The organism is Pseudarthrobacter raffinosi (genome assembly GCF_023913735.1).
Lineage (GTDB): Bacteria > Actinomycetota > Actinomycetes > Actinomycetales > Micrococcaceae > Arthrobacter > Arthrobacter raffinosi.
In genome coordinates this window covers 346,030-393,558 of sequence record NZ_JAMXBH010000001.1, presented here as the reverse complement: position 1 = coordinate 393,558, position 47,529 = coordinate 346,030, and the positions used below count along the sequence as shown (strand labels likewise).

45 protein-coding genes and 1 pseudogene (1 of these 46 only partly in view) are annotated in these 47,529 nt (G+C 66.1%); 17 read left to right on the top strand and 29 right to left on the bottom strand.

The genetic code is table 11. From position 1 onward, the window contains the following. Positions 1-237 precede the first annotated feature (237 nt). On the top strand, positions 238-1,335 hold the full coding sequence (locus tag NG698_RS01790) for a ScyD/ScyE family protein (RefSeq protein ID WP_252607892.1): 1,098 nt from the start codon (positions 238-240) through the stop codon (positions 1,333-1,335). A 73-nt stretch (positions 1,336-1,408) separates the two neighbouring features. Here the strand turns inward: NG698_RS01790 and rbfA are convergent, their stop codons facing one another. The 5 genes from rbfA to rimP all read right to left on the bottom strand — a co-directional run bounded on the left by rbfA (position 1,409) and on the right by rimP (position 7,429). After that, complete coding sequence (rbfA, locus tag NG698_RS01785; RefSeq protein WP_104063111.1) at positions 1,409-1,918, bottom strand: 30S ribosome-binding factor RbfA; 510 nt, start codon at positions 1,916-1,918, stop codon at positions 1,409-1,411. Between the two features lie 291 nt (positions 1,919-2,209). Next, positions 2,210-5,134: a translation initiation factor IF-2 gene (gene infB, locus NG698_RS01780; RefSeq protein WP_252607891.1), complete on the bottom strand. Its 2,925-nt coding sequence runs from the start codon at positions 5,132-5,134 to the stop codon at positions 2,210-2,212. Between the two features lie 152 nt (positions 5,135-5,286). Continuing rightward, positions 5,287-5,664 carry a YlxR family protein gene (locus NG698_RS01775; RefSeq protein ID WP_252607890.1) on the bottom strand — a complete coding sequence of 126 codons (378 nt, stop codon included), beginning with the start codon at positions 5,662-5,664 and terminating at the stop codon, positions 5,287-5,289. Between the two features lie 170 nt (positions 5,665-5,834). Then, positions 5,835-6,815: a transcription termination factor NusA gene (gene nusA / locus NG698_RS01770; protein ID WP_252607889.1), complete on the bottom strand. Its 981-nt coding sequence runs from the start codon at positions 6,813-6,815 to the stop codon at positions 5,835-5,837. Next, on the bottom strand, positions 6,815-7,429 hold the full coding sequence (gene rimP / locus NG698_RS01765; protein WP_252607888.1) for a ribosome maturation factor RimP: 615 nt from the start codon (positions 7,427-7,429) through the stop codon (positions 6,815-6,817). The genes nusA and rimP overlap by 1 nt, the downstream gene beginning before the upstream one ends. A 106-nt stretch (positions 7,430-7,535) precedes the next feature. Between rimP and NG698_RS01760 the strand changes: the two genes are divergently transcribed. The 3 genes from NG698_RS01760 to NG698_RS01750 are packed head-to-tail and all read left to right on the top strand — an operon-like array spanning position 7,536 to position 10,504. Continuing rightward, positions 7,536-8,696 carry a DUF4439 domain-containing protein gene (locus NG698_RS01760; RefSeq protein WP_252607887.1) on the top strand — a complete coding sequence of 387 codons (1,161 nt, stop codon included), beginning with the start codon at positions 7,536-7,538 and terminating at the stop codon, positions 8,694-8,696. 51 nt (positions 8,697-8,747) lie between these two features. Next, positions 8,748-9,476, top strand: coding sequence for a VIT1/CCC1 transporter family protein (locus tag NG698_RS01755; RefSeq protein ID WP_252564829.1), 729 nt, complete (start codon positions 8,748-8,750; stop codon positions 9,474-9,476). Then, positions 9,473-10,504, top strand: coding sequence for an aminoglycoside phosphotransferase family protein (locus tag NG698_RS01750; RefSeq protein ID WP_252607886.1), 1,032 nt, complete (start codon positions 9,473-9,475; stop codon positions 10,502-10,504). The genes NG698_RS01755 and NG698_RS01750 overlap by 4 nt, the downstream gene beginning before the upstream one ends. A gap of 84 nt (positions 10,505-10,588) precedes the next feature. On the opposite strand, the gene NG698_RS01745 is transcribed toward NG698_RS01750, so the two are convergent. The 3 genes from NG698_RS01745 to NG698_RS01735 form a co-directional block, all read right to left on the bottom strand. After that, complete coding sequence (locus NG698_RS01745) at positions 10,589-11,986, bottom strand: pyridoxal phosphate-dependent decarboxylase family protein (protein ID WP_252607885.1); 1,398 nt, start codon at positions 11,984-11,986, stop codon at positions 10,589-10,591. A 65-nt stretch (positions 11,987-12,051) separates the two neighbouring features. Beyond that, positions 12,052-12,846, bottom strand: coding sequence for a sulfite exporter TauE/SafE family protein (locus NG698_RS01740; protein ID WP_252600020.1), 795 nt, complete (start codon positions 12,844-12,846; stop codon positions 12,052-12,054). Positions 12,847-12,855: 9 nt separating this feature from the next. Further along, positions 12,856-14,664 (bottom strand): proline--tRNA ligase, encoded by a 1,809-nt coding sequence (locus tag NG698_RS01735; protein WP_252600019.1) that lies wholly within the window; start codon positions 14,662-14,664, stop codon positions 12,856-12,858. A gap of 409 nt (positions 14,665-15,073) precedes the next feature. Between NG698_RS01735 and NG698_RS01730 the strand changes: the two genes are divergently transcribed. From NG698_RS01730 to NG698_RS01720, 3 genes are read left to right on the top strand one after another with little or no spacing between them, the layout of a single operon-like run. Continuing rightward, on the top strand, positions 15,074-15,862 hold the full coding sequence (locus tag NG698_RS01730) for an ABC transporter ATP-binding protein (protein ID WP_252607884.1): 789 nt from the start codon (positions 15,074-15,076) through the stop codon (positions 15,860-15,862). Between the two features lie 8 nt (positions 15,863-15,870). Further along, positions 15,871-16,614 (top strand): ABC transporter permease, encoded by a 744-nt coding sequence (locus NG698_RS01725; RefSeq protein WP_056348486.1) that lies wholly within the window; start codon positions 15,871-15,873, stop codon positions 16,612-16,614. Next, on the top strand, positions 16,611-17,303 hold the full coding sequence (locus NG698_RS01720) for a TetR/AcrR family transcriptional regulator (protein ID WP_374210069.1): 693 nt from the start codon (positions 16,611-16,613) through the stop codon (positions 17,301-17,303). Before NG698_RS01725 ends, NG698_RS01720 begins: the two co-directional genes overlap by 4 nt. Here the strand turns inward: NG698_RS01720 and NG698_RS01715 are convergent. The 9 genes from NG698_RS01715 to NG698_RS01675 all read right to left on the bottom strand — a co-directional run bounded on the left by NG698_RS01715 (position 17,287) and on the right by NG698_RS01675 (position 24,864). Continuing rightward, the gene (locus NG698_RS01715) at positions 17,287-18,177 is read right to left on the bottom strand and encodes a GNAT family N-acetyltransferase (RefSeq protein ID WP_252600049.1); all 891 of its coding nucleotides are present in this window, start codon (positions 18,175-18,177) and stop codon (positions 17,287-17,289) included. The two genes, NG698_RS01720 and NG698_RS01715, sit on opposite strands and share 17 nt — an antisense overlap. Continuing rightward, complete coding sequence (gene ispG / locus NG698_RS01710; RefSeq protein WP_104063099.1) at positions 18,140-19,306, bottom strand: flavodoxin-dependent (E)-4-hydroxy-3-methylbut-2-enyl-diphosphate synthase; 1,167 nt, start codon at positions 19,304-19,306, stop codon at positions 18,140-18,142. The genes NG698_RS01715 and ispG overlap by 38 nt, the downstream gene beginning before the upstream one ends. Before the next feature lie 47 nt (positions 19,307-19,353). Further along, on the bottom strand, positions 19,354-19,647 hold the full coding sequence (locus NG698_RS01705) for a YciI family protein (protein ID WP_252607883.1): 294 nt from the start codon (positions 19,645-19,647) through the stop codon (positions 19,354-19,356). Between the two features lie 55 nt (positions 19,648-19,702). Next, on the bottom strand, positions 19,703-20,227 hold the full coding sequence (locus tag NG698_RS01700) for a hypothetical protein (protein WP_104063097.1): 525 nt from the start codon (positions 20,225-20,227) through the stop codon (positions 19,703-19,705). Continuing rightward, positions 20,224-20,889: a MarR family transcriptional regulator gene (locus tag NG698_RS01695; protein ID WP_252600015.1), complete on the bottom strand. Its 666-nt coding sequence runs from the start codon at positions 20,887-20,889 to the stop codon at positions 20,224-20,226. Before NG698_RS01695 ends, NG698_RS01700 begins: the two co-directional genes overlap by 4 nt. Positions 20,890-21,050: 161 nt before the next feature. Beyond that, positions 21,051-21,488 (bottom strand): hypothetical protein, encoded by a 438-nt coding sequence (locus NG698_RS01690; RefSeq protein ID WP_252607882.1) that lies wholly within the window; start codon positions 21,486-21,488, stop codon positions 21,051-21,053. Positions 21,489-21,536: 48 nt separating this feature from the next. Continuing rightward, positions 21,537-22,868 (bottom strand): M50 family metallopeptidase, encoded by a 1,332-nt coding sequence (locus tag NG698_RS01685; RefSeq protein ID WP_252600013.1) that lies wholly within the window; start codon positions 22,866-22,868, stop codon positions 21,537-21,539. Positions 22,869-22,886: 18 nt separating this feature from the next. Further along, positions 22,887-24,071 (bottom strand): 1-deoxy-D-xylulose-5-phosphate reductoisomerase, encoded by a 1,185-nt coding sequence (dxr, locus tag NG698_RS01680; protein ID WP_252607881.1) that lies wholly within the window; start codon positions 24,069-24,071, stop codon positions 22,887-22,889. Between the two features lie 46 nt (positions 24,072-24,117). Then, positions 24,118-24,864, bottom strand: coding sequence for a TSUP family transporter (locus tag NG698_RS01675; RefSeq protein WP_248761812.1), 747 nt, complete (start codon positions 24,862-24,864; stop codon positions 24,118-24,120). 46 nt (positions 24,865-24,910) lie between these two features. Between NG698_RS01675 and NG698_RS01670 the strand changes: the two genes are divergently transcribed. Then, positions 24,911-26,377: a lipase maturation factor family protein gene (locus NG698_RS01670; protein ID WP_252607880.1), complete on the top strand. Its 1,467-nt coding sequence runs from the start codon at positions 24,911-24,913 to the stop codon at positions 26,375-26,377. A 16-nt stretch (positions 26,378-26,393) separates the two neighbouring features. Here NG698_RS01670 and NG698_RS01665 read toward each other — a convergent pair whose 3' ends face one another. From NG698_RS01665 to NG698_RS01635, 7 genes are all read right to left on the bottom strand, one after another. Next, complete coding sequence (locus NG698_RS01665; protein WP_252600010.1) at positions 26,394-27,233, bottom strand: HpcH/HpaI aldolase/citrate lyase family protein; 840 nt, start codon at positions 27,231-27,233, stop codon at positions 26,394-26,396. A 4-nt stretch (positions 27,234-27,237) separates the two neighbouring features. Then, complete coding sequence (locus NG698_RS01660; protein WP_252600009.1) at positions 27,238-27,843, bottom strand: MaoC family dehydratase; 606 nt, start codon at positions 27,841-27,843, stop codon at positions 27,238-27,240. Further along, a complete protein-coding gene (locus tag NG698_RS01655) occupies positions 27,840-28,607 on the bottom strand; it encodes a CoA transferase subunit B (protein ID WP_252600008.1) in 768 nt (255 codons plus the stop codon). Before NG698_RS01655 ends, NG698_RS01660 begins: the two co-directional genes overlap by 4 nt. A gap of 2 nt (positions 28,608-28,609) precedes the next feature. Further along, positions 28,610-29,404, bottom strand: a complete 795-nt coding sequence (locus tag NG698_RS01650; protein WP_252600007.1) for a CoA transferase subunit A — start codon at positions 29,402-29,404, stop codon at positions 28,610-28,612. 65 nt (positions 29,405-29,469) lie between these two features. Beyond that, the gene (locus NG698_RS01645) at positions 29,470-30,633 is read right to left on the bottom strand and encodes an acyl-CoA dehydrogenase family protein (RefSeq protein WP_252600006.1); all 1,164 of its coding nucleotides are present in this window, start codon (positions 30,631-30,633) and stop codon (positions 29,470-29,472) included. A 2-nt stretch (positions 30,634-30,635) separates the two neighbouring features. Beyond that, complete coding sequence (locus NG698_RS01640) at positions 30,636-32,846, bottom strand: ATP-binding protein (RefSeq protein WP_252607879.1); 2,211 nt, start codon at positions 32,844-32,846, stop codon at positions 30,636-30,638. A gap of 7 nt (positions 32,847-32,853) precedes the next feature. Then, positions 32,854-34,461 (bottom strand): carboxyl transferase domain-containing protein, encoded by a 1,608-nt coding sequence (locus NG698_RS01635; RefSeq protein ID WP_252607878.1) that lies wholly within the window; start codon positions 34,459-34,461, stop codon positions 32,854-32,856. 167 nt (positions 34,462-34,628) lie between these two features. Here NG698_RS01635 and NG698_RS01630 point away from each other — a divergent pair, with 167 nt between their 5' ends. Next, on the top strand, positions 34,629-35,381 hold the full coding sequence (locus NG698_RS01630; protein ID WP_308216177.1) for an SACE_7040 family transcriptional regulator: 753 nt from the start codon (positions 34,629-34,631) through the stop codon (positions 35,379-35,381). A 224-nt stretch (positions 35,382-35,605) separates the two neighbouring features. On the opposite strand, the gene NG698_RS01625 is transcribed toward NG698_RS01630, so the two are convergent. From NG698_RS01625 to pdhA, 3 genes are read right to left on the bottom strand one after another with little or no spacing between them, the layout of a single operon-like run. Next, positions 35,606-37,021, bottom strand: coding sequence for a dihydrolipoamide acetyltransferase family protein (locus NG698_RS01625; RefSeq protein ID WP_252607877.1), 1,416 nt, complete (start codon positions 37,019-37,021; stop codon positions 35,606-35,608). Between the two features lie 8 nt (positions 37,022-37,029). Continuing rightward, on the bottom strand, positions 37,030-38,040 hold the full coding sequence (locus NG698_RS01620) for an alpha-ketoacid dehydrogenase subunit beta (protein ID WP_058929524.1): 1,011 nt from the start codon (positions 38,038-38,040) through the stop codon (positions 37,030-37,032). Continuing rightward, positions 38,040-39,149 (bottom strand): pyruvate dehydrogenase (acetyl-transferring) E1 component subunit alpha, encoded by a 1,110-nt coding sequence (pdhA, locus tag NG698_RS01615; RefSeq protein ID WP_252607876.1) that lies wholly within the window; start codon positions 39,147-39,149, stop codon positions 38,040-38,042. The genes NG698_RS01620 and pdhA overlap by 1 nt, the downstream gene beginning before the upstream one ends. A gap of 195 nt (positions 39,150-39,344) precedes the next feature. Here pdhA and NG698_RS01610 point away from each other — a divergent pair, with 195 nt between their 5' ends. The 4 genes and pseudogenes from NG698_RS01610 to NG698_RS01595 all read left to right on the top strand — a co-directional run bounded on the left by NG698_RS01610 (position 39,345) and on the right by NG698_RS01595 (position 41,708). Further along, complete coding sequence (locus tag NG698_RS01610) at positions 39,345-39,818, top strand: Lrp/AsnC family transcriptional regulator (RefSeq protein WP_058929526.1); 474 nt, start codon at positions 39,345-39,347, stop codon at positions 39,816-39,818. 139 nt (positions 39,819-39,957) lie between these two features. Further along, positions 39,958-40,578 carry a hypothetical protein gene (locus NG698_RS01605; RefSeq protein ID WP_252607875.1) on the top strand — a complete coding sequence of 207 codons (621 nt, stop codon included), beginning with the start codon at positions 39,958-39,960 and terminating at the stop codon, positions 40,576-40,578. 131 nt (positions 40,579-40,709) lie between these two features. Next, a pseudogene (locus NG698_RS01600) lies at positions 40,710-41,114 on the top strand (DUF4383 domain-containing protein). 6 nt (positions 41,115-41,120) lie between these two features. Then, entirely contained in the window at positions 41,121-41,708 is a 588-nt protein-coding gene (locus NG698_RS01595; RefSeq protein ID WP_252607874.1) for a hypothetical protein, read from the top strand. A gap of 195 nt (positions 41,709-41,903) precedes the next feature. Here the strand turns inward: NG698_RS01595 and NG698_RS01590 are convergent, their stop codons facing one another. Next, positions 41,904-43,520 carry a monocarboxylic acid transporter gene (locus NG698_RS01590; protein WP_252599999.1) on the bottom strand — a complete coding sequence of 539 codons (1,617 nt, stop codon included), beginning with the start codon at positions 43,518-43,520 and terminating at the stop codon, positions 41,904-41,906. Further along, a complete protein-coding gene (locus NG698_RS01585) occupies positions 43,517-43,897 on the bottom strand; it encodes a DUF485 domain-containing protein (protein WP_252599998.1) in 381 nt (126 codons plus the stop codon). The genes NG698_RS01590 and NG698_RS01585 overlap by 4 nt, the downstream gene beginning before the upstream one ends. Before the next feature lie 178 nt (positions 43,898-44,075). Between NG698_RS01585 and NG698_RS01580 the strand changes: the two genes are divergently transcribed. The 4 genes in view from NG698_RS01580 to NG698_RS01565 are tightly spaced (at most 33 nt apart) and all read left to right on the top strand, a layout consistent with a single transcriptional unit that may run on beyond the window. Then, entirely contained in the window at positions 44,076-45,266 is a 1,191-nt protein-coding gene (locus tag NG698_RS01580; protein ID WP_252607873.1) for a sensor histidine kinase, read from the top strand. A gap of 33 nt (positions 45,267-45,299) precedes the next feature. Then, a complete protein-coding gene (locus tag NG698_RS01575) occupies positions 45,300-46,022 on the top strand; it encodes a LytR/AlgR family response regulator transcription factor (protein WP_058929530.1) in 723 nt (240 codons plus the stop codon). Further along, the gene (locus tag NG698_RS01570) at positions 46,019-46,369 is read left to right on the top strand and encodes a DUF485 domain-containing protein (RefSeq protein ID WP_252599996.1); all 351 of its coding nucleotides are present in this window, start codon (positions 46,019-46,021) and stop codon (positions 46,367-46,369) included. The genes NG698_RS01575 and NG698_RS01570 overlap by 4 nt, the downstream gene beginning before the upstream one ends. 7 nt (positions 46,370-46,376) lie before the next feature. Then, positions 46,377-47,529, top strand: partial view of a sodium/solute symporter gene (locus NG698_RS01565; RefSeq protein ID WP_252599995.1) — the 5' portion only. It continues 314 nt past the right edge of the window; the window shows 1,153 of its 1,467 coding nt (coding positions 1-1,153); its start codon is at positions 46,377-46,379; its stop codon lies off the right edge, out of view.

The following is a 47,529-nucleotide window of genomic DNA, read 5'->3' as shown; positions in this document are numbered from 1 at the left end:
TCAAATCCCCAGACGCACTCATCGCGTTGGCCATGCTCAGCCTCGGCGGTCCCAAACCAATGCTCCCGGGCCGAAATTAACCCACGGAAGAGTCAGGAGAGCCCACATTAGGGGGAAATGCCGTCGACGTCATTGCTTTCGCGGGACTAACCTAGCGCCGGGGGCAGTTCGGATCGCATTGACTTGGTCTCAGGCCAGGCCCCGGCGACGGGGTGCACGTCAACTCCGGAGGATCCAATGAACAAGAAGTTTCCGATCGTCGCGTGCCTGGCAGCAGCGGCGATGATCATCCCCGTCGCGCCCGCCACGGCTACGCAGAAACCGTCCGGACCCGAAACCCTGGCGGAGCACCTGATGACGCCGTTGAGCCTGGCCTTGGGTCCTGGCAAGAGCGTCCTCATCACGCAGAACTTTGCGGGCACGCTGGACCGCGTCGAGGATGACGGGCAAACGACCAACGTTTACACGAATGCGGGCTGGGACGTTGGCGGTGTTGAGACACGGGGCACCACCACGTTTTTCGTCGAAAGCGTCGGGGGAGGCGGCGGGGATCCCACAGCACTGGCCGGCTATTTGAAGTCAATCGACAGGCGCGGGGAGGTCAGGACCATTGTGGACCTCGCGACCTACGAGCGTCAGAACAACCCGGACGGATTCCAGGACTACGGCTTCGGATCCGACGTGACCGCCGAGTGCCTGGCCCAAATTACGGCGCCGTTCCCGCCGGCACAATACTCCGGGGCGGTCGACTCACACCCCTATGCCGCAGCGGTTCATGGCAATACCGTCTTCGTGGCCGACGCCGGGATGAATGCCATCCTCAAGGTCAACGCCGCCACCGGGGAGACTTCCACCCTCGCGGTCCTGCCTCCGCGTCCGGCGGAAGCCACTGCAGAGGCTGCCTCGGCTGTTGGCTTCCCGTCCTGCGTTGTCGGACACGACTACGCATTTGAACCGGTGCCCACCGATGTAGAGATCGGCCCCGACGGCTGGCTGTACGTCTCGTCGCTGCCGGGCGGTCCGGAGGATCCTTCCCTGGGCCACCGCGGTGCCATCTTCCGGGTCAATCCATGGACCGGGGCGATCCACCTGTGGGCCGATGAGATCCTGAGCCCCACGGGCATAGCCGTATCCGGCAGTGGGGACGTCTACGCAGCTTCCATGTTCGGCAATGAGATCGTCAGGATCGACGCCTGGACCCGCGAACAGTCACAGTTCCTGGCCGTCGACGGTCCTGCCGCGGTGGAGCTGAGAGGGAAAACCCTCTATGCCACAGCCGGTTTCAGCTTCGCTGACCTCACCGCGGGAACGGTCCTGAAGGCCAGTATCCGGTAGGAAACGCAGGGAACATCCCGCAGACGAAAAAGACCCGGACCCAACTTCGGGTCCGGGCCTTCTTCGCGTCAAGCTACTTGTTGGCGTCTTCGTCGAGGTCTTCGTCGTCGGTGAGGTCAATATCCTCTTCGTCGAAGTCGTCCTCATCGATCTCCACATCGGCGGGAATGTCGCTCTTGTACGGGTCGGCCTCGCCGGCGTGCTTGGCGTTTTCGGCCAGCGCAGCCACCTCGGCGTCGCGCTTCTTGGCGGCCCGGAGCAGGTCCTCCAGGTTTGAGGCAACGACGGGGATCTGGTCCGCCACAAATTCAAGCGTCGGCGTCAGGCGGACAGTCACGTTGCGCCCCACCTCCTGGCGGAGCACACCCTTGGCCTTCTCCAGGCCCTTGGCAGCATCGGCCTGCACAGCCTGGTCGCCGAAAACGGTGTAGTAGATCGTGGCATGCTGCAGATCATTGGTCACCCGGGCATCAGTAACAGTAATGCCCTCCAGCCGAGGATCCTTAACCTTCCGGCCCAAGGCCTCAGCAACAACAACCTTAATCCGCTGCGCCAACTTGGCAGCCCGTGCGGGATCAGCCATTTCCACTCCTAAAAATTTGGGATGTACGACGGCGGCCAAATGGGCCACGTCGCACGTTTCAGTTATCTGCCACGCACTAAAGGCGAGTCTACGACGGACTCCCGTTGGGTTTTTCCGGCGGCCCTTTGGAGCCGTTGAGGGGGCCCGGGAGTGGCATCGGGCCTGCCGGAGACGGACGGCCAACGATCGTAGATCGCTGGCCGTCCGTCGTAGGGGCGGGGCCCCCTCTGCGGCGGAAAGGGCGGGGTCGCCGGAAAAATCCGACGCCCCCGACCCGTCAAGCAACGAACCCTAGACGCGCGGCTTTTCGCGCATCTCGAAGGTCTCGATGATGTCGCCCTCGGTGATGTCGTTGAACGAACCAAGACCGATACCACACTCGAAGTCCGTGCGGACCTCAGTGGCGTCGTCCTTGAAGCGCTTGAGCGTCTCAACGGTGAGGTTCTCACCGATGATCTTGCCGTCGCGGCTGATGCGGGCCTTCGTGTTGCGTCGGATGATGCCCGAGCGAACGATGGAACCGGCGATGTTTCCGAACTTGGAAGAGCGGAAGACTTCGCGGACCTCGGCGGTGCCCAGCTGGACCTCTTCGTACTCCGGCTTGAGCATGCCCTTGAGGGCCATCTCGATGTCATCGATTGCTGCGTAGATGACGGAGTAGAAGCGCATGTCCACGCCTTCGCGGTCTGCCAGTTCGGCAACCCGCTCGGCAGGCTTGACGTTGAAGCCGATGATAACGGCGCTGTCGACCGTTGCCAGGTTGACGTCGTTCTGCGTGATAGCACCAACGCCGCGGTGGATGACGCGCAGCTGCACGCCTTCGCCGACGTCGATCTTGAGCAGTGCGTCTTCGAGGGCTTCCACGGCACCGGACACGTCACCCTTGAGGATGAGGTTGAGGGTGTCGATCTTGCCGTCGGCCACGGCCTGGTCGAAGTCTTCCAGGCTGATGCGCTTGCGGCGCTTGGCGAGGGCGGCGTTGCGGTCGGCTGCTTCACGCTTCTCGGCGATCTGCCGGGCGGTGCGCTCGTCAGCGGTCACAAAGAAGGTGTCACCGGCGCGCGGCACGTTGGACAGACCCAGAACCTGCACGGGGCGGGACGGGCCGGCCTCGGTCAGGACACTGCCGTCGTCGTCGAACATGGCGCGGACGCGGCCGTGAGCCGTACCGGCCACGATCGTGTCACCGACACGCAGGGTGCCGGACTGCACCAGGACGGTGGCCACGGAACCGCGGCCCTTGTCCAGGTTGGCTTCGATCGCGATACCGCGGGCGTCCTTGTTCGGGTTGGCGCGCATGTCCAGGGCAGCGTCCGCGGTGAGCAGGACAGCCTCGAGCAGCTCGTCAATGTTGAGGTTCTGGCGGGCAGAGACCTCCACGAACATGGTGTCGCCACCGTATTCTTCGGGAACCAGGCCGTACTCGGTCAGCTGGCCGCGGACCTTCTCCGGGTTGGCGCCTTCCTTGTCGATCTTGTTCACAGCCACCACGATCGGCACATTTGCAGCCTGCGCGTGGTTGAGTGCCTCAACGGTCTGCGGCATTACGCCGTCGTCCGCTGCGACCACCAGGATGGCGATGTCGGTGACCTTCGCACCACGAGCACGCATGGCGGTGAACGCCTCGTGGCCCGGAGTATCGATGAAGGTGATCTTACGGTCGATGTCTTCGTGGGTGTGCGTGACCTGGTAAGCACCGATGTGCTGCGTGATGCCGCCGTGCTCGCCCGCCATAACGTCGGACTTGCGGATGGCATCGAGCAGGCGGGTTTTACCGTGGTCAACGTGGCCCATAACGGTGACAACCGGAGGACGTGCCTCAAGGTCTTCGTCGCCTTCGGCTTCGAGTTCTGCTTCGAAGTCGATGTCGAAACCGGAGAGCAGCTCGCGCTCCTCGTCCTCCGGCGAGACAACCTGGAGCTTGTAGCCAAGCTCCTCGCCGAGCAGTGCGAAGGTCTCTTCATCCAGCGACTGCGTGGCCGTGGCCATTTCGCCGAGGTGAAAGAGGACCGTCACCAGTGCTGCGGGGTTCGCCTCGATCTTGTCGGCGAAGTCCGTAATGGACGAGCCACGGCGAAGCCGGACTACGGTGTTGCCGTCGCCGCGGGGTACGCTCACGCCACCCAGCGACGGGGCACTCATCTGCTCGAGTTCCTGGCGCTTGGCACGCTTCGACTTGCGCTGCTTGCCGCGGCCTGCGCCGCCCTTACCGAAAGCACCCTGGGTGCCACCGCGACCGCGGCCACCCTTGCCGAAGCCACCGCCGGCCGGAGCGCCGCCACTGGCACCCGGTGCGCCACCGGTGCCTGGAGCGCCACCCGGACGTCCGGGACCACGGGCGCCGCCACCGGGACGGCCTGCACCAGCGGGTGCGGGACGCTCAGTGCGGTTGGGCATCATGCCCGGAGTAGGACGGTTTCCACCGGCACCCGCGGTACGCGGACCACCAGCGCCGCCGGCGCCTGCTGCGGGACGCGGACCACCCGGACGGGGGCCACCGGCACCGGCTGCGGGACGCGGACCACCCGGACGGGGACCACCGGCACCGGCCGCGGGACGCGGACCACCCGGACGGTCGCCGTCGGGACGGCTTCCACCCGCGCGGGGCATGCCCTGCGAAGGAGCGAACGGGTTGTTACCCGGACGGGGAGCACGCTCTCCGTCGCCACCGCGGCCGCGGGGCATGCCCTGGGACGTGGCGAACGGGTTGTTGCCCGGACGGGGACCGCCGGGACGCGGTGCGGAGCCGCCCTGCGAACCACCCTGTGTTGATCCGCCGGAGCGGGTCGGTGCGGCCGGGGCTTCAGCCTTCGGTGCCGGACGGGCACCGGGCTTGGCGCCGGTGGACGGTGCGCTTGCGGCCGGGGCTGACGCAACCGGTGCTGCGGCAGGTGCTGCCGGAGCGGCGGAAACGGCAGCGGGTGCAGCCGGAGCCGCAGCAGCTGGTGCCGCCGGGGCTGAGGGAGCTGCGGGGCCCGGAGCAGGTGCTGCGGGCCGTGTGTCGGCCGACGGGGCAGGCGCCTTGGGCGCGGCTGCCGGAGCTGCGGTCTTGGCAGCTGCGTCGGGGTAGGCGTTGCGAAGTTTCCGCACCACCGGGGCCTCAATGGTTGAAGAAGCGGAGCGAACGAATTCGCCCAGTTCCTGCAGTTTGGTTACTGCATCTTTGGAAGTAATACCGAGCTCTTTAGCAAGCTCGTGTACGCGGACCTTGGCCACATTTCTCCTGTCTCGGTCCGCACCGAGCCAGGCACGAACCGTCTACTTCTTACTGCGGGCCCCAGCCGCGGTTGCAACTACAGGGCCCATTGCAGAGCGCAACAAAGTTGTCATCGTTGCGCACTCATCGCTGGGAACTCATCGGGTTTCCATCAGTTTTCTGACCCGCTTTCAGGTTGGACGGTTTTTGCTGCAGCTACCAGGGGTACCTGCAACGGGCCGGCGTCCTGCTTGCCTGCCATGATCCGGCGTTCGACGGCGGTGGACCCGGTTGCGCCGTTGAGGGCCCTTCCGAATGCTCGCCGCTTGGCCGCCAGGGCCAGGCACGCTTCGCTGGGGTGCAGCCATGCACCCCTGCCAGCCATCCGGCGTCGTTCGTCTACCAGCACTGCGGTGGAACCGCTGCCTTCGGCGACGAGCCGGAGTAACTCAGACCGCGGTGCCTGCTTCCGGCATCCGATGCAGGTACGCTGCGGTTGATCCTCGGTGTGAAGCACTTCTGCCACGGTGAGTATCTTCCTGACGTTCATAACTGCCGGCCCTGAGGCCCCAACCGCATCGGCGGAACGGGAATTCTCAGGGCACACGAATACCGGCCGTTAGGCGCGGTCATGTCTATTCTAGCCCCTCCGGGCAGTTCTGCCCGAAACCGGGGCTTCGGCCGGAGGTATCCGCCGCCGGCCGAAGCCCCGGAACCGGATTAGCTTTCGCGCGCCGGGGCAGCGTCCGAGACGATATCGATTCGCCAGCCCGTCAGCTTGGCCGCCAGCCGGGCGTTCTGGCCCTCTTTGCCGATGGCCAGCGAGAGCTGGTAGTCCGGGACCACCACACGCGCGGAGCGGGTGGCCTCGTCCACGACGGTGACCGAATTCACACGCGAAGGGGAGAGTGCACTGGCAATAAACGTTGCCGGATCCTCGCTGAAGTCGACGATGTCGATTTTTTCGTCGTTCAGTTCCGTCATAACGGCGCGGACGCGGGAACCCATTTCGCCGATGCAGGCGCCCTTGGCGTTGATGCCCTGGGTGTGGGCCTTGACCGCGATCTTGGTACGGTGGCCGGCCTCGCGGGCCAGTGCCACGATCTCCACAGAGCGGTCCGCGATCTCCGGGACCTCCAGTTCGAAGAGCTTCCGGACGAGGCCCGGGTGTGAACGGGACAGGGTGACGGACGGGCCCTTGGTGCCGCGGTGGACATCGATAACGATGGCGCGGAGCCGGTTGCCGTGGATGTACTTCTCCCCCGGCACCTGTTCGGGCGGCGGCAGCAGGGCCTCCACCGAACCCAGGTTGACCTGGATCATGTGCGGGTTGTTGCCCTGCTGGATCAGGCCGGCCACAAGTTCACCCTCGCGGCCCTTGAACTCACCCAGTATGGCGTCGTCCTCGACGTCCCGCAGGCGCTGCAGGATGATCTGGCGTGCGGTGCTCGCCGCGATACGGCCGAAGCCGGCAGGCGTGTCCTCGAACTCGCCGATGGGGGCGCCGTCGTCGTCGATCTCCACTGCCCAGATGGTTACGTGGCCGCTCTTGCGGTCCAGCTCGGCCCGGGCCTTCTCGAAGGCGCCGGGCGATTTGTGGTACGCCACCAGGAGCGCCTGCTCGATGGTGGGGATCAGGAGGTCCAGCGGAATTTCGCGCTCACGCTCCAGTAGTCTCAGCGCGCTCATGTCAATATCCATCAGGCCTCCTCAGAAGGTCCATTGTGCTCAGGTTCCAGACCAGCTTCTTCGAGGTGGCTGAATTCGATCTCGACTTTTCCGTTACGGATCCTGTCGAAAGGAAGAATCTGGGGCTCGCCCTGCTTGGGCTTCATGCCCTTCTTGACGGCGATCTCCGGGATGATGGTGACGCCGGAATCGTCCACGGACTGGACCCTGCCGGTGACGTTTTCGCCCTGGATGACGTTGACCCTGACCAGCCGGCCCCGGGCGCGGTGCCAGTGCCGGACTTCGGTGAGGGGACGCGCGACGCCCGGGGAGGAAACCTCGAGGTCGTAGGGGCGCCCGTCGTCTGCGGGATCATTGTCCAGGACGTCGGAGAGGACCCTGGAGATGTCAGCGATGACATCGAGGTTTACGCCGCCGGTTTCCTCCTGCGGCAGGTCAACCACCACGTGGACCACGCGGTGTGAACCGGCCAGGATGGTTACGTCCTCGAGGTACAGGCGGTTGGCCTGGACCGCCGGTTCCAACAGCGCCCGGAGCCTGACGGCTTCGGGATTGTTGGCGGGCGCAGCAACAGCGGTACCCGTTCCGGTAGCGTCTGATGAAGTCGTGGCTTCTGCATTACTCACGATGCCGGCCGCCTTCCAATAGATGATGTTGTGACTACTAGCCTAACGATTTTCCGGCCACAGTGGTGCACGAAGATTCGCATCAGGCGTGAGAACATGGTCTGTTGTGAAAGACGACACGCAGGAATCCGGCGGCCGCAGGCGTTATTTCCAGTACGCCGTTTTTGCGCTGGCCGCCCTTCTGGTGGTGAGCCTCGGATTGGTGCTCATCCCCCGCGAACCGTCCCCGCCTGCGGCGCCGCCGTTTTCCGAGCAAGCAAGGGCATCCGCGTTCGCGGATTCCCTGAACCTCAGGGCCGCTGGCCTGGACCTCGAAGGCACTGCCGGCGCCACTGCGCCGGCCCCACAAGCGGCCGCCCTTGCCCGGATTGTGACTTTGCTGACTGTCCAGGCCCGCGCGTTGATGCTGCCGGCTGATGCGGCCGGCGATCCTGCCCTGGACCGTGCGGCTACTGCCCCCGTCCCTGCCCCGTCCACGGCGCTGGCCACCGTCACGCGGCCGTCCACCACCGCGGACTTCGCCGCTGCCCTCCAGGCAAGCGGGGCACAGCGGCTCCACGATGCCGAAACGGCCGACGGCGGCATGGCCCGCCTTCTCGCCGGCACCGGAACTGCCCAGCTTCTGGCTGCAGAGGACCTGGCCTCGGCGACCGGGATTGCGTTGGCTGCACTCCCGGGGTCTGGCCCCTCCTCCCCCGCATCGCCGGCGCCCACCCTGCCTGTTTCGGCATCAGTAGCCGCCGGCTGTGCCGGCGAAGCAGCCGACCCCGCCGCCAGCACTGGCGCGGACCTCGGCTCAGCCTTGGCCTCGGCCGTGCAGGGCGAGCTGGAACTGGTCTACGCGTACCAGGCCGCGCTGACCAGGCTTAACTCCGGGTCCGCTGCTCCGGCGTCGACCTTCCTGGCCCAGCACGGCGTCCTCCGGGGCGAAGCGGAGGCCATGGGCAGGTCCCGCTGCGCCACGGTACCCCCGAGGCAGCCCGGCTATGTCCTGAGCCCGGCGTTCCTGGCCGACCCTGCAGCGGGGCTGGGAACCCTGGAGGCGGGGACACTTCCGGTACTCGGCGACGTGGTGGCGCTCAGCGAGGGGCGCGAACGCGTATGGGCACTCTCAGCACTTCAGTCGGCGGCCCGGCGGACCGTCCATTGGCGTGCGTCGCCAGGCCCGGTCCCCGGCATGGTCCTGGACGAAGCACTCCTGCCGCCACTGCCGGAGCCTGTATCAACTCCGGGGACTTCCACAACCAGCACTCCCGGCAATTCGTAGCCAAGGCACGGCACACTGGCCAGGCGCAGGCACTAATGCTTTGCTGGAGGCATGGACAGTGCCGGCGCCCCCGCCCTTCATGAGAATGAGCCCCACCAAAACGACGTCGCCCAGCGCCTGAACTGGCTGCGAGCCGGCGTGCTGGGTGCCAATGACGGCATCGTCTCGGTCGCCGCAATCGTGGTGGGCGTCGCCGGTGTCACCACGCAGTCCGGACCGATCCTCGTCGCCGGCACGGCCGGCCTGGTGGGTGGAGCTGTATCCATGGCCTTGGGCGAATACGTGTCCGTCAGCAGCCAGAAGGACAGCCAGCGGGCCCTGATCGAAAAGGAGCGCCTGGAACTGCAGGAACAGCCGGAGGAAGAGCTGGAGGAACTCGCGGCGATCTACCAGGGCAAGGGGCTGAGCCTGGACACAGCAAGGAAAGTAGCGCGGGAGCTGACGGCCCACGATGCCCTGGGCGCGCACCTCTCCGCCGAACTGAACATCGACGAAACAGACATTGTGAGCCCCTGGAATGCAGCCTTTGCTTCGGCGATTGCGTTCGTCACCGGCGCCATCCTGCCGATGGCCGCCATCCTGCTGCCGCCGGAGAACATCCGGGTCCCCCTGACGTTCGCGGCCGTGCTGGCGGCACTCGCTGCCACCGGGGCGCTGGGCGCCTGGATCGGCGGCGGTTCGAAGCTGCGGGCCGCCGCCAGAGTGGTGGCGGGCGGGGCTTTGGCCTTGGCTGCCACGTTCTCCATCGGCAACCTGCTTAGCGCAAGCGGCGTCCTGTGAGTGTCCAGATTGGCGTGCCGATCCCGCCAGCCCTCAGCGGGCGTTTCAGCCACAGCAGCGCGGGACGGGCCTGGCTTTCCTCCCTCCCGGGACTGGTGCAGGGGCGGCTGGAGCATTGGGAACTGGCTGTTGACCTGGAAGCCGGCGCCCTCCCGTGGCATGGCCACGGCGGCGTGGTGGTTCCAGTCCGCCGGACGGACGGGACACCGGCGGCGCTCAAGATAGCGTTTCCCCACGATGAGGCACGGATGGAACGCCATGCGCTGGCACTCTGGGGCGGCTCCGGCGCCGTCCGGCTGTTGGAATCCGACGCCGGAACGTGCGCCATGCTGCTGGAGCGGCTGAATCCGGACTCCTCGCTCCAGACCCTTCCGCTGGATCAAGCGGCGGTGGCGTGGGGCGGCACCATGCGGCAGTTGGGCCTGGTGCCGGACGGCCGGCCGCAGTGGCAGGAGTTCGATCACATCGCCGGGCGGGCCGAACAATGGAGCGACGACCTGCCCGCCGACTGGGAACAGCAGGGCCGCCCGTTCCCGCGCTGGCTACTGGAGGCGGCCCTGGAAGTCTGCCAGACCCGCGGCGCCGTTGGCCGCCGCTCGGGCCGCGATGTCCTGGTCCATACGGACCTGCATTTCCTGAACATCCTGGCCCGGCCCCACACCATCAGCGGAGGGCTGCCCGGGGAGGCCTTCGTCGCCATCGACCCGCAGCCCATGATCGGCGAACCGGAGTTCGCGGTGGCACCGCTGCTGTGGAACCGTCTCGGCGACCTGCCCCGGAGCGATCCGGCCGGAGGGTTGAGGCGGCGGTGCCAGGACTTCAGCGCCGCGGCCGGCCTCGACGCCGAAGCTGCGCGCCAGTGGGCCGTGGCACGCGAAGTGGAGAACGCCCTCTGCTACGCGTCCTTGCCGCGCCACCAGGGAGATCTGGCCCGGTCACTCTGGGTGGCCAGCACCCTTGCCGGGCGGACCCTCGATGGTCTCCCCTCGGCGCACGCCCTGCCTGAGCCGGGGCAGGGCGACAGCTGAGCGGCGGGTGCCCTCCCGGGCAGGACGGATGTCTTCCGTGCGGGACAGTGCCTCCCCGGTGGTCGGATGGGGCCTCGCCGGCGGTCAGCCCGCTGCCCGGACAGCCGCCAAAGCGGAGCTGACCGCCTCGACTGCAGTGCCGACGTCGTCCGCGTCAGTGCTCCAGTTACTGACCGAGACGCGCAGGACATCCCTGCCCCGCCAGTGTGAACCGGACATCCAGACCTTGCCGTCCTCGATCACGCGGGCTGTCACGGCGCGCGTGGTGGCATCGTCCCCGAAGGCGAGCGAAACCTGCGTGTAGTCCACCGTGTTGAGTACCTCGACGCCGTCCAGTGCTGACAGCTGCTCTGCCAGTTGCGAGGCGCGCAGCACTAACTCGCGGACCTGGCTGGCCACGCCGTCCCGGCCCAGTGATCTCAGCGCCGCCCACACCGGTACGCCGCGGGCGCGGCGCGAGAGCTCCGGCGCTTTTTCAAACGGGTCGCCCGGGCCCTCGACATCGTGGATCAGGTAGCTGGTGTGCTGCAGTCCCATGGCGCTGCGTAGCGCTGCTGAATCCCTGACGATGGCAATACCGCAGTCATACGGGACGTTGAGCGTCTTGTGGGCGTCGGTCCCCCACGAATCGGCCAGCTCCATGCCGTGGGTGAGGTCCACGAATTCCGGCACGGCCGCGGCCCACAGCCCGAACGCGCCGTCCACGTGCACCCAGGCGCCATGCCGCCGGGCAACCTCGATGGCGGCGTCGAAGGGGTCGAAGGCTCCGGAGTGGAGGTTGCCGACCTGGAGGCAGACCAGCGCGGGCCCGGACCCTTCCGACAGCAGGCGGTCCAGCTCCACCGCCAGCAGCCTGCCTTGGCCATCTGCGGGGACCGCGACGGGCCGGCCGAGGCCGAGGTACCGCAGGCCCAGGTCAATGGTCTCGTGGCGCTCCTGGCCCACAAAGCACCGGATCCGCGGGGCGCCTGCCAGGCCATCGCCGTCGAGGTCCCAGCCGGCATCGGCCAGCAACCGCCACCGGGCAGCAGCCAGCCCGGTGAAGTTGGCCATGGTGGCACCCGTAGTGAAGCCGACGTCGGATTCCGCCGGTAGGCCGAGAAGGTCCAGCAGCCAGTGGCCGGCCCCCTCCTCGATGGCGGCTATCGCTGGGGTGGTGTAACGCAGGCCCGAGTTCTGGTCCCAGGCGCTGACCAGCCAGTCGGCAGCCAGGGCGGCAGGCAACGTCCCGCCGATCACCCAACCGAAAAAGCGCCCCGAGGGCATCGCCATCAGTCCCGGTTCGGCCTTGTCCGCCAGGTACTCAACCACAGCTGCGGCGGGCATGCCCTGTTCGGGAAGGGGCCCGCCGAAGTCAGCCTCGAGATCGTGGGCGCTTTGGGCGGGCCCGACGTGCCTGTCCGGCAGGCTCGCCAGCCACTCGGCGGCGCGAGGGGCCGCGACTGACAATGCTTCCGAATAGGGTTCCCCGCCTGCGGACATACCTGCATGGTACGCCCGGCCGGGGGCTGCGGGCGATACCGGCTGCGAGGGTTTCGGCTACCCTATCAGGCTAGGTTTTCCTGCCAGACGTCGACGCCGAGTTTGATGATCAGGGCGCCCACCACCAGCAGGAATACAACGCGGATGAAGCGGCTTCCCTGCTTCACGGCAGTCCGCGCGCCCAGGTAGCCGCCGGCCATGTTGGCCAGGCCCAGCAGCAGCCCGACACCCCAGAGGATTGACCCATGGGGCAGGAAGAACAGCAGGGCGCCGGCGTTGGTGGCCATGTTCACGATCTTGGCTTTGGCGCTTGCCTCCAGGAAGGCATAGCCCATCGCCGAGACGAGCGCGATGATGAGGAAGGAGCCGGTGCCCGGACCAATCAGGCCGTCATAGAAGCCAATCACGGCCCCGATCATGCATGCCACCACGTAGTGCGTGCGGCCATCGTGCCGCAGCACGGTGAGGTCACCGACGTTGGGCTTCAGCGCCGTAAAAAGCGCCACGACGACCAGCGCCACCACGATGATCGGCTTGAAGACACTCGCCGGCAGCGTGGCGGCGAGCACCGCCCCGGCGAAGCTGCCGGCAAGGGCGATCACCGCCATGGGCACGGCTGTCCGAAGGTCCGGTTTCACCCGCCCGTAGTACGTCACCGCACTCGTGGCGGTGCCGAAAATTGACCCCATCTTGTTGGTGGCCAAGGCCTGGACCGGCGTAATCCCGGGTACCAGCAGCATCGCCGGCAGCTGGAGCAGACCGCCGCCACCCACCACGGCGTCCACCCAGCCGGCAGCAAATCCAGCCACCACAATCAGGATGATTGTGGTGAGCTGGATCGACTCGAACCCGGAAATCACCGCCGCAGGTCAGCTGCGGACGGCGGTGACCACATAGTCAACGGCCTTGTCCACGGCCACGTTCTCCGCTTCGCCGCTGCGGCGGTCCTTGATCTCGACAACGCCGTCCACCAGGCCGCGGCCGACGGCCAGGATGGTGGGGACGCCGACGAGTTCCGCGTCGCCGAACTTTACGCCCGGGGAGACCTTCGGCCGGTCATCGTAGATGACGTCCAGGCCGGCGGCCTCGAGTTCCAGGGCCAGCTGCTCGGCGGTGGCAAAGATTTCCTCGCCGCGGCCGACAGCCACTACATGGACATCGGCGGGGGCAACGGCGCGGGGCCAGACCAGACCCTTGTCATCGTGGTTGGATTCGGCCAGTGCGGCGACGGCACGGGTGACACCAACACCGTAGGAGCCCATGGTAACCACCACCTGCTTGCCGTTCTGGTCCAGGACCTTCAGCTCGAGGGCCTCAGCGTATTTGCGGCCCAGCTGGAAGATGTGGCCCATTTCGATGCCGCGGGCCGTCTCCAGCGGACCGGAGCCGTCCGGGGCCGGGTCACCCTCGCGGACGTCGGTGCACTCGATGACGCCGTCCCAGGTGAAGTCGCGGCCGGCAACCAGGCCGTACACGTGCTTTCCTGCTTCGTTGGCCCCGGTGATCCAGGCAGTGCCGCTGACAACGCGGGGATCCACCAGGTAGAGAAGCTTGGTTGAGCTTTCGCTGCCCAGTAGGGGTTGGTCCAGCGTCAGGCCGGGTCCAAGGTAGCCCTTGACTATGAGGGGCTGCTTCTTGAGGTCGTCGTCGTTGGCTGCTTCGAGCGTGATCTCGCCGCCGATGGGCAGGAAGGAACCGATGTTGGCTTCCACGCGCTTCAAGTCAACGCCGCGGTCACCCGGCAGGCCGATGACCACAAGCTGGCGCTCACCAGTGGGCAGGGTGACGGCAAGAACCACGTTCTTGAGGGTGTCGGCGCCCGTCCACGCGCCGCCGTCGGCCTCGCTCCGGGGAGCCAGTTCGTTGGACGCGGCAACCAGCGTATCGATGGTGGGCGTGTTCGGGGTATCGAGGACCTCGGCGGCAGGGGCGTTGCTGAAGTCGATGTCGGCCGGAACAACGGTGGTGACGGCCTCAACGTTGGCTGCATAGCCGCCGGCGGAGCGCACGAAAGTGTCTTCGCCGATCTCGGTGGGGTGCAGGAACTCTTCGCTCTTGGACCCACCCATGGCGCCGGCGGTGGCCGCAACGGGAATGACTTCCAGGCCCAGGCGCGCAAAGATCTTCAGGTAGGCGCCACGGTGGGCGGCGTAGCTGGCGTCCAGGCCTGCGTCGTCCACGTCGAAGGAGTAGGAATCCTTCATGATGAACTCGCGGCCGCGCAGCAGGCCCGCGCGGGGGCGTGCTTCGTCGCGATATTTGTTCTGGATCTGATACAGGCTCAGGGGCAGGTCCTTGTAGGACGAGTACAGGTCCTTGACCAGAAGGGTGAACATTTCTTCGTGCGTGGGGGCCAGCAGGTAGTCGGCACCCTTACGGTCCTGGAGCCGGAACAGACCTTCGCCGTATTCGGTCCAGCGGTTGGTGACCTCGTAGGGCTCTCGCGGCAGCAGCGCCGGGAAGTGGACTTCCTGGGCACCGATGGCGTCCATTTCCTCGCGGACGACGGCCTCGACCTTGCGCAGCACACTCAGCCCCAGCGGAAGCCAGGTGTAGATGCCGGGCGCCGCGCGGCGGATGTAGCCGGCCCGGACCAGGAGCCGGTGGCTGGCGACCTCAGCGTCGACGGGATCTTCACGCAACGTGCGCAGGAAAAGCTTGGACATTCTTGTGACCACGGGTGGTTATCCGTTTCTGGGGAGTAGCTGCTGGAAAGCAGAGCCGGGCAATTCTTCTGGGTACTAATCTACCGGCTATCCACGGCACGCCAGGCGGCGGAACCTGAGCCGGCCCAGAGACCGCGGGGGCGGGACGCAATAGAGCCACGCCCGGCATGCAAAGCCCCTGGCCGTAAACGGCTGGTCATTGCATGCGGACGTGGCTCCATGGCCGTTGACGCCTAGGTACTGGTGAGGACTGGTGAGACCGCCCACCCACTCCAGCGCAGCTAGATCGAACATATGTGATAGCCGACACATCCACAAGGGTTTTTCCATTCGAAGTAATTGACGGCCGCCTTTTGCAGGTCTAGTTTCAATTCATCACCTGATGAATTCAAAGGCGGACTCCCAGCATTCGGAGGCATTAATGTCCCATTCAGAAGCTACCGCCCCGGCCGTCACGGAAGCCAGCATCGCTGTGGCCGCCACCGCCCTGCACGTCACACGGGGAAAGGTTCCCGTCCTGCGCGGCTTGGACTTTGCCATCCAGGCAGGCGAGATCACCGGGCTGCTGGGCCCGTCCGGCAGCGGCAAGACTACGCTCATGCGGGCCATCATGGGCGTCCAGGCGCTCACGTCCGGCTCGGTCCAAGTGCTGGGGCTGCCCGCCGGGCACCCTGACCTGCGACACCGGGTGGGTTACGTGACCCAGTCCCCCAGCGTGTATCCGGACCTCACGGTCGAAGCCAATGTCCGCTACTTCGGCGCCATGCACCGCAAGGGCCGCGCCGAGGCCGCAGAGGCGATCGCCGCCGTCGGGCTTGAACCGCAGGCCAGGCAGAAAACCGGCGACCTCTCCGGCGGACAGCTGAGCCGGGTGTCGTTGGCCTGTGCCCTGGTGGCTCGCCCCAGCCTGCTGGTCCTGGATGAGCCAACCGTGGGCCTTGATCCGGTGCTCCGGGCTGACCTGTGGGACCGTTTCCGGTCCATGGCCGAGTCCGGGACCACCCTGCTGGTTTCCAGCCATGTGATGGAGGAAGCCAGCCATTGCGGATCACTCCTCCTGCTGCGGGAGGGAAAGCTCCTGGCGCAGCTGACGCCGGCGGAATTGAGCCGGCGCGGGCACAGTGCCGATCTGGAGAAGGCTTTCCTGCACATCATCCAGGACACCGCCGAAGTGCCCAGTGGTTCCCCCGAAAGGACGGTACGGTCATGAACCTGTTGATGCTGTTGGCCACCACCCGGCGCGTCCTCGACCAGCTCCGGCACGACCACCGCAGCATCGCGCTAATCCTGGTGGTCCCAGCGCTGCTGCTCACCGCCGTGTACTTTCTCTATGAGAATGAAACGCTGCCGCCGGGGGTGCCCAGGACTTTTGACCGGGTTGGCCTGATGATGCTGGCGATCTTCCCGTTTGTGGTTATGTTCCTGGTTACGTCCATCACGATGCTGCGGGAACGCACCTCGGGGACCCTGGAACGGCTGCTGACCACTCCCATCCACAAGGCGGACCTGCTGTTCGGCTACGGGCTGGCATTTTCCATCATGGCCGCCCTGCAGTCGCTGGTGGCTACCGCCGTGGCCTACTGGATCTTCGGGCTCGACATCCAAGGCAGCCCTGGACTGGTGGTCATGATTGCCGTGATCAATGCGGTTCTTGGCGTCGCGCTGGGGCTGCTCTGTTCGGCCTTCGCCCGGACGGAATTCCAGGCCGTGCAGTTCATGCCGGTGGTGGTAGTCCCGCAGATCCTGCTCTGTGGCCTCTTTGTGGCCCGCGAAAGGATGAACGAGGCCCTCGAGGCTGTATCGAATGTCCTTCCACTGACTTTTTCGGTGGATGCCCTCCAGGAGATCGCCGCCAACACCGAGCCCACAGACCAGCTGTGGATGGATGCCGGAGTCATCGTGGCCATTGTCCTGGCGGTCCTGGTGCTCGCGTCCCTGACCCTGCGGCGGCGGACAGCGTGAACGGACAGCATGATCCGGCGGACGCCCCGGGTTCCGCAGGCAGCGCGGCGGGTACGGGCCGGCGGGGCCGGCGCGGCGGGGCCACCGAGTCGAGGGAACAGATCCTGGACACAGCCCGGCGGCTTTTCGCCGAACACGGTTTCGAAGGGACCAGCCTGCGCCAGATCGCCCGGGAAACCGGCGTGGACCCCGCCATGGTCCACCATTTCTTCAAGGGCAAGGACGAGCTTTTCGCGCTGAGTGTGGCACTACCGGCCGACCCGGAGAAAGTCCTGGCGGGCGTTGACGGCTACTCGCCAGAGGACCGGGCAGAGGCGATCGTGCGGGCCGTGCTGCGCTTGTGGGAGAGCCCGGCCCAGCACAGCCTGGTGGCCTTCCTCAGGGGAACCATCGGCTCCAAGGCCAAGACGTTGCTGCTGCGGGAACTGGTGCAGCGGACCATCCTCGGCCGGATCATGGCAGGAGTCCCCGGCCCGCCCGAAGAAGTGGCCATGCGCGGAAACCTTGTGGCCACGCAGATGGTTGGGGTGATGCTGGTCCGGTATGTGGTGCGGCTGGAGCCACTCGCGTCTGCCTCGCCCGACGACCTTGTGCGGCTCGTGGCTCCGAACGTCCAGCATTACCTGACGGGTGGCCTGAAAGGCGGCGACGCTGAGGCCAGCGACCTGGCGGCTAGAACAGAACCGTAGCGAAGGTGCCAACCTGGCGGAAGCCCACGCGCTCGTAAGTGGACCGCGCCCGGAGGTTGAAACCGTTGACGTACAGGCTGGTGACGGGGGCAAGCGTGCGCGCCTTCTCCACCACGGCAGCCATGTAGCCGGCGCTCAGACCCTGTCCGCGGTAGCCGGGGTTCATCCATACACCCTGGATCTGCGTGACGTCGGCTGTCACAGCTCCCAGCTCGGCCTTGAACACAACGTCGCCGGAGTCGTTGACGTGTGCCAATGAATGGCCTTGCCGGATGAGGCCTTCCACGCGGCGGCTGTAGAACTCCTTGCCTCCCAGGAACGGCGAGTAGCCCACTTCCTCTTCGAACATGGCGGCGCAGGCGGGAAGGATCCGGTCAAAATCGGCCAGCCGGCCAAGCCCCAGATCCGCGTTCGCCTCCACCGACGGCGGCCCGCACAGCGTCATCAGCGGCTGTTCATCCCGCACCTCGTGGGCCGCATGCCCTAGTTCAGCCAGCTCAGCATGGAGGGCAAGGACAGCATCTGCGGGGCCAAAGGCGGAGGCGAATCGGCGGCCGGAATTGCTTGCTGCGGCAGCGACAAGCCCGGCAAATTCGGGGTCAAGCTGGACCGGGACCAGGTTTGCCCCTGCCCAGCACGCGCCGACCAGGATGCCGTCGTCGAAAACTCCCAGGACGCCAGCACCACCAGCAGTGGGCGCGGCAGAGCCCGCCGCCCGGAGGTGCGCCAGGATAAAGACATTGGCCACCGGATCCTGCGACGCTAGGCGCCGCAGGGCAGCGGTGTCCGCGCCGGCGAGGGTCCGGACGGATATTCCCGCCGGCGCGGCGTCCTCTTTATGAGACGCTAACCACGGGGCTACCCTTGACAGCATCTTCGCCATCGGCCTCCCCCATCTCTTCAGCTATGCGCATGGCCTCTTCGATCAGTGTCTCAACAATCTCGCTCTCAGGCACAGTCTTAATGACTTGGCCCTTCACAAAGATCTGCCCCTTGCCATTGCCGGACGCCACACCAAGATCGGCTTCGCGGGCTTCGCCCGGTCCGTTGACAACACAGCCCATCACTGCCACGCGGAGCGGAATTTCCATGCCTTCCAGCCCTGCGGTGACCTGTTCGGCAAGGGTGTACACGTCCACCTGGGCGCGGCCGCATGACGGGCAGGAGACGATTTCCAGTTTGCGCGGACGCAGGTTCAGGGACTGGAGGATCTGGTTGCCCACCTTGATTTCCTCCACCGGAGGCGCCGACAGGGAAACCCTGATGGTGTCGCCGATGCCCTTGGCCAGGAGCGCCCCGAAGGCTGTGGCGGACTTGATGGTGCCCTGGAAGGCGGGCCCGGCTTCGGTGACGCCCAGGTGCAGGGGCCAGTCGCCCTGCTCGGCCAGCATCTCGTAGGCAGCAACCATAATGACCGGGTCGTTGTGCTTGACCGAGATCTTGAAGTCGTTGAAACCGTGCTCTTCGAACAGCGACGCTTCCCAGACGGCGGATTCCACGAGGGCCTCGGGGGTGGCCTTGCCATACTTCTTCAGGATGCCGGGCTCCAGCGATCCGGCGTTGATGCCGATCCGGATGGAGGTCCCGTGGTCCTTCGCCGCGCGGGCGATTTCCTTGACCTGGTCATCGAACTTGCGGATATTGCCCGGGTTCACCCGCACTGCCGCGCAGCCGGCCTCAATCGCCGCGAAGACGTACTTCGGCTGGAAGTGGATGTCGGCAATGACAGGGATCTGGGACTTGCGAGCGATGATTGGCAGAGCCTCTGCATCATCGGCCGACGGGCAGGCGACGCGCACGATGTCGCAACCGGATGCGGTGAGTTCCGCGATCTGCTGCAGGGTGGCGTTGATGTCCGTGGTGGGCGTGGTGGTCATGGACTGCACACTGATGGGCGAGTCCGAACCGACCCCGACGGAACCCACCTTGATCTGCCGCGTCTTGCGGCGGGGGGCGAGAACGGGCGGCGGTGCTGACGGCATTCCCAGGCTGACCGAGGTCACGTGGACTCCTTGGGTAGGTGTTTCGGTAGTAAAAAAGGGTCCGGGAATCAGGATGCGTGCGCGGCCAGGAGGCCGATCACGGGAGTCCACTCGGTTGTCCGGATCCCGGCAATGGTGCCGGCGACGGCGAACGGGTCCTGCTTGAGGAGATCGTTCACGTGGGTTTCGTCCTGGACCTTGAAGATCAGCAGGGCGCCCGCCCCGTCACCGTAGGGTCCGCTGGTCAGCAGCTGGCCCTCGTCCGCCAGACCCGCCAGCCAGGCGCGGTGCGCGGGGCGGTGATCATCACGGACGGCGGAGGAATCGGCGGCGTACACATACTCAACGGCAAAAACAGTCATAAAGACACCCTATCCCCAGGGGTGGGCTGTCGCCGATCCGGGCAGTCAGCAAGACTCACTGCAGGAACACTACCTTGATCACTGCCGCCGTTCCCGCAGCCCACAGCATGGACGTGAGCGTTCCGATGATGAACCGCTCCGCAGCCACGGGGGTCTCTTTCAATTCGGCGAACCTGCCCAGGCCCTTGATAGCCACGATGTAGGCAATGGCCACCGGCTGTCCGGTCAGGATGGCCACGCAGACGCCCAACCGTTCCAGGACTCCGATGATTGCCCCACCCCGCAGGATCCGCTGGGCCGGCAGCGCCGGCGCCACCTGAGGAACGTCCGACGGCGGCTGGCCGCCACCCGTGGTCAGCTCGCCGTCGACGGTTTGCCCCGTACCGGCCCGCGGGGCTTCCGAAACGGTGTCTACCGTGACGTCGGCTGAAGGGTCCTGGGCTGATGCGTCCTGGTCCGACTTGGTGGCCGCGTCCGCTTTGTCGTCAATGGTCCTGGCGAGCCGGAACACCAGTGCGGTCACCGGCCATCCTGCGAATCCGGCCACCAACAGCGCAACTGCGATCCAGAGTGCGTTCACCGTTCTCCTTCAATCTGGGAATGGGCGTGGTCCAGGAGCATGGCCGCGGCAGGCCTGGCCGCCCATTCCTCAAGCCAGCCGGACCTAAGCACAGCACGGCTCACCGACTGCTCCGTGATTCCCAGTTCCTGGGCCACGTGTTTCTGGCTGCCATGCTTTCCCTCGCCGCCCTGGAGCGCGCGCAACCGGTCCACCACCCGCCACTGGGCTGGTGTGCGTTGCTGCACCACCCGTCCGATCAGGCGAAGCACCGCCTGGGCATTTGCACTGGTCATGGCTCCCTCCTTGGCGTGGGGAGGCATCTCCCGTCCACGGCCAATACTGCCGGACACCACCGACAATGGCACCTGACCAGCCGAGCCCTTGGCGAGTTCCACGGCCTTTCGCGCTGCCACAAAGCCGCTCCCGGAACCTTCCCGGGGGCTTCCGCCCGGGGTGAGCTGTACGGCCCCGATCCCGATCCCGACGTACCAGCGCCCGCTCCGGAGTGCGTACAAGGCGATCTCCACTACGTCCTCGGCATGTTCCACCACACCCTGGAGTTCATCACCCACGGACCGTTCGAAGGGCGCCGGTGTGAGGCTGCGCAGTGCGGCGATCAGATCGGGAACACGGTCGACGTCGGCAGTGCTGCCTCGCTGGTCGATGGTCAGTACGTACATGCCCTAACCGTACGCAGGTGATCACTCATAATCAATCAAAAATAGCTGATTATTAAATATCAGCCAATAAAGACTGATTTTCGAGAATCACCCGATCCGATCAGGTGCTGTCGTGGCCTGCCGGGATCCGCTCCAGGCGATCCACCCACCGGCGCCTGCCATCAGTACGGCCCCAGCCCGGCGCGGCAGCACGTCGGAACGCCATACCGCGATCCCCAGCAGCACCGTGCCAACGAATACGAGCAGCAGGCCCAGCAAAACGTGGAAATCACCGCCGGAACAAGCAGCAAAGCCGTGCCGGCAACAGCTGTGACCATTGAGGCGATTGCCAGGCTCCCCGTCCTGCTGTTGGCCATGGAACAGCCCAAAGCAAAGAAACCGAACAGGGCCAGGATGGTGCCTGCGGTACTGCCGAAAAGATGGCTGATCTGGTACGCATCGGAGCTGACAAAACGGGCCCACGCCTCCGGGTCCTTCGCCTGGTCCGGATGCGGGTCCAGCGTGGACCAGGCGGTGACAAGCCACGAGACAGGCAGCGCCCACAACCCGGCCCGGATCCAGCGGCTAATGCTCTTTGATTGGACGGCGAACGTGCCCATGTTTCATGGTAGATCCGGGACATCCGTCCAGCCAGACGTCCGCAGGAGTCAGCCGAACAGGTTCACCGGCTTCACGATGTCGGCATAAATCAGCAACAAACTCATGCCCATCAGCAACGTGGCCACCACGTAAGTCACGGGAAGCAGTTTGGCGATGTCGAAAGCGCCCGGATCCGGTTTGCCGAACAGCTTGGCCACCCGCCGCCGCGCCCCCTCGTACAGCGCTCCGGCCACATGGCCGCCGTCGAGCGGAAGCAGCGGGATCAGGTTGAAGACCGCAAGCGCAAAGTTCAAGCCGGCGAGCAGCCCTACCAGTGCCCCAATCCTGGACTGCAGCGGCACTTCCTCCATGGCCGCCACTTCACCGGCCACGCGCCCCACGCCCACCACGCTGATGGGGCCGTTGGGGTCGCGCTCTTCCTCGCTGAAGGCCGCCTTGGCAACGCCCACCACCCGGGCGGGCAGATTGAAGACGACGCCGGCCACTTGCTTGATGTTTTCGCCCGCCATGGGCAGGACGGACGACGCCGGCTGGGGAACCAGTTCGGTCTGCGCGCCGATGCCCAGGAAGCCGACGTCCTGGTACAGGAGGGTGCCGGCGTCGTCCTTTGCCTGGCGTCCGTCCACGCCGACGACGGGGCGGGCGGAGAGCACCGGCGTCACCGTGGTGGTGACGGGCGCGCCGTCGCGCTCCACAGTAATGCTGACTTCCCTGCCCGCGGAGGTCCGGATCCATTCGGTCAGCTCGTCCCAGCCGGTGACAGCTTTCCCGTCAAAGGAGGTGACCACGTCGTTGGGCAGGAGCCCGGCAGCGGCCGCGGGGGTCAGCTGGCAGTCCGGGGAATCGGGATCAACGGTCTCGCCGGCCGCCACCTGGCACTTGGAGACGTCGGCGATGGTGGTGGTGGCCGTGGCCATGCCGAAGCCCATCAGCAGGACGGCGGTCAGGATCACGCCGATCAGCAGGTTCATGGCCGGCCCGCCCAGCATCACGATGATTTTCTTCCACACCGGCAGCCGGTAGAACACGCGGTTTGCGTCCTCCGGTCCCACTTCCTCGTGTGCCATGGACCGGGCTTCCGTGGCCAGTGTCTGGAACATGCCGGTGCTGGAAGGGCGGACGGTGCCGTCGTCCTTGTTGGGCGGATACATGCCGATCATGGACACGTAGCCACCCAGCGGGATCGCTTTCACGCCGTATTCAGTTTCACCCTTCCGCTTGGACCACAGGGTGGGGCCGAAGCCGATCATGTACTTGGTGACACGCACCTTGAACAGCTTGGCGGGCACCAGGTGCCCCACTTCGTGCAGCGCAATGGACACGGCAATGCCGATCGCCACAAAGACGACGCCGAGGATAAAGAGGAGGACGGGGCTCATGCGTGGATCTGCTGCTTCCTAGAGACTGCTGACTGCTAAACGTTCGTGGGCACGCGTGCGTGCCCAGTCTTCAGCATCCAGTACCGACTCCAGCGTCAGCCCGGAGGATCCTGAATGTTCGCTGAGGACAGCATCGATGGTGTCCACAATTTCGGTGAAGCGGATGCGTCCCGAGTGGAACGCCATGACCGCTTCCTCGTTTGCCGCGTTAAAGACGGCGGGAAAAGTACTCCCCTGCTTGGCGGCGTCCTTGGCCAAGTCCACGGCCGGGAAAGCGACGGTGTCCAGCGGTTCGAACGTCCAGCTGGTGGCTTTGGTCCAGTCACACGGGGAGGCCGCTTTGGGGACCCTGTCCGGCCAGCCCAGCCCTAAGGCAATGGGGAGGCGCATGTCCGGCGGGGACGCCTGGGCGATGACGGACCCGTCAATGAACTGGACCATGGAGTGGACCACCGACTGCGGGTGGACCACAACGTCGATCCGGTCCAGCGGCACGTCGAACAGCAGATGGGCCTCGATGAGCTCAAGGCCCTTGTTGACGAGCGTGGCCGAGTTAGTGGTGACCATCAGCCCCATGTCCCACGTGGGGTGCGCCAGGGCCTCTTTCGGCGTCACGTCGTGGAGCTGTTCCGTTGTCCGGCCGCGGAAAGGCCCTCCGGAGGCCGTCAGGATGAGCTTCTCAACCTCGACCGCGGAGCCGGAGCGCAGGCACTGCGCTATCGCTGAGTGCTCGGAATCCACCGGCACGATCTGCCCCTCGCGGGCGGCGGCCTTGACGAGCGCTCCGCCGACGATCAGCGATTCCTTGTTGGCCAGCGCCAGCGTTGCACCTGATTTCAGGGCGGCGAGGGTCGGGGCGAGCCCGATGGAGCCGGTAATGCCGTTGAGCACTACGTCCGCTTCTACCGCGGCGATGCGGGCCGAGGCGTCCGGGCCGGCGATGATTTCGGGGCGGTAGTCCTGCCGCCCGGCGAGGCGGGCAGCCTCGGAGATCAGGTCCCGCAGCTTGCGCGGATCCCCCGCGGCGATGCCCACAGCGGCGGCACCGGTGTGGACGGCCTGGCGGGCCAGGAGCTGCAGGTTCCCTCCGCCGGCGCTGAGCGCCACTACCTCAAAAAGGTGCGGGGCGCCGTCGACGACGTCAATCGCCTGGGTGCCGATGGAACCGGTGGATCCGAGGATGACGATTCTGCGAGGCTGCATTGGTTAAGTATCCCGCACCCCGGCCCGCACCTGGCCCGCGGTCCGGTCAGCCCGCCGCCAGCTCGATGAAACCCTTGGCCAGCGTGGACACGGCTCCGATGTAGGCGATGGCCACAACGATCCGCCGCACGGCAGCCGGTTTGACCTTGCCCGACAGCAGATCGCCCGCGATGATTCCCGCCACCATGGCGGCCAGGATGCTGAGCCATTGCCAGCCGTCCAGTCCGGGAACATGTCCACCGGATAGTACGTACTTGATCACCAGGGAAGACAGTCCGGTGGTCACGAAATAGGGCTGGAGGGTGGCGCCGAAACTCTTCTGCTCCCACCGGGTAGCAATGGCGTACGCGGTGATGGCCGGCCCGCCGACGCCCGCTGCCGCGTTCATCAGTCCGCTGGTGAAGCCGAGGGAGACCATGGGAACGGGGCCACTGGCGCGCCAGGAGCTGCGGGTCAGCCGCTGCGAAGCCAGCAGGGCGATGATGAGGAGGATGCCGATGCAGATCTCCAGCGGCGCTTCGGCCACGTTGCTGGCCAACCAGGCACCCGGCAATACCCCTGCGAGGGCCGCGAGCGCCAGTCCGAAGTAGCGCTTCCACTCCACATGCCGCCAGACCCTGGAGAGGATCAGGAGGGATGAGGCTGCGCCGCACAGGTTGATGATCATGACGCCGTCGAAGGGGCCGAGCAGCACCACCAGGACGGGAGAGACGAGAAGGCCGAATCCGAGGCCGGCCAGCCGCTGGGCCAGCGCCCCTGCAACAACGGCAATGAGCACCAATGCAAACACCATCCGATCCTAGTGGGCGGACAGCGACGCCGGGCGTAACGTGGATTGCGTGGACTGGGTTACCTGGTTCGATGCGCCGGAGTACGGATTCGCCCGGCAAGTGCTGCAGCGGGGTGTGGCGGCACTGTTCTTTGTTGCGTTCCTGTCCTCCCTGAACCAGTTCCCTGCGCTGCTGGGCGAACGTGGCCTGTTGCCGGTTCCGGACTATCTGGAAGGGTTCAGCGCGCGCCGGCGGCCCACGCTGTTCCGTTGGCGCTATTCGGACCGGCTGCTGCGTGGTGCCTGCCTCACCGGACTGGCAATTTCCGCCCTCCTGGTGGCCGGCATCCCCCAGCTTGGGCCGCCGTGGGTTCCGCTGATCGCATTTCTGGCCCTGTGGCTGCTTTACATGTCGATCGTCAACGTGGGGCAGACGTTTTATGGCTTCGGCTGGGAAATGCTGCTGCTGGAGGCCGGGTTCACGGTGGCCTGCCTTGGCTCGGACCAGACGGAGCCGCCGCGCACCATCCTGATCCTGTTGGCCTGGCTCGTGTTCCGGCTGGAGTTCGGCGCCGGGATGATCAAGATCCGCGGCGGCCTGGAGTGGCGTGATCTGACCGCCCTCTACTATCACCATGAAACGCAGCCGATGCCGGGGCCACTGAGCCGCCAGGCTCATCTCCTGCCCAAACCCTTCCACCGGCTGGAGGTCCTGGGGAACCATTTCGCCCAGCTCGTGGTGCCGTTCTTCCTCTTCGCACCGCAACCCGTGGCAAGCGCCGCCGCCGGAATCATCATCTTCACCCAGCTGTGGCTGGTGGCCAGCGGCAACTTCGCGTGGCTGAACTGGATGGCCATTGTGCTGGCCTTCGCCGCGGTCAGCGACCCCGTGGCCCGCGCCGTATTGCCGTTCCTGCCGCTGGACGGGGATCCTGAGGAAGGCAGCCGCGGCAGTCCCCCGTACTGGCTTGCCGTCACCCTTGTGGCCACAATGCTGCTGGTAGTCCTCAGCTACTGGCCCGTGCGCAACCTGCTCTCCAAGGGGCAGCTGATGAATGCCAGCTTCAACCGCTGGCAGCTGGTCAACACGTATGGCGCGTTTGGCACCGTGACCAAGCACCGCGTCGAGATCGTCGTGGAAGGCACCCTCGACGAAGAACCTGAGGACTCAGCAGACTGGCGCGAATATGGGTTTAAGGGCAAACCCGGAGATCTCCGCCGGCTGCCCCGCCAGTGGGCGCCCTACCACCTGCGGCTGGACTGGCTGATGTGGTTCCTGCCGTTGCGCACCGTCCACGAGGAGTGGTTTTACGCGTTCCTCACGAAACTGCTGGAGGCGGACCAGCGGACGCTGCGGCTGCTCCGCGCCGACCCGTTCGACGGCGATCCGCCGCGCTGGGTGCGTGTCAACAGCTACCTGTACCGATTCGCCACCAGGGCTGAGTTCCGGGAGACGGGCGAGCGCTGGGTCCGGATGCCGCTCTATGAGGCCATCCCGCCGCTTTCGCTCGGCGGTTCCCGGAGGCGGCGGCGGTGATTCGGTGCCCGCAGCCCTAGGAGTGGATGCCTGCCCGGCGGATGGTGGCTTCGGCGTGCTTGAGGATGGGGCCGTCGATCATTTTGCCGCCGTGCTGGAACACGCCGGATCCGGCAACAGCCGCGACCTGCAGCAGTTCTGTGGCGGCGGCGACGTCGGCCTCGGACGGGGCGTAGGCGCCCCGTACAACGGCCGCCTGCGTGGGATGGATGCAGGCTTTGGAGCCGAATCCTGACGCTGCGGCATCAGCGGCCTCCAGAGCCAGCCCGTCAAGGTCCGGGATGTTGACGTACACGGCGTCCACGGCTTCTTTCCCGAAAGCCCGGGCGGCGAGCAGCACCGCGGACCGGGCATGCAGCGCCACGGCGCGGTAGCCGCCGTCGTCCGCTCTGCTGGACGTACCGCTAAGGGAAGCCAGGAGGTCCTCGGCGCCCCACATCAGTGCCACCACGTTGGGGGCCGCCGCGATGGCGGGCGCGTTCAGGACCCCGGCTGCGGTCTCGCACAGGGCGATGACGTGGTAGTCCGCCAGGGCTTCGAGCTGGGCCGCACTCTCAGCCTTGGCCAGCATCACCGTGCGGTACGGGGTGTGGGCCAGGCAGTGCAGGTCCTTCTCGAACTCGTCGGTGCCCGCCGGGTTGATCCTGATGATGGTGCGGCTGGGGTCAAGTTCGGGCCCCTCCCCGGCAGCGCCCAGCTGGGCCAGGATGGCGCCGCGCGCCCGCTGTTTGTCCGCGGGTGCCACGGCGTCCTCGAGGTCCACGATGACAGCGTCGGCGCGTTGGGCGGCCTTGGGGAAGCGCTCCGGGCGGTCGGCAGGGCAGAAGAGCAGGGCGGGACCCATCACAAATGTCATACGGTCATTGTCCTCTTTTGGGGCCCGGCACGCTCCCCTTTTCAGCTCCCGCAGGCTGCACGTATTGTCCAGAAGACTGCGCCACATGGGCGTCCCGGTTCCACATCAGGCAGCTCCGAGTGGCCAGCGCCACCACGGTGCCGTCCTGGTTCCGCCCGGTGTGCTGCATGGTCACAATCCCCTGGCCGGGTCGCGATCCCGAGAGCCGTTTGCCGGTGATCACCGTCTCCGTGTAGAGCGTGTCCCCGTGGTACAGCGGGTGCGGGAAAGAGACGTCGGTCAGGCCCAGCTGGGCGATGATGGTGCCCTGGGTGAGCTGGGAGACGGACTGCCCCACCAGGGTGGACAGCGTGAACATGGAGTTGACCAGCCGCTGGCCGAACGGCTGCCCTGCGCTCCAGGCGGCATCCAGGTGCAGGGCCTGGGTGTTCATGGTGAGCGTGGTGAACAGGACGTTGTCCGCCTCGGTCACGGTGCGGCCGGGCCGGTGCGCGTAGACAACGCCTTCTTCGAGCTCATCAAAGTACAGGCCGCGCTGCTCGATGACGCGGGGGGCGGCGGTGGTTGCGCCCGGACCGTCGGGGGTTGAGCCCGCCGAAGCCCCGCTCATACGGTGAGCTCCTGGTCCTCTTCGAACAGCTCGGCGCCGGTGGCCGCGGCCACGTCCTCCACGGAGACGTTGGGGGCCAGTTCGCGGAGAACCAACCGGGACCGCCCGCCTTCGGTGACGACGTCGATCACGGCGAGGTCGGTGATGATCCGGTCCACGCAGGCCTTGCCGGTCAGCGGCAGAGAGCAGTGCTCCACGATTTTGGGGTTGCCGTTGCGGTCCACGTGTTCCATCATCACGATCACCTTCTTGGCGCCGAAGACCAGGTCCATGGCCCCGCCCATGCCTTTGACCATCTTGCCCGGGATCATCCAGTTGGCCAGGTCGCCGTTCTGCGCCACTTCCATGGCGCCGAGCACGGCCACGTCAACGTGCCCGCCGCGGATCATGCCGAACGACGAGGCGGAGTCGAAGAACGCGGCCCCCTTGTTGACCGTGACGGTTTCCTTGCCGGCGTTGATGAGGTCCGGATCCACCGCGTCCTCGCTGGGGTATGGTCCCACGCCCAGGATCCCGTTCTCCGAGTGGAGCACCACCTCGACGCCTGCCGGGATGTAGTTGGGAATGAGCGTGGGCATGCCGATGCCGAGGTTGACGTACTGTCCGTTGCTGAGCTCCCGGGCCACCCGGGCGGCCAGTTCGTTGCGCGTCCACCCTTTGCCCTCCGGATTGGTGCCTTCCGGATGGCCGACGGTGGCACGCCGGTATTCGGGCCGTACGGCTTCGGGGCGGGGAGGTGCTCCCTGCGTGCTGTTGGACTCCATGGCTACGCTCCTGCCTGTTCGGTGGCGCTTTCGGTTCCGGCAGCCTGGGCAAGGGCGACGGTCCGCTTCTCGATCCGCTTCTCACCGGCGGGCACAACCACCACCCGCTGGACAAAGATGCCGGGAGTGTGGACGTGTTCGGGGTCCAGCTCCCCCGGTTCCACCAGCTCCTCCACCTCGGCGATGGTGATTTTTCCCGCCATGGCGCAGAGCGGGTTGAAGTTCATGGCGGTGGCGTGGAAAACCAGGTTGCCGTGGCGGTCACCCTTCCAGGCGTGGACCAGCCCGAAGTCGGGCGTCAGGGATTCCTCCAGGACGTAGTCCACACCGTTGAACGTCCGGACTTCCTTGGCGGCGGAGGCAATCGCGATGCCGCCGTCGGCGTCGTACTTCTGCGGCAGGCCGCCGTCGGACACCTGGGTGCCGACCCCGGCCTTGGTGTAGAAAGCGGGGATCCCGGCGCCGCCGGCCCGGAGCTTTTCCGCCAGCGTCCCCTGCGGGGTGAGGACCACCTCAAGCTCACCGGACAGGTACTGGCGCGCGAACTCCTTGTTCTCGCCGACGTAGGAACTGACAGTCCGCCGGATCCTGCCGTCACGGAGCAGGACGCCCAGCCCCCAGTCGTCCACGCCGCAGTTGTTGCTGACGGTTTCGAGGTCCTTCGTGCCGTGCCGGTGCAGGGCATCGATCAAGGCCACCGGGATTCCGCAGAGGCCGAACCCTCCCACCGCGAGCGACGCGCCGTCGGGAATGTCCGCAATGGCTTCCTCGGCGCTGGCAACAACCTTGTTGATCATCGTTGGTCCTTTCAAGGGTCTCGACAGGCTCGACCACCGCGTGGCATTCCCGACCAGCGGGCTTGTTACAGTCCGAGTTCGCGGGCGATGAGCATCAGCTGGACTTCCGTGGTGCCCTCACCGACTTCAAGGATCTTGGAGTCGCGGTAGTGCCGTGCCACGGTGAATTCGTTGATGAAGCCATAGCCGCCGAATACCTGGGTGGCATCCCGCGCGTTGTCCATGGCCGCCTCGCCTGCGACCATCTTAGCGATGGCCGCCTGCGTCTTGAACGGCTTCCCCGCCAGCATCCTCGACGCGGCGTCGTAGTACGCCAGGCGGGCCGTATGGGCCCGGGCCTGCATGCGGGCGATCTTGAACGAGATGGCCTGGTACTTGCCGATGTGATGACCAAACGCGCTGCGTTCCTTGGCGTACTTCACCGACAGGTCAACACAGCCCTGCGCCGCCCCCGTCGCCAAAGCCGCGATGGCGATCCGGCCCTCGTCCAGGATGGAAAGGAAATTCGCGTAACCCCGCCCCTCCGCACCGAGCAGGTTCGCTTCCGGCACCCGGACGTCCTTGAGCGTCAGCGGGTGCGTGTCCGAGGCGTTCCAGCCCACTTTGTTGTAGGCCTTCTCCGCCCTGAAACCCGCAGTATTGGTGGGCACCAGGATGGTGGAAATCTGCTTCTTGAGGCTGCCATCCTTGCGTTCCTTCTGACCCGTCACCGCGGTGACCGTGACCAGGCGCGTGATGTCGGTCCCGGAGTTGGTGATGAATTCCTTGTTGCCGTTGATCACCCAGTCGCCGTTCTCACGATGGGCGTGGGTTTTGGTCCCGCCGGCGTCAGAGCCTGCTTCCGGCTCCGTGAGTCCGAAGCCGGCGAGTGCCTTGCCCGAGGCCAGCAGCGGGAGCCACTCCTCTTTCTGGGCCTCGGTACCGAACCGGTACACCGGCATTGCGCCGAGGGAGACGCCTGCTTCCAGCGTGATGGCCACGGACTGGTCCACCCGGCCAAGCTGTTCGAGGGCGAGTGCCAAAGCGAAGTAGTCCCCGCCCATCCCACCGTGCGCTTCCGGGAACGGCAGCCCGAACAGGCCCATGTCCGCCATCTGGGACACCACCTCGTACGGGAAGCTGTGCTCCTCATCGTGCTTGGCCGAGACCGGCGCCACCACGTTGTCCGCGAAATCCCGGACGGTGTCGCTGAGGTCCTGGTATTCCTCGCTGAGCTCAAAATCTGCCATGGCTAGGCTCCCTTGCCTGTGTTGTTGGAGTCCTTGTTGGAATCCTTGTTGGAATCCTGAAGTGAATCTGCGTCTGAATCGGTGGTTGAAGGGTGGATGGTGGCCAGCACCTGGTCTGCTTTGACCGGCTGACCGGCCTTGATGCTGATGTGGACCGTGCCGGCCACCTCTGCCACGAGCTGGTGTTCCATCTTCATGGCTTCCACGGAGAGAAGGACCTGGCCGGCTTCCACGGTGTCGCCGTTGCTGACCGCAACGGATACCACCGTGCCGGGCATGGGCGAGCGCACCTCCGGGTCCGCGGTGCCTTCCTCGCGCTCGACGGCGGCGAGAACCCGGACAAGCCGAGACTCCCGCGTCAGCGGCTCCAGCCGGCAGGACCAGCCTCCGTTGCCGAGGAACAGTTCCGCGGGAACTCCTGAGGGCAGGTTGTCCGGGGTGAGGTTGACAGGGCCCGCGTCCGCCGGCGCCAGCGAGTAGTCCGTGGTTTCGCCGTCCAGGGTAAGGACCAGGCTCCCGCGGCCCGGCAACCGCAGCGAGGCCGTCCGCCATGGCCCGTCACCGACACAGACCTGGACCGGGCCGGCGGCCACGCGGCCTGTGACTCTCACTGTTGCGATGCCGCCGTCGGGCGTTCCCAGGCTGATCCGCAGGGGCGCCGGCGCGCCGATCCGCCAGCCGTTGCTGGCCTGCCAGGGACCGGGGGGCGTCCCCGTGATGTCCTGGTCCCCGCTCACAACGGCGTACAAGGCGGCCGCGACCAGTTCGGCGTCGTCAATCCGCCGGAAGGCGAAGTCGGGCATCTTGCGCTCGATCAGGCCGGTGTCGAGATGCCCGGCGCGGACATCGTCGTCGTTGATCAGCAGCCTCAGGTACTCAACATTCGTATCGATGCCAAGGGCTGTGTAGCCGGCGAGTGCCGCGTCCAGGGTATCCAGGGCAACGGTGCGGTCCGGGCCCCACGCGATGACTTTGGAGATCATGGGATCGTAGCTGGAGGAGATCTCGAGCCCCTCGAGCAGGGCTGAATCCACCCGGATCATGCCGGCTCCGTGATCGGGCATTTCGTCCAGCAGGAGCACGGTCCCGGTGGACGGCATGAAGTTCCGCTCCGGGATTTCCGCGTAGACGCGGGCTTCGGCGGCGTGCCCGTTGAGTTCGACGTCGGCCTGGCGGAAGGTGAGTTCCTCACCGGCAGCGATGCGGACCTGCCATTCGACCAGGTCCACGCCGGTGACCATTTCGGTCACCGGGTGCTCCACCTGGAGACGGGTATTCATCTCCATAAAGAAGAACTCGTCAGGGGCCTCGTCGGAGACCAGGAACTCCACAGTTCCCGCGCCGCTGTAGTGGACGCTGCGGGCCGCCTGGCAGGCGGCCTCGCCGATCCGGGCCCGGGTGGCCCCGCCGTCGTGCAACGACTCCAGCAGCGGCGACGGCGCTTCCTCAATCACCTTTTGGTGGCGGCGCTGCAGCGAGCACTCCCGCTCCCCCAGATGGATCACGTTGCCGTGGTTGTCCGCCAGGACCTGGACCTCGATGTGCCGCGGCGTGCGGACCAGCCGTTCAAGGAAAAGGGTGTCATCGCCGAAGGCGCTCGCGGCGACGCGGCGGGCGGTGGCCAGCGTGGCTTCGAGGTCCTCGTGGCGCTCCACGATGTGCATGCCCTTGCCGCCGCCGCCCGCTGACGGTTTGATGAGCAGCGGGAACCCGACGGCGGGCGCGGCCTCCATGAGTTGCGCGTCAGTCATGCCCGGTTCGGCGATGCCCGGCACTACGGGGACTCCGTAGCCGGCCACGTGGTTCTTGGACCGGATCTTGTCGCCCATGACGTTCAGGGACTCAACGCCGGGGCCGATGAAGGTGATGCCGGCGGTTTCGAGGGCGCGGGCAAAATCGACGTTCTCGCTGAGGAAGCCGTAGCCGGGGTGGACTGCCTCGGCGCCGGTGTCGCGGCAGGCCTGGAGGATCGCCTCGATCTTCAGGTAGCTTTCTCCTGCGGTGGCAGGGCCAATCCGCACGGCGGTGTCAGCCTCGCGAACGTGGCGGGCCCCGGCGTCGGCGTCGCTGTAGACGGCTACGGAGCGGATGCCCAGGGCACGCAGTGTGCGGATGACGCGGCAGGCGATCTCCCCGCGGTTGGCGACGAGCACGGTGCTGAACAGCGGCTTCTGCCGGATTGCGGAAGGAACGGCGGGCATGGAAACGGTCATGGCTGGCTCACATCCGGAAAAGGCCGAAGGAGGTCTCCGGCAGGGGGGTGCGGGAGACGACGTCGAGTGCCAGTCCCAGGACGGTGCGGGTATCCGCGGGGTCGATCACGCCGTCGTCCCAGAGGCGGGCGGTGGAATAGTACGGGCTGCCCTGGTCCTCGTATTGCTGTTTGATCGGGGCCTTGAAGGCTTCCTCGTCCTCGGCGGACCATTCCTCGCCACGGGACTCGTACTGGTCACGCTTGACGGTTGCGAGAACGCCGGAGGCTTGGTTCCCTCCCATCACCGAGATGCGGCTTGCCGGCCACATCCACAGGAAGCGCGGCGAATACGCCCGCCCGCACATGGAGTAGTTGCCGGCGCCGAAGGACCCGCCGATGACGACGGTCAGCTTGGGCACCCGGGCAGTGGCGACGGCGGTGACCATCTTGGCGCCGTTTTTGGCAATGCCACCCTGCTCGGAATCCCTGCCCACCATGAACCCGGAAATGTTCTGCAGGAAAATAAGCGGAATGCCGCGCTGGTCGCAGAGTTCGATGAAGTGCGCGCCCTTGAGCGAGGACTCGCTGAAGAGCACGCCGTTGTTGGCCACGATCCCCACCGGGTGCCCGTGCAGCCTGGCAAAACCCGTGACCAGGGTGGTGCCGTACTCCTTCTTGAACTCGTGGAACCTGCTGCCGTCCACCAGCCGGGCAATGACCTCGTGGACGTCGTATTGCGCGTTGACGTCCGTCGGGACGGCGCCGTACAACTCCGCCGGATCCGCGAGGGGCTCGACGACGGTGTCCACATCCCAGGCAGGGGCAGCCGGCCTCGGCAGGGTGGAGACGATGTCCCGGACGATCTGCAGGGCATGCTCATCGTTCTCCGCCAGGTGGTCGGTGACGCCGGAGATTTTCGAGTGCACGTCACCGCCGCCCAGTTCCTCCGCCGTGACGATCTCCCCGATGGCAGCCTTCACCAGCGGCGGACCGCCCAGGAAGATAGTGCCCTGGTTCCGCACGATCACCGTCTCATCGCTCATGGCCGGAACGTAAGCGCCGCCGGCGGTGCAGGAGCCCATCACGGAGGCGATCTGCGGGATCTTTGCCGCGGACATCCTGGCCTGGTTGAAGAAGATCCGGCCGAAATGCTCCTTGTCGGGAAAAACTTCGTCCTGCTTCGGGAGGAACGCCCCGCCCGAATCCACCAGATAGATGCACGGCAGCCGGTTCTCCAGCGCTATCTCCTGGGCGCGGAGGTGCTTCTTCACGGTCATCGGGTAGTACGTGCCGCCCTTGACGGTGGCGTCGTTGGAGATCACGAGCACCTGGCGGCCGTGGACCAGGCCGATGCCGGCAATAACCCCGGCTCCCGGCGAGTCGTTGTTGTACATGCCGTTGGCTGCCAGCGGCGCGATCTCCAGGAACGGGCTGCCATCATCCAGCAGCCGGTCAATACGCTCCCGGGGCAGCAGCTTCCCGCGCCCCACATGGCGCTCCCGCGACTTCTCCGGCCCGCCCAACGCGGCCTCAGCCAGCCTGGTCCGGAGCTCGGCGGCCAGCGCGAGCTGGGCAGCGTTGTTTGCAGCAAACGCTTCACTTGCGGCATCAAGCCGGCTGGCGAGAGTCTCCATCGACTGCATCCGTTCGTCATCTATTGAAAGCCACCAAGGCTCCGGCGAGAGCCGTAGAAGCCAGCTCGGTTAATGCTTTATAACTGGAATTCAGGTTAGTCTTTATTAACTGTGATGTCCAACACAACAAGACATTGCTAGAATCTGCTGTTCCTAGGAGGAAAAGCGTGCCCACCACCCGACCGGTCAAGCCGTCCGCACCGGCCCAGTCTGAGCATCCGAACTCGGCAACACGACCCGTTTCGGCAGCCCAGGCCGCTTCCGCGACGCCGGCAGCTCCGGGAACACCCGCGGCCGCGGCAGCCCACGCAGCTCCCGGAACGCCCCGCAGCCAGGCGAAGGAGAACCGCCGCCAGGCGCTGCTTGCCGCCGCCGCGGGGCTCTTCGCCCTGCACGGATTCAACCGCGTATCACTGGAAGACCTGGGCGCGGCAGCGGGTGTCAGCGGCCCGGCCGTCTATCGCCACTTCCAGGGCAAGCAGGCGGTGTTGGGAGACCTGCTGCTTACCGTCAGCCGCGAGCTGCTCGACGGCGGCCGGCGCGTCATTGCCGAGACTACGGACCCTCTCGCAGCGCTCCGCCGGCTGGTGGGGTTCCAAGTGGAGTTTGCCCTTGGCAAGCCCGACGTGATCCGGGTGCAGGACCGGGATTTCAGCAACCTCAGTCAGAAGGACCAGTCCGAGGTCCGGACACTGCAGCGGAACTACGTGGAGATTTGGGTGGAGGTCCTGGCGCTGCTGCATCCGGGCACCGACGCCGTCGAACTGCGGATGCGGGCCCACGCTACGTTCGGCCTGATCAACTCCACGCCGCACTCGGTGCGGAACCACGGACGGAAAATCGCGCCCAAAACGGCCCGGCCGCTGCTCGAAAGCATGGCGCTGGCGGCACTCACGGTGAACGTTCCCCCGGCCTCCTGACCGGGACACGATTTCAAGAGCGGGCCCTCAGAGGCTCCCAGCCACAGGAGCGGCCTTGGCCCGCATTAGCGGTGCTGGGCAGCACCGCTAATTCGGGCCAAGACCGCACTTACGAATCACGACATGACGCAGGACGTTGCGCAGGCCCAGACCCGGGAGTTTTTGCCCAGATAAAGCGGTTCAAACGCCCCAAACCCGGATTATCTGGACAAAAAACTCGTGAGTTAGACCATCGTGAGCACCATGCCGGGTTCGGCCAGGATGGCGCCAACGTCGGCGAGGAACCTCGAACCCTGCTCCCCGTCCACCAGGCGATGGTCAAAGGACAGGCTCAGCGTCATGACCTGGCGCAGGGCCACCTCATCCTGGAATTCCCACGGCATTTTCCGCACGGCCCCCATGGCCAGGATGGCAGCCTCGCCGGGGTTCAGGATGGGAGTGCCCGCGTCGATGCCGAAGACCCCGATATTCGTGATGGAGATCGTACCGCCGGACAGGTCTGCCGGCGCGGTCTTGCCGGCCCGTGCCGTCTCGGTCAGCCCGGTCAGGGCTGCGGAGAGTTCCAGCAGCGACAGGGTATCCGCGTCCTTGATGTTCGGCACGGTGAGCCCGCGCGGAGTTGCGGCGGCGATGCCCAGGTTCACGTAGTTGAACTGCACGATCTCCTGGCTGACTTCCTCCCACCGCGAGTTCAGCGACGGGTTCCGCCGCAGCGCGATCAGCACAGCCTTCGCCACCAGCGTCAGCGGCGTGAGCTTGTAGCCGGAAAAGGCCCGGCTCGTCTTCAGCTTGGCCAGCAGGTCCATGGTGGGCGTGACATCCACCGTGAGGAATTCCGTCGCGTGGGGAGCCGTGAACGCACTTGCCACCATCGCGGCGGCCGTGAACTTGCGGACACCCTTGATAGGGGTCCTGACTTCCCGCCCACCCTGTGGCGCCAGTCCCGCGGGGAAAACCGAATCGGATACGGCGGAAAGATGGCGTACCGGTGCCGACAATTCGCCGCCGCCAACAAAATTCTGGACATCCTCCCGCGTGATCAGGCCGCCGGCTCCGGTGCCCGCGACCGCGGCCAGCTCGACGCCGAGGTCCTTGGCCAGTTTCCGGACCGGCGGCGTGGAACGTGGACGCTCCGCGGTGTCGGTTTCGACAGGCTCAAGCACAGGGTTTTCGGGTCTGACAGGCTCGGTTTCGACGAGCTCGGTTTCGACAGGCTCAACCACCGGGCCGCGAACAGGCTCAACCGCCGGGGTTGTGAAGGTGCGGGCCCGGCGGGCGGGACGGCCTGAGCTTTCGACAACGGCGCCGTACCCAACCAGGTTCGGCTCGCGTTTCGCGGTCCCCGCTGCAGCAGTGGCCGCCCCGGCGGGCGCAGCCCCTGAAGGTGAGGCGCCGCCGTCGTCCGCTACTTCGAAGGAGACGATCGGCTTGCCCACCTCCACGATTGTTCCCGGCTCTTCATGGAGCGCAGTGATCACGCCCGCGAAAGGTGACGGCAGCTCCACTACGGCCTTTGCGGTTTCCACCTCGGCGATGACCTGGTTCAGCGTCACCGTGTCCCCCACTGCCACCTTCCAGCTGAGGATTTCTGATTCCGTGAGGCCTTCGCCGAGGTCCGGGAGCCTGAATTCCTTGATCATGGTGGCGCTCATCCTTCCAACCCGCTGAGGGAGTTCGGGCGTCCGAGGGCGCGGTCCACGCCGTCGAGGATCCGGTCCAGGCCGGGCAGATGGTGCATTTCGAGCTTGGAGTACGGGTAGGGAATATCGAACCCGGTGATACGGACGGGGGCGGTTTCGAGGTGATAGAAGCACCGCTCGGTAATGCTGGCCGCAACTTCGGCGCCCAGGCCACCGGACTGGCCGGCTTCATGGGTGACCACCAGCCTGCCTGTTTTCCGGACGGATGCTTCAACGGTGGCGTAGTCCACGGGTGCCAGCGAGCGCAGGTCAATGACCTCGATGGAGATGCCTTCGTCGGCGGCCGCGGTTGCTGCGTCCTTGGCCGTCTTCACCAACGGCCCGTAGGCCACGAGCGTCACGTCCGTGCCCTCGGTGACAACGCGGGCGGAGTCCATGGGCAGCGCGGTGCGCGGATCGATGCCCTCATCCACTTCACCCTTGTCGTGGTAGCGGCGCTTGGGTTCGAAGTACAGCACCGGGTCATCGGACAGGATGGCCTGCTGGATCACGGTGTGGGCATCCTGCGGGTTGGAGACGCTGACCACGCGGAGCCCCGACGTATGAGTGAAGTACGCCTCGGGCGACTCGGAGTGGTGCTCGGGTGAGCCGATGCCGCCTCCGAACGGGACGCGGATGGTGATGGGCATCTTCACGGCCCCCTGGGTGCGGTAGTGCAGCTTTGCCACCTGGCTCACGATCTGGTCGAAGGCAGGGTAGATAAAGCCGTCGAACTGGATCTCCACCACCGGGCGGTAACCGCGGTAGGCGAGGCCGACGGCGGTGCCCATGATGGCCGACTCGGCCAGCGGGGTGTCCACCACACGGTGGGTGCCGAAATCCTTCTGGAGGCCGTCGGTCACCCGGAAAACACCGCCGAGGGTACCGATGTCCTCGCCCATGAGGATGACTTTTGGATCGTTTTCAAGGGATTTGCGCAGGCCGGAATTGATGGCGCGGGCAAAGGTCATCTGGGTCATCAGCGTGCACCTTCTTCTGAGGTGGCTCCCGCGGGATCGCCGAAGGAAGCCAGGTAACGGGCGTAGTGGTCCTGCTGCCGGTCCAGCCACGAGTTGGGCTCGCTGTACACGTGCTTGAAGATGTCCATCGGCTCCGGATCCGGCATGCCGATGCAGCCTGAACGGAGTTCGCGGGCGACTGACTCTGCCTTGTTGTGAACGTGCTGTTGGACCTCATCCGTGAGGAGTCCTTTGCGTTCCAGCAGGGCCTTGACCCGCAGGATGGGGTCCTTCGCAGCCCAGTCCTCCAGTTCATTGGCGTCACGGTAGCGGGTGGGATCGTCGGCGGTGGTGTGCGGTCCCATACGGTAGGTGACCGCTTCGATGAAGGTGGGTCCGCCACCGTGCCGGGCACGGTCCAATGCCACGCGCGTGGCTGCCATAACGGCCAGCACATCATTGCCGTCCACCCGGAGGCTCGGAATGCCGAATCCGCTGGCCCGGTCCGCGATCTGAATGTGGGACTGCAACCGCACGGGCTCCGAAATTGCCCAGTGGTTGTTCGAGCAGAAGAAGACCACGGGTGCCTGGAAGCTGGCGGCAAAGACCATGGCCTCGTTGACGTCGCCTTCGCTGGTGGCACCGTCACCGAAGTATGTCACCGCCACCGAGTCGGCGCCGTCGTTCTGGATGCCCATGGCGTAACCGGTGGCATGCAGGGTCTGCGCGCCGATAATGATCTGCGGGGTGGCCATATTCACGGAGTACGGATCCCACCCGGAGGAGGCCGTGCCACGCCACACCCGCGTAATGTCCGTCAGGTCCACGCCGCGGCAGTACGCCACACCGTTTTCCCGGTAGCTGGAGAAGACAAAGTCGTCCTCGCGCAGAGCCCTGCCGGAACCGACTTGCGCCGCCTCCTGCCCCAGCAACGGGGGCCAAAGTCCGAGCTCGCCCTGACGCTGGAGGGCGGTGGCCTCAACATCGATCCGCCGGATGACCGTCAGGTCCTCGTAGAGGGAACACAACTGCTCATCCCCGATGTCCTTCACCCAGGGATCGAACTCCGGGTGGCTGATCCGCTCCCCTGCCGGGGTAACCAGCTGGATCAGGTTCCTGTCTGTAGACACGATGGCACGCAACCTTCTCACGTCGTTTGACCGGAGCCTGGGGACTTGTGGTCCCGCCCGCCGCCGGCCGCCCGGGCGCCGTTGCCCCGGATAATTGTGACCCTACTCACAATGCTCAATGGGTACAACCACCGCGGCGGATACTGCGCATAATGCCCTGTTTGCACTGCCCTCACCGTGCTAACGTTGCGCATTATGCAAGCTTTGGATGGCACAGACACACGGCTGCTCTCGGCCCTTGCCCGCGACCCCCGGCGGACCGTGGTGGCGTTGGCCCAGAAGCTGGGGCTGTCCCGGAACACCGTGCAGGCGCGCATGGCCCAGCTGGAGAAAAAACACGTCTTCCTGTCGTTCGAACGGCGTATCAACCCGGCATCCCTGGGCTATCCGCTCATGGCGTTCATTTCCGTCCACGTCCAGCAGCAGAAACTGGGACAGCTGGCCCATGACCTCGCCGGCATTCCGGAAATCCTGGAAGGCTACGGCCTCACCGGCTCTGCTGACCTCCTGCTCCGGGTAGTGGCCCTGGACGCCGAGGACCTCTTCCGGATCAACGGGAAAATCCTGGCGTGCGATGGAGTGGACAGGACGGACACCGCACTGGCCATGAGCGAACTCATCCCGTTCCGCATCCAGCCGCTGCTCGAGCGGGGATCCGGAGACGCTTAGGGCCAGCAGCCCTTATTACCGCCCCGATACCCAGCCCCGGCGGGCTGGGTTATAGGCTGTTCCAAGGTGAATCCATGGGTGCCGTTCAGCGGGTCCCAACAATAAGGCAGTGCCAGTGCGTTGCCGGAAAGGCTCCATCGTGAGCAATCCTCAGGGACCGTACCAGCCGGTCCAGCCGGCGGCCTGGCCCGCGCAACCAACGGGGCAGCCCGGCAACCCCGGGGAGCATGGCGCGCCACCGCTGCCCGGCAACCCGCCACAGCACGGTGCACCCGGACAATACTCGTCCGAGGGGCCGTTCGGCCTGCCCGGACAAGAGCCCCCGGCACAAAGCCGCCGGAAGCTGTGGACCATCCTCGGCGTTGTGGGCGGTGTCCTGCTGCTGGCGGTCGTCGGCGTCCTCATCCTGGTCAACATTGTCAACGGAGCCACCAACCATGCCCGGGGCCTGGCTGACAGCTTCACCAAGCTGGTGATTGCCGGCGACAGTTCCAAGGCCTACGACGACTATCTTGACCCCGCCCTCCATGAGCAGCTGACCAAGGAGGACTTCATCGCCGGTATCAAGACCCTGGAGATGGACAGCACCTGCAAGACTGCCTATAACGAAGTCAAGGCCAGCACCGAGAACGGCACCAAGGCGGCCGACATCGCCGGCCTCATCACCTGCGACGGCGACAAGAAGATCGACCTCATCTACCGCTTCGAAGGCACCGACGAGCTGAAAATGATCAACATCAAGCTCAAGCCCCAGGCCTAGCGCCACACAACGCAAGCCCGCACCCCATCCGCACGGGGACATGGTCCGAATTGCTTCTACGAGGATCCCATCCGGGATCCCGCAGTCTGGCCGGGACAGAACGTCCCCGCCTTACCGGAAGGATTCGGGCCATGCACACTTCTCCGAACCGCCTTGTCGCCACCGTCTTCGGTGCCGTTTAGCTTCTTGTCGGCCTCCTGGGTTTCGTGGTGACGTCCGGCATCGGCTTCTTCGCCACGGAGGGCGCCAACCTCATCATTTTTGAAGTGAATCCGCTGCACAATGTCATCCACCTCGCGATCGGCGGCGCACTTCTGTACGCGGGCCTGAAAAGCACGGCCATGGCCCGTACGGTCAACACCGGCGTGGGTGCCGTCTATCTCCTGGTCGGTGTGCTTGGGCTGTTCCTGCTGACCTCGCCACTGAACATCATCGCGCTCAACGGCGCCGACAACGTCCTCCACTTGGCCAGCGCAGTCCTGCTGCTGGGCGTGGGTCTGTCCATGGACAAGTCCGCAACAGCCGTCCGGGCCTAGCCGGCCATGGCTGCCGAGCCAGGAGAGGGATGGGCCGTCCCGGCCGTCCGGCTCTTCGGCGGCTTCGCAGGATTCGGGGCCGGCTCAGTGAACCTCGCCGTTTCCTCAAGCCTCCTCGCGTTGCCGAAAGTGTCCGGCTCCGTCTGGCAGCCAGCCCTGGCGGTCGTCTCCGGCGGCTGGGGAGCGGCCCTGATCCTCTGGACGGTCCTGGCCTTGCACCGCGGACGGATTGTCGGGTCCGGGCGGACCGTGGCGTTCCTGCTGACGGCATCCGGGGCGCACATGGCGGCCCTTGCCTTCAGCAGCGACACGTCCAGCCTTCACCTCAGCCACCTCGCGGCGCTCCTGCTGACGCTCATGATTGTCGCGTCGGGCGCCTGGCTGAAGGGGCGCCGGCTCCGGGGAATGGACGACGACGGCATGGCGCCCGCCGCTGCCCGCCCGGGAATCCTGCTGCTCACCGCTTTCGCCGGCGCCGTGCTGGTGGCCGGAATCGCGACGCCGGGACTCGCCGCTTCCACAGCGGGCCAGTTTGCGGTGCCGCATGGTCAGCACGGCGGTCCGGCCATGCCGGCGGGCCACCATCAGCGCTGACGCCACCGCCTTTTTGCGCTGACGCCACCGCCTTTTTGAACGTCGCCCCCAGCTGAGCGTCGCCTGCGGCTCGCCTGCAGCTGGAACGTCAGAGAGCCCCTGTGCCTTTGCGGCACAGGGGCTCTCTGACTGTCAGCCGGTTCCGAAGTCCCAGTTTGCTCCGGACTGTCGGCTTGTTCGGTACTCAGTCATCAATCAGTGGTCCACGGCTTTCTCCGCACCCACACCGGTCAGGGAGCGTACTTCCATCTCGGCCTGCTTGGCCGCGTCCTCGCGCTTCTTGTCCAGCACCGTACCCAGCCAGCCGAGCAGGAACGCCAGCGGGATGGACACAATGCCGGGGTTGCTCAAGGGGAAGAAGGCGAAGTTGGCCCCCGGGATCATGGAGGTCTTCAGGCCGGAAACCACCGGCGAGAAGGCAATCAGGACAATGGCCGAGCCCAGGCCGCCGTACATGCTCCAGACCGCACCCTGGGTGGTGAACCGGCGCCAGAACAGCGAGTAGATGATGGTCGGGAGGTTCGCCGACGCCGCGACTGCGAAGGCGAGCGCCACGAGGAAGGCCACGTTCTGGCCGTTGGCGAAGATACCGCCCAGGATGGCCATCACGCCGATGACCACCACGGTGCGCCGCGCCACCTTAACCTCGGTGTCGGCGTCGGCCTTTCCCTTGGAGATGACGCTGGCGTAGATGTCGTGGGCAAACGACGCTGCGGCGGTGATGGTCAGCCCGGCCACCACGGCGAGGATGGTGGCGAAGGCGACCGCGGAGATGAAGCCCAGCAGCAGCGGCCCGCCCAGGAAGAAGGCAAGCAGCGGTGCAGCCGAGTTGACCCCGCCCGGTGCGGACTTGATGGTGTCGGCACCCACGAGGGCTGCGGCACCGTAACCGAGCACCAGGGTGAACAGGTAGAAGAGACCGATCAGCCAGATGGACCACACCACGGACTTGCGGGCTTCCTTGGCCGTGGGGACGGTGTAGAAGCGCATGAGCACGTGCGGCAGGGCGGCCGTGCCCAGAACCAATGCCAGGCCCAGGGACATGAAGTCGAGCTTGGAGGTGTCAGACTTGCCGTACTGCAGGCCCGGGTTCAGGACAGCCGGGTTGCCGGCGGTTTCAACAGCCGCACCGAGGAGGCTGGAAAGGTTGAAGCCGTAGATGGCGAGGACCCAGAGGGTCATCACGGCAGCGCCGGCGATCAGCAGGACCGCCTTAATGATCTGGACCCAGGTGGTGCCCTTCATCCCGCCGATCAGGACGTACATGATCATCAGGGCGCCGACGACGATGATTACCAAGGCCTGTCCGCCCCAGTCGCTGATGCCCAGCAGCAGGGAAACCAGGCTACCTGCTCCGGCCATCTGGGCCAGGAGGTAGAAGAAGCAGACGACCAGCGTGGAGATGGCGGCCGCGATGCGGACCGGGCGCTGCTTGAGCCGGAAGGAAAGGACATCCGCCATGGTGAACTTACCGGTGTTGCGCAGGAGTTCCGCCACCAGCAGCAGGGCAACCAGCCAAGCCACCAGGAAGCCGATGGAGTACATAAAGCCGTCGTAGCCGTTGATGGCAATGGCGCCGGTGATGCCCAGGAACGAGGCAGCGGACAGGTAGTCGCCGGCAATGGCCGTTCCGTTCTGGGAACCGGTGAACGACCGCCCCGCAGCGTAGTAGTCGGCCGCTGTTTTGTTGTTCCGGCTGGCGCGCAACACAATCACCATGGTGACAGCGACAAACAGGCCGAAGATGCCCATGTTGAGCAGCGTCGTTTCCTTAAGGTCCGCAACGTCTACGGCCGTGGCAATTCCGATCATTTGGTCACTCCACTCACGGCGTTGCCGTCCTTATCAAACTCATGGCCTTCGATTTCGTTGCGGATCTCGGCCGCGATGGGGTCCAGCTTCCGGTTGGAGTAGCTGACGTACCAGCCGGTGATGGCGAACGTGGAGACGAACTGGAGCAGGCCCAGGATCAGGCCGACGTTGATGTTGCCCCACACTTTGGTGGACATAAACTCGACGGCGTAGTCAGCCAGCAGGACATACGCGAAGTACCACAGCAGGAATGCCACGGCCATGGGGAACACAAAGCTGCGGTGACGTTTGCGCAGTTCCTGGAACCGCTCTGTCGACTGGACCTGTTCGAAGTCCACGGACGCCGCTGCGTCCGGAGTGTGGGCATCGTTACCCATCGTTCCTCCTCATTGAGACTTGCTTGGTTCACACGGGCCAGCCTGCGGGCAGGATGCGGACAATGTGACTGCAATCACTCTGCGGTATGGCGGGTGTACATTCCAGAGCCATGGCCGGAACAGTCGCTCAACGGCTACGATGCTGCGACTAACGGCACCCGCCGCTACGCTGGGCACCATGCCGGACTCCCCCCTCCTGACTGCAGCCGCCGTTGCGGTGATCATCTTGGCGATCGCCGTCGTCGTCGGTGTTGGCATCAAGCTGCTCCGATCCTTCCGTGAGCTTGGCACCGACGCCGAACGCGCCACGTACAACACCCTCCACGCTGCATCGAGTGCCGGGCAGCATCTGCGTACGGGCCTCAATCCGGCGGGCGCCGCCAAGGCGAGCCGGCAGCTCAGGAACTTGCTGGGCTGTGATGCGCTGGCCATCACCGATACGGCCGGCGTGCTGGCCTGGGACGGTGCCGCCGAGGAACTGAAGCCCCGGTTGATGGAACTGGCTGCGGACGTCCTGATCGGCGGGCGGACGGCGGTGCTCCAGGCGCGGGACCTGGGGACGGGCCATGCCTCCGGAAGCTTCGCCGCCGTCATCGCGCCGGTCCGTGCGGGCTCACGGGTGGTGGGCGTCGTGGCGGCGTTTGCCCCGGCGGCGGGCGCAGGCCTGGTCCGTGCCACCAGCGAAGTGGCGGACTGGGTGGCCGTCCAGGTGGAGCTGGCTGAGCTGGACGCATCCCGGACGCTGCTGATGGAAGCCGAAGTGCGGGCGCTGCGTGCCCAGATCAGTCCGCATTTCATCTACAACTCGCTGAACGCGATCGCGTCGTTCATCAACACGGATCCGGAGCGGGCGCGCGAGCTGGTGGTGGAGTTCGCTGATTTTACGAGGTACTCGTTCCGGCGCCACGGTGACTTCACCACGCTGGCGGAGGAACTGCGCTGCATCGACCGGTACCTGCTGCTGGAGCGCGCCCGTTTCGGTGACCGCGTCCAGGTCAGCCTGCGGATCGCGCCTGAAGTCCTGAGCACCGTCATCCCGTTCCTGAGCCTGCAGCCGCTGGTGGAGAACGCCGTCAGGCACGGCCTGGAGGCCAAGGAAGGGGCGGGCCACATCACCATCACGGCCAATGATTCGGGCGCCTATGCGGAAGTGACCATAGAGGACGACGGCGTGGGGATGGACCCTGCCGAGCTCCAGTCGATGCTGGCAGGGCACCACGACGGCGACCACGTGGGGCTGCGCAACGTGGACGCCCGGCTCCGACAGGTTTACGGGGACCAGCACGGCCTGGTGATCGAGACAGCCCCGGGCGAGGGAACGCTGATCACCATGCGCGTGCCCAAGTCCCAGCCCGGCCACGACGCCTGAACGCCTGGTTTCCAAGGCGGCTAATGTAGGACCATGATTAATGTCCTCGTCGCCGACGACGAGTTACCCGCCGTGGAGGAGCTGGCCTATCTCCTGGGCAAGGATGACCGGATCGGGGTCATCCACCGGGCCATTTCGGGCACAGAAGCGTTGCGGGCCCTGAACACCGCAACGGTTGACGCCGTCTTCCTGGATATTCACATGCCCGCCGTGTCCGGCCTTGATGTTGCCCGCGCCATCGCGCGCAGCAGCAAGCCGCCGGTGGTGGTGTTTGTCACCGCGGACGAGGACTGCGCCCTGGAGGCGTTCGAGCTTGCCGCCGTGGACTACCTCCTTAAGCCCGTCCGGGCCGAGCGGCTGTCCCGGACGGTGGGACGGATCAGCGAGCTACTGCGCGACGGCGGCGGCCCCGCCCCCGAGATGATCACCGTTGACCAGGGCGGCACCACCAGGATGATCAGGCGCGACGACGTCACGTACGTCCAGGCGCAGGGCGACTACGCCCGGCTGCACACCGCGGATGCCAGCTATCTCATCCGGGTTCCGCTGGCAGACCTGGAGCAGCAGTGGGCCGAGGCCGGGTTTATCCGGACGCACCGGTCCTACCTCGTGGCGCTGAAGCATGTGCAGTCCATGAAGCTGACGGCGGACAAACCCAGCGTCTCGGTGGCCGGTGCCGGCCTGCCCATCAGCCGCCGCCACCTTCCCACGGTCAGGGAAAAACTGGAAGCCACCCGCATCCGGCCGCAGGCATGACCCGGGTCCGCGTCACCGCTCCGCGCTCGGCACCCCGGCCGGCCCGGGAGTCCCGCGAGGCGGCGGAGGAATCCGAGGTGGGGCAGGTCTTCGTCCGCTCCCTGATCCGTTCCCAGCTGCGGCTGGCCGTGGTGGTGGCCATCGGCTTTATGCTGGTCCTGTGCGCGTTCCCGTTGCTGCTGGCAGCCCTACCGGGCCTCGCCGAGACCCGGATCGCGGGGATCCCGTTCGACTGGATCCTGCTCGGTGCAGGCATTTATCCCGTCATCGGCCTCAGCGCCTGGCTGTATATCCGGACCGCCGCACGGAACGAGGCCCGCTACCGGGACCTGGCCGGGGACGAGTGACCACCTCATGAATCCCGCAGTGGGTGTGATCGCTCTCGTGTTGGTTTCGCTGGCAACGGCCGCTATCGGGTTTTACGGCCTGCGGATTTCCCGGACCACGGGCGATTTCTACGTGGCTTCCCGGACCGTCAAGCCATGGTGGAACGCCTCGGCCATCGGCGGGGAGTACCTCTCGGCGGCGAGTTTCCTGGGCGTGGCCGGACTGATCCTGCTGTCCGGTACCGACGCGCTGTGGTTTCCCGTGGGCTACACCGCCGGCTACCTGATGCTGCTGCTGTTTGTGGCCGCACCGCTGCGCCGCTCCGGCGCGTACACGATCCCGGACTTCACCGAGGCGAGGCTGGATTCGCGCGCGGTCCGCCGTGTGACCAGCGTGGTGGTGGTTGTGGTGGGCTGGCTGTACATAGTGCCTCAGCTCCACGGCGCGGCCTTGACCATCCGGATCACCACCGGGCTGCCGGCCTGGGTAGGCTCCGTGGCCGTGGTGGTTGTGGTGTGCCTGACAGTTGTGGCCGGAGGCATGCGCTCCATTACGTTTGTGCAGGCGTTCCAGTTCTGGCTGAAGCTCACCGCCCTTGCCGTGCCCGTCCTCTTCATCGTGTTCACGCTCGCCGGTGACGGGAGCGCCGCCGTGGCCCCCGCCGTCGTGAATCCCACCGGGCTGGCCCCCGCCGGGCCGTACCAGAACATCTCGCTGCTGGTGGCGCTGCTGTTCGGCACGCTGGGACTCCCCCATGTCCTGGTCCGCTTCTACACGAATCCGGACGGACACTCGGCACGGCGGACCACGCTGATCGTGCTCGGGCTGCTCTCCGTTTTTTACCTGTTTCCCACCGCCTACGGGCTGGTGGGGCGGATGTTCGCGCCCGAACTTGCCCGGTCAGGGCAGGCCGACGCGGTGGTTCTCCTCCTGCCGGGGCAGCTGATCGGTGGAACCGCGGGCGACCTGCTCTCAGCGTTGGTGGTGGCCGGGGCCTTCGCCGCGTTCCTGTCCACCACCTCGGGCCTGGTGGTCTCGCTGGCGGGCGTGATCAGCCAGGACGTCCTGGGCGGCAGCGTGCGGGGATTCCGGGTCGCCGCCGTCGTCTCCGCTGTGGTTCCGCTGGGATTTGCCGTGATGACTGATTCCCTGGCTCTGGCGGGCAGCGTGGGCCTGGTGT

What these genes read in the sequence shown, in the direction of transcription:
- NG698_RS01790 (WP_252607892.1), top strand. Translation starts at nt 238, where the DNA reads ATGAACAAGAAGTTTCCGATCGTCGCGTGCCTGGCAGCAGCGGCGATG.
- rbfA (WP_104063111.1), bottom strand. Translation starts at nt 1,918, where the DNA reads ATGGCTGATCCCGCACGGGCTGCCAAGTTGGCGCAGCGGATTAAGGTT.
- NG698_RS01775 (WP_252607890.1), bottom strand. Translation starts at nt 5,664, where the DNA reads ATGAACGTCAGGAAGATACTCACCGTGGCAGAAGTGCTTCACACCGAG.
- nusA (WP_252607889.1), bottom strand. Translation starts at nt 6,815, where the DNA reads ATGGATATTGACATGAGCGCGCTGAGACTACTGGAGCGTGAGCGCGAA.
- NG698_RS01755 (WP_252564829.1), top strand. Translation starts at nt 8,748, where the DNA reads ATGGACAGTGCCGGCGCCCCCGCCCTTCATGAGAATGAGCCCCACCAA.
- NG698_RS01745 (WP_252607885.1), bottom strand. Translation starts at nt 11,986, where the DNA reads ATGTCCGCAGGCGGGGAACCCTATTCGGAAGCATTGTCAGTCGCGGCC.
- NG698_RS01730 (WP_252607884.1), top strand. Translation starts at nt 15,074, where the DNA reads ATGTCCCATTCAGAAGCTACCGCCCCGGCCGTCACGGAAGCCAGCATC.
- NG698_RS01725 (WP_056348486.1), top strand. Translation starts at nt 15,871, where the DNA reads ATGCTGTTGGCCACCACCCGGCGCGTCCTCGACCAGCTCCGGCACGAC.
- NG698_RS01715 (WP_252600049.1), bottom strand. Translation starts at nt 18,177, where the DNA reads ATGCTGTCAAGGGTAGCCCCGTGGTTAGCGTCTCATAAAGAGGACGCC.
- NG698_RS01705 (WP_252607883.1), bottom strand. Translation starts at nt 19,647, where the DNA reads ATGACTGTTTTTGCCGTTGAGTATGTGTACGCCGCCGATTCCTCCGCC.
- NG698_RS01695 (WP_252600015.1), bottom strand. Translation starts at nt 20,889, where the DNA reads ATGTACGTACTGACCATCGACCAGCGAGGCAGCACTGCCGACGTCGAC.
- NG698_RS01690 (WP_252607882.1), bottom strand. Translation starts at nt 21,488, where the DNA reads ATGGGCACGTTCGCCGTCCAATCAAAGAGCATTAGCCGCTGGATCCGG.
- NG698_RS01685 (WP_252600013.1), bottom strand. Translation starts at nt 22,868, where the DNA reads ATGAGCCCCGTCCTCCTCTTTATCCTCGGCGTCGTCTTTGTGGCGATC.
- dxr (WP_252607881.1), bottom strand. Translation starts at nt 24,071, where the DNA reads ATGCAGCCTCGCAGAATCGTCATCCTCGGATCCACCGGTTCCATCGGC.
- NG698_RS01675 (WP_248761812.1), bottom strand. Translation starts at nt 24,864, where the DNA reads ATGGTGTTTGCATTGGTGCTCATTGCCGTTGTTGCAGGGGCGCTGGCC.
- NG698_RS01665 (WP_252600010.1), bottom strand. Translation starts at nt 27,233, where the DNA reads ATGACATTTGTGATGGGTCCCGCCCTGCTCTTCTGCCCTGCCGACCGC.
- NG698_RS01660 (WP_252600009.1), bottom strand. Translation starts at nt 27,843, where the DNA reads ATGAGCGGGGCTTCGGCGGGCTCAACCCCCGACGGTCCGGGCGCAACC.
- NG698_RS01655 (WP_252600008.1), bottom strand. Translation starts at nt 28,607, where the DNA reads ATGGAGTCCAACAGCACGCAGGGAGCACCTCCCCGCCCCGAAGCCGTA.
- NG698_RS01650 (WP_252600007.1), bottom strand. Translation starts at nt 29,404, where the DNA reads ATGATCAACAAGGTTGTTGCCAGCGCCGAGGAAGCCATTGCGGACATT.
- NG698_RS01645 (WP_252600006.1), bottom strand. Translation starts at nt 30,633, where the DNA reads ATGGCAGATTTTGAGCTCAGCGAGGAATACCAGGACCTCAGCGACACC.
- NG698_RS01640 (WP_252607879.1), bottom strand. Translation starts at nt 32,846, where the DNA reads ATGACCGTTTCCATGCCCGCCGTTCCTTCCGCAATCCGGCAGAAGCCG.
- NG698_RS01635 (WP_252607878.1), bottom strand. Translation starts at nt 34,461, where the DNA reads ATGGAGACTCTCGCCAGCCGGCTTGATGCCGCAAGTGAAGCGTTTGCT.
- NG698_RS01625 (WP_252607877.1), bottom strand. Translation starts at nt 37,021, where the DNA reads ATGATCAAGGAATTCAGGCTCCCGGACCTCGGCGAAGGCCTCACGGAA.
- NG698_RS01620 (WP_058929524.1), bottom strand. Translation starts at nt 38,040, where the DNA reads ATGACCCAGATGACCTTTGCCCGCGCCATCAATTCCGGCCTGCGCAAA.
- NG698_RS01610 (WP_058929526.1), top strand. Translation starts at nt 39,345, where the DNA reads ATGCAAGCTTTGGATGGCACAGACACACGGCTGCTCTCGGCCCTTGCC.
- NG698_RS01595 (WP_252607874.1), top strand. Translation starts at nt 41,121, where the DNA reads ATGGCTGCCGAGCCAGGAGAGGGATGGGCCGTCCCGGCCGTCCGGCTC.
- NG698_RS01590 (WP_252599999.1), bottom strand. Translation starts at nt 43,520, where the DNA reads ATGATCGGAATTGCCACGGCCGTAGACGTTGCGGACCTTAAGGAAACG.
- NG698_RS01585 (WP_252599998.1), bottom strand. Translation starts at nt 43,897, where the DNA reads ATGGGTAACGATGCCCACACTCCGGACGCAGCGGCGTCCGTGGACTTC.
- NG698_RS01580 (WP_252607873.1), top strand. Translation starts at nt 44,076, where the DNA reads ATGCCGGACTCCCCCCTCCTGACTGCAGCCGCCGTTGCGGTGATCATC.
- NG698_RS01575 (WP_058929530.1), top strand. Translation starts at nt 45,300, where the DNA reads ATGATTAATGTCCTCGTCGCCGACGACGAGTTACCCGCCGTGGAGGAG.
- NG698_RS01570 (WP_252599996.1), top strand. Translation starts at nt 46,019, where the DNA reads ATGACCCGGGTCCGCGTCACCGCTCCGCGCTCGGCACCCCGGCCGGCC.